The 49,474-nt window shown below is 73.9% G+C and carries 43 protein-coding genes and 1 other RNA gene; 13 read left to right on the forward strand and 31 right to left on the reverse strand.

Annotation, left to right across the window (positions count from 1 at the left end; genetic code table 11):
- The first annotated feature begins 827 nt into the window (after nucleotides 1-827).
- Together AB0I42_RS15335 and AB0I42_RS15340 are read left to right on the forward strand one after the other, a co-directional pair.
- Nucleotides 828-1,214: a helix-turn-helix transcriptional regulator gene (locus AB0I42_RS15335; protein WP_357537748.1), complete on the forward strand. Its 387-nt coding sequence runs from the start codon at nucleotides 828-830 to the stop codon at nucleotides 1,212-1,214.
- Entirely contained in the window at nucleotides 1,211-2,203 is a 993-nt protein-coding gene (locus tag AB0I42_RS15340; protein WP_357537750.1) for a hypothetical protein, read from the forward strand. Before AB0I42_RS15335 ends, AB0I42_RS15340 begins: the two co-directional genes overlap by 4 nt.
- 58 nt (nucleotides 2,204-2,261) lie before the next feature.
- On the opposite strand, the gene mptB is transcribed toward AB0I42_RS15340, so the two are convergent.
- The 5 genes from mptB to AB0I42_RS15365 all read right to left on the reverse strand — a co-directional run bounded on the left by mptB (nucleotide 2,262) and on the right by AB0I42_RS15365 (nucleotide 10,321).
- Nucleotides 2,262-3,833, reverse strand: a complete 1,572-nt coding sequence (mptB, locus tag AB0I42_RS15345) for a polyprenol phosphomannose-dependent alpha 1,6 mannosyltransferase MptB (RefSeq protein WP_357537752.1) — start codon at nucleotides 3,831-3,833, stop codon at nucleotides 2,262-2,264.
- 4 nt (nucleotides 3,834-3,837) lie between these two features.
- Nucleotides 3,838-5,499 (reverse strand): hypothetical protein, encoded by a 1,662-nt coding sequence (locus tag AB0I42_RS15350; protein WP_357537754.1) that lies wholly within the window; start codon nucleotides 5,497-5,499, stop codon nucleotides 3,838-3,840.
- Nucleotides 5,492-8,536 carry a bifunctional [glutamine synthetase] adenylyltransferase/[glutamine synthetase]-adenylyl-L-tyrosine phosphorylase gene (locus AB0I42_RS15355; protein WP_357537756.1) on the reverse strand — a complete coding sequence of 1,015 codons (3,045 nt, stop codon included), beginning with the start codon at nucleotides 8,534-8,536 and terminating at the stop codon, nucleotides 5,492-5,494. Before AB0I42_RS15355 ends, AB0I42_RS15350 begins: the two co-directional genes overlap by 8 nt.
- Before the next feature lie 8 nt (nucleotides 8,537-8,544).
- Nucleotides 8,545-9,312 carry a type 1 glutamine amidotransferase gene (locus AB0I42_RS15360; RefSeq protein WP_357537757.1) on the reverse strand — a complete coding sequence of 256 codons (768 nt, stop codon included), beginning with the start codon at nucleotides 9,310-9,312 and terminating at the stop codon, nucleotides 8,545-8,547.
- A 79-nt stretch (nucleotides 9,313-9,391) separates the two neighbouring features.
- Entirely contained in the window at nucleotides 9,392-10,321 is a 930-nt protein-coding gene (locus AB0I42_RS15365; RefSeq protein WP_357537759.1) for an SDR family NAD(P)-dependent oxidoreductase, read from the reverse strand.
- A gap of 129 nt (nucleotides 10,322-10,450) precedes the next feature.
- Between AB0I42_RS15365 and AB0I42_RS15370 the strand changes: the two genes are divergently transcribed.
- Nucleotides 10,451-11,086: a TetR/AcrR family transcriptional regulator gene (locus tag AB0I42_RS15370; protein WP_357537761.1), complete on the forward strand. Its 636-nt coding sequence runs from the start codon at nucleotides 10,451-10,453 to the stop codon at nucleotides 11,084-11,086.
- Nucleotides 11,087-11,137: 51 nt separating this feature from the next.
- On the opposite strand, the gene AB0I42_RS15375 is transcribed toward AB0I42_RS15370, so the two are convergent.
- Nucleotides 11,138-11,563 carry a DUF350 domain-containing protein gene (locus tag AB0I42_RS15375; protein ID WP_357537762.1) on the reverse strand — a complete coding sequence of 142 codons (426 nt, stop codon included), beginning with the start codon at nucleotides 11,561-11,563 and terminating at the stop codon, nucleotides 11,138-11,140.
- 215 nt (nucleotides 11,564-11,778) lie between these two features.
- On the opposite strand from AB0I42_RS15375, the gene AB0I42_RS15380 reads away from it, so the two are divergent.
- Nucleotides 11,779-12,657: an LD-carboxypeptidase gene (locus AB0I42_RS15380; protein ID WP_357537836.1), complete on the forward strand. Its 879-nt coding sequence runs from the start codon at nucleotides 11,779-11,781 to the stop codon at nucleotides 12,655-12,657.
- 55 nt (nucleotides 12,658-12,712) lie between these two features.
- Here the strand turns inward: AB0I42_RS15380 and AB0I42_RS15385 are convergent, their stop codons facing one another.
- The 4 genes from AB0I42_RS15385 to glnA all read right to left on the reverse strand — a co-directional run bounded on the left by AB0I42_RS15385 (nucleotide 12,713) and on the right by glnA (nucleotide 16,253).
- A complete protein-coding gene (locus AB0I42_RS15385) occupies nucleotides 12,713-13,363 on the reverse strand; it encodes a response regulator transcription factor (RefSeq protein WP_357537764.1) in 651 nt (216 codons plus the stop codon).
- Nucleotides 13,360-14,532 carry a histidine kinase gene (locus AB0I42_RS15390; protein WP_357537765.1) on the reverse strand — a complete coding sequence of 391 codons (1,173 nt, stop codon included), beginning with the start codon at nucleotides 14,530-14,532 and terminating at the stop codon, nucleotides 13,360-13,362. The genes AB0I42_RS15385 and AB0I42_RS15390 overlap by 4 nt, the downstream gene beginning before the upstream one ends.
- A 3-nt stretch (nucleotides 14,533-14,535) precedes the next feature.
- Nucleotides 14,536-14,820, reverse strand: a complete 285-nt coding sequence (locus AB0I42_RS15395; protein WP_357537767.1) for a hypothetical protein — start codon at nucleotides 14,818-14,820, stop codon at nucleotides 14,536-14,538.
- Between the two features lie 80 nt (nucleotides 14,821-14,900).
- A complete protein-coding gene (gene glnA, locus AB0I42_RS15400) occupies nucleotides 14,901-16,253 on the reverse strand; it encodes a type I glutamate--ammonia ligase (RefSeq protein WP_357521476.1) in 1,353 nt (450 codons plus the stop codon).
- A gap of 182 nt (nucleotides 16,254-16,435) precedes the next feature.
- Between glnA and AB0I42_RS15405 the strand changes: the two genes are divergently transcribed.
- From AB0I42_RS15405 to panB, 3 genes are all read left to right on the forward strand, one after another.
- The gene (locus AB0I42_RS15405; protein ID WP_357537769.1) at nucleotides 16,436-17,365 is read left to right on the forward strand and encodes a hypothetical protein; all 930 of its coding nucleotides are present in this window, start codon (nucleotides 16,436-16,438) and stop codon (nucleotides 17,363-17,365) included.
- Nucleotides 17,347-19,155: an NAD+ synthase gene (locus AB0I42_RS15410; RefSeq protein WP_357537770.1), complete on the forward strand. Its 1,809-nt coding sequence runs from the start codon at nucleotides 17,347-17,349 to the stop codon at nucleotides 19,153-19,155. Before AB0I42_RS15405 ends, AB0I42_RS15410 begins: the two co-directional genes overlap by 19 nt.
- 127 nt (nucleotides 19,156-19,282) lie before the next feature.
- Nucleotides 19,283-20,170 (forward strand): 3-methyl-2-oxobutanoate hydroxymethyltransferase, encoded by an 888-nt coding sequence (panB, locus tag AB0I42_RS15415; protein WP_357537772.1) that lies wholly within the window; start codon nucleotides 19,283-19,285, stop codon nucleotides 20,168-20,170.
- Nucleotides 20,171-20,281: 111 nt separating this feature from the next.
- On the opposite strand, the gene AB0I42_RS15420 is transcribed toward panB, so the two are convergent.
- The 5 genes from AB0I42_RS15420 to AB0I42_RS15440 all read right to left on the reverse strand — a co-directional run bounded on the left by AB0I42_RS15420 (nucleotide 20,282) and on the right by AB0I42_RS15440 (nucleotide 24,317).
- Nucleotides 20,282-21,034: a helical backbone metal receptor gene (locus AB0I42_RS15420; RefSeq protein WP_357537774.1), complete on the reverse strand. Its 753-nt coding sequence runs from the start codon at nucleotides 21,032-21,034 to the stop codon at nucleotides 20,282-20,284.
- Nucleotides 21,035-21,055: 21 nt separating this feature from the next.
- Nucleotides 21,056-21,754: an NADPH-dependent F420 reductase gene (npdG, locus tag AB0I42_RS15425; protein WP_357537776.1), complete on the reverse strand. Its 699-nt coding sequence runs from the start codon at nucleotides 21,752-21,754 to the stop codon at nucleotides 21,056-21,058.
- Between the two features lie 170 nt (nucleotides 21,755-21,924).
- Entirely contained in the window at nucleotides 21,925-23,403 is a 1,479-nt protein-coding gene (locus AB0I42_RS15430) for an RNB domain-containing ribonuclease (RefSeq protein WP_357537777.1), read from the reverse strand.
- A 160-nt stretch (nucleotides 23,404-23,563) separates the two neighbouring features.
- Nucleotides 23,564-23,767, reverse strand: coding sequence for a hypothetical protein (locus AB0I42_RS15435; RefSeq protein WP_357520771.1), 204 nt, complete (start codon nucleotides 23,765-23,767; stop codon nucleotides 23,564-23,566).
- Nucleotides 23,768-23,894: 127 nt separating this feature from the next.
- Entirely contained in the window at nucleotides 23,895-24,317 is a 423-nt protein-coding gene (locus tag AB0I42_RS15440; protein WP_357537779.1) for a hypothetical protein, read from the reverse strand.
- 158 nt (nucleotides 24,318-24,475) lie between these two features.
- On the opposite strand from AB0I42_RS15440, the gene AB0I42_RS15445 reads away from it, so the two are divergent.
- A complete protein-coding gene (locus AB0I42_RS15445) occupies nucleotides 24,476-24,937 on the forward strand; it encodes a DUF1707 domain-containing protein (RefSeq protein ID WP_357537781.1) in 462 nt (153 codons plus the stop codon).
- A 30-nt stretch (nucleotides 24,938-24,967) separates the two neighbouring features.
- Here AB0I42_RS15445 and rnpB read toward each other — a convergent pair.
- The 7 genes from rnpB to AB0I42_RS15480 form a co-directional block, all read right to left on the reverse strand.
- Nucleotides 24,968-25,382: RNase P RNA component class A (rnpB, locus tag AB0I42_RS15450), an RNA gene on the reverse strand.
- 169 nt (nucleotides 25,383-25,551) lie between these two features.
- Nucleotides 25,552-26,895 carry a glycoside hydrolase family 18 protein gene (locus AB0I42_RS15455; RefSeq protein WP_357537783.1) on the reverse strand — a complete coding sequence of 448 codons (1,344 nt, stop codon included), beginning with the start codon at nucleotides 26,893-26,895 and terminating at the stop codon, nucleotides 25,552-25,554.
- A gap of 237 nt (nucleotides 26,896-27,132) precedes the next feature.
- Entirely contained in the window at nucleotides 27,133-28,407 is a 1,275-nt protein-coding gene (locus tag AB0I42_RS15460; protein ID WP_357537785.1) for a bifunctional RNase H/acid phosphatase, read from the reverse strand.
- Nucleotides 28,404-29,144 carry a C4-type zinc ribbon domain-containing protein gene (locus tag AB0I42_RS15465; protein WP_357537786.1) on the reverse strand — a complete coding sequence of 247 codons (741 nt, stop codon included), beginning with the start codon at nucleotides 29,142-29,144 and terminating at the stop codon, nucleotides 28,404-28,406. The genes AB0I42_RS15460 and AB0I42_RS15465 overlap by 4 nt, the downstream gene beginning before the upstream one ends.
- Complete coding sequence (locus AB0I42_RS15470) at nucleotides 29,141-30,001, reverse strand: Nif3-like dinuclear metal center hexameric protein (protein ID WP_357537838.1); 861 nt, start codon at nucleotides 29,999-30,001, stop codon at nucleotides 29,141-29,143. Before AB0I42_RS15470 ends, AB0I42_RS15465 begins: the two co-directional genes overlap by 4 nt.
- 142 nt (nucleotides 30,002-30,143) lie before the next feature.
- Nucleotides 30,144-30,689, reverse strand: coding sequence for a flavoprotein (locus tag AB0I42_RS15475; RefSeq protein ID WP_357537788.1), 546 nt, complete (start codon nucleotides 30,687-30,689; stop codon nucleotides 30,144-30,146).
- Between the two features lie 37 nt (nucleotides 30,690-30,726).
- Nucleotides 30,727-31,953 (reverse strand): helix-turn-helix domain-containing protein, encoded by a 1,227-nt coding sequence (locus AB0I42_RS15480; protein ID WP_357537790.1) that lies wholly within the window; start codon nucleotides 31,951-31,953, stop codon nucleotides 30,727-30,729.
- A 293-nt stretch (nucleotides 31,954-32,246) separates the two neighbouring features.
- On the opposite strand from AB0I42_RS15480, the gene AB0I42_RS15485 reads away from it, so the two are divergent.
- Nucleotides 32,247-32,912 carry a bifunctional DNA primase/polymerase gene (locus AB0I42_RS15485; protein WP_357537792.1) on the forward strand — a complete coding sequence of 222 codons (666 nt, stop codon included), beginning with the start codon at nucleotides 32,247-32,249 and terminating at the stop codon, nucleotides 32,910-32,912.
- Between the two features lie 82 nt (nucleotides 32,913-32,994).
- Here AB0I42_RS15485 and AB0I42_RS15490 read toward each other — a convergent pair whose 3' ends face one another.
- The 5 genes from AB0I42_RS15490 to AB0I42_RS15510 are packed head-to-tail and all read right to left on the reverse strand — an operon-like array spanning nucleotide 32,995 to nucleotide 39,377.
- Nucleotides 32,995-33,792: an FAD:protein FMN transferase gene (locus AB0I42_RS15490; RefSeq protein WP_357537840.1), complete on the reverse strand. Its 798-nt coding sequence runs from the start codon at nucleotides 33,790-33,792 to the stop codon at nucleotides 32,995-32,997.
- A gap of 58 nt (nucleotides 33,793-33,850) precedes the next feature.
- Nucleotides 33,851-34,456, reverse strand: a complete 606-nt coding sequence (locus tag AB0I42_RS15495) for an FMN-binding protein (RefSeq protein WP_357537794.1) — start codon at nucleotides 34,454-34,456, stop codon at nucleotides 33,851-33,853.
- Nucleotides 34,457-34,465: 9 nt separating this feature from the next.
- Nucleotides 34,466-35,890 (reverse strand): ferric reductase-like transmembrane domain-containing protein, encoded by a 1,425-nt coding sequence (locus tag AB0I42_RS15500; protein ID WP_357537796.1) that lies wholly within the window; start codon nucleotides 35,888-35,890, stop codon nucleotides 34,466-34,468.
- Nucleotides 35,887-37,257, reverse strand: coding sequence for a DUF1501 domain-containing protein (locus AB0I42_RS15505; protein WP_357537798.1), 1,371 nt, complete (start codon nucleotides 37,255-37,257; stop codon nucleotides 35,887-35,889). Before AB0I42_RS15505 ends, AB0I42_RS15500 begins: the two co-directional genes overlap by 4 nt.
- Nucleotides 37,258-37,277: 20 nt before the next feature.
- Nucleotides 37,278-39,377 carry a DUF1800 domain-containing protein gene (locus AB0I42_RS15510; RefSeq protein WP_357537799.1) on the reverse strand — a complete coding sequence of 700 codons (2,100 nt, stop codon included), beginning with the start codon at nucleotides 39,375-39,377 and terminating at the stop codon, nucleotides 37,278-37,280.
- 435 nt (nucleotides 39,378-39,812) lie between these two features.
- On the opposite strand from AB0I42_RS15510, the gene AB0I42_RS15515 reads away from it, so the two are divergent.
- Complete coding sequence (locus AB0I42_RS15515) at nucleotides 39,813-40,061, forward strand: DUF3040 domain-containing protein (RefSeq protein ID WP_357537800.1); 249 nt, start codon at nucleotides 39,813-39,815, stop codon at nucleotides 40,059-40,061.
- A 59-nt stretch (nucleotides 40,062-40,120) separates the two neighbouring features.
- On the opposite strand, the gene AB0I42_RS15520 is transcribed toward AB0I42_RS15515, so the two are convergent.
- The gene (locus AB0I42_RS15520; RefSeq protein WP_357537802.1) at nucleotides 40,121-40,945 is read right to left on the reverse strand and encodes a septum formation family protein; all 825 of its coding nucleotides are present in this window, start codon (nucleotides 40,943-40,945) and stop codon (nucleotides 40,121-40,123) included.
- Between the two features lie 35 nt (nucleotides 40,946-40,980).
- Nucleotides 40,981-42,519 (reverse strand): MFS transporter, encoded by a 1,539-nt coding sequence (locus AB0I42_RS15525; RefSeq protein WP_357537804.1) that lies wholly within the window; start codon nucleotides 42,517-42,519, stop codon nucleotides 40,981-40,983.
- A gap of 190 nt (nucleotides 42,520-42,709) precedes the next feature.
- Between AB0I42_RS15525 and AB0I42_RS15530 the strand changes: the two genes are divergently transcribed.
- Nucleotides 42,710-43,366: a TetR/AcrR family transcriptional regulator gene (locus tag AB0I42_RS15530; protein ID WP_357537806.1), complete on the forward strand. Its 657-nt coding sequence runs from the start codon at nucleotides 42,710-42,712 to the stop codon at nucleotides 43,364-43,366.
- 45 nt (nucleotides 43,367-43,411) lie between these two features.
- Here the strand turns inward: AB0I42_RS15530 and AB0I42_RS15535 are convergent, their stop codons facing one another.
- Together AB0I42_RS15535 and AB0I42_RS15540 are read right to left on the reverse strand one after the other, a co-directional pair.
- A complete protein-coding gene (locus AB0I42_RS15535; RefSeq protein WP_357537808.1) occupies nucleotides 43,412-44,386 on the reverse strand; it encodes an SWIM zinc finger family protein in 975 nt (324 codons plus the stop codon).
- Nucleotides 44,383-47,475 carry a DEAD/DEAH box helicase gene (locus AB0I42_RS15540; RefSeq protein WP_357537809.1) on the reverse strand — a complete coding sequence of 1,031 codons (3,093 nt, stop codon included), beginning with the start codon at nucleotides 47,473-47,475 and terminating at the stop codon, nucleotides 44,383-44,385. The genes AB0I42_RS15535 and AB0I42_RS15540 overlap by 4 nt, the downstream gene beginning before the upstream one ends.
- 146 nt (nucleotides 47,476-47,621) lie before the next feature.
- Here AB0I42_RS15540 and AB0I42_RS15545 point away from each other — a divergent pair, with 146 nt between their 5' ends.
- Both AB0I42_RS15545 and AB0I42_RS15550 read left to right on the forward strand, forming a co-directional pair.
- Nucleotides 47,622-48,353: a hypothetical protein gene (locus AB0I42_RS15545; RefSeq protein WP_357537811.1), complete on the forward strand. Its 732-nt coding sequence runs from the start codon at nucleotides 47,622-47,624 to the stop codon at nucleotides 48,351-48,353.
- A 779-nt stretch (nucleotides 48,354-49,132) separates the two neighbouring features.
- Nucleotides 49,133-49,384 (forward strand): hypothetical protein, encoded by a 252-nt coding sequence (locus AB0I42_RS15550; protein ID WP_357537813.1) that lies wholly within the window; start codon nucleotides 49,133-49,135, stop codon nucleotides 49,382-49,384.
- Nucleotides 49,385-49,474: the final 90 nt, after the last annotated feature.

The raw sequence follows: 49,474 nt of genomic DNA on the forward strand, positions 1-49,474 counted from the left end.
TTTTGGTTTTTTAATAAACCGTCTCCCCCCCCCCACCTGGCGGGCGGGGCCGGTCCCGCGTACGCGGGACCGGCCCAGCCGTTTCCACACGGCTCGCCGGCGGGGCGGCACTCGCCGTGGCCGGGCCGCCGCTTCCGCGTACGCCGGGCCGCCGTTCCCGGGTACACAGGCCGCCGCTCCCGTTTACCCGGGCCGCCGTTCCCGCGTACGCGGGCCGCCGCTTCCGTTTACCCAGGGCCGCCGCTTCCGCGTACGCGGGCCGCCGCTTCCGCGCGTGGACCCGGCCCGCCGTTTGCGTGCATGGGCGGCCCGGCCCGCCGTCTCCGGGCACGCGGGCCGGCCCGCCCTCTCCGCAAGGGCGGCCCGACCACCTCCCCTGTCGGGGGCGCTTGCCGCCGGTTGATCGTCTGCTGTTCAGACACACCGATGCCGGCGTGTCGAACGTCTGAGCCGCAGACGATCAAGACAAGCGAATTCCAGCCTTCAGAAGGCGGAGCTACTGCTGTCACGCCTCACAGCGAATTCGGCGTATCCACAGCGAATTCGCTGTGAGCCCCAACAGCAACCGCCCCGGCCACCGAGAGGGCCGGGCATCTCCCCGCCTCCCCTCCCCTCCCCGAACCGTCCCGTTGATCAAGGAGAAGTCCCGCGACATAGCACTACAGAACGGGCACACCTTCTCCTTGATCAACGCGGCCAAGGCGGGGCACGGCGACCGAGGCGAGGCGGGCGGGGCGGAGGCGCGGGCGGGGCGGAGGCGCGGGCGGGGCGAGGGCCAGGCATGAGTTTGGTGGCGGTATATCTTTGTCACCGTTATATTGTGTGCCATGTCGACACCGTTGCGGGAACCCACGTTCCTGATCCTCACGGCGCTCGCGGGCGGCCCCATGCACGGTTACGGGATCATCGGCGAGGTCGCCGAACTGTCCGGCGGCCGGCTGGCGATGCGCCCCGGCACGCTGTACGGCGCGCTCGACCGCCTCACCGACGAGGGCCTCGTCGCGGCCGACCGCGAGGAGGTGGTCGACGGGCGGCTGCGCCGCTACTACCGGCTCACCGACGCCGGTGGCGAGACCCTGGCCGCCGAGACCGAGCGCCTGCGCCGCAACGTCGAGGCCGCCGCCGCCCGGCTGCGCGACCGGGCCGCCGGGCGCCGGTCCGCGCCGGGGCCGGCCGCCACCGCCAACCCGCTCGCCACCGGAGGTCTCGCGTGAGCGACCGGACGCGACTGGAACGCCGCTACCGCCGGCTGCTGTGGGCGTACCCGAAGGACTACCGGGCGCGGCGCGGTGACGAGATCGTCGGGACGTACCTGGAACTGGCCGGCGCCGACCGGCGGCGGCCGTCGCCCGCCGACGCCGTGGACCTGCTGCGCGGCGGGCTGCGCCAGCACCTGCGGGCGGCCGGCCCGGATGTCGTCGCCGGCGCCCACCTCGCCGCCGTCCTCGCGCTGGGCACCGCGGTGGCGTTGGCCGCCATCTGGCTCGTGTACTTCGAGCTCGGGCCACGCGAGCCGCTGCCGATCCCGTTGCAGTTCGGCCCGTTCTGGAGCCTCGGCGCGGTGCCGTGGATCGCCTGGCTCGCCGTCGGCCTGGTCGCCGTGGTGGCACCCCGGCGCTGGGTCCGGATCGGGATCGGTGCCGCGATCGTGCTCACCGGCGCGGTCGTTCCGGCGAGCGTGCTCACCGCGACGATCCGGCCGCCGCTGTTCGTGCTGCTGCCGCAGATCGCGCTCGGGCTGGTCGCGCTCGCCCTGCCGGCACGTCCGACCGCCGTCGCGCGGGTGGTCCCGCTCGCGGGTGCGGTCCTGTTCGGCGCGCTGCCCGCGGCCCTCGGGGTCTACCGCCCGTTCGCCCCGCTCACCTACTGGAACCACTTTGACGTTCCGGCGGGTGCCGCGCTCCTGCTCGGCGTGGTGGCGGTGCTCGCCGCCGTCACCGGTGGCGTGCTGGGTGGCGGCGGCGCGGCGCGCGGAGGTGGGGTCTGGACGATGCTGATGCTGGCTCCGCCGGTCGGGCTGCTCGCCACCCAGTCGCTGGCGACCACATACCTGACCCCGTCCGGCCAGTTCAACGCGTCGTCGACGGCGCTGCTCGCCGTCTCGGTCGCGGTCACGGTGCTGACCACCGGCGTACTCGGGCTCGCCCTCGTGCTGCGCACCCGCCGCCACGGCCACCGCCCGGCTCCGCCCGCGCCCCGCTGACTCAAGGCCGTGAGCTGGCCGACCGCCGTGACCGGCGGCCGGCCGGCGGAGCGACCCGCTACCGGTCGCCCGCTTCGGGGCCGTGCGCGGGTACGGGAGCCGGGGCGGTGGACCGGGGGGCGGTGCGCCACCAGCGCCAGACCCGGATCCCGACCAGCACCACCAGGATCGCCATCAGCGGGGCGCCGGGGAACTTGGTGTAGCGGGGCAGGCCGGTCCCGTCGGGCAGGACCAGGAAGCAGGCGACCGCGCACACGCCGACGAACCAGCGCAGCCGGGTCGTGGTCGCCGCGACCAGGGCCAGCGGCCAGGTGAGATACCACGGGTGGAAGACCGGCGACAGTGCCACCGTGGCGACCAGCGCGATCGCGGCGGCGGTCAGCGGATCCCGCCCGAGGTCGCCGCCGGCCGCCGGCACCGCCGTCCCGTCGGTCCCGGCGGCATCCGCCGCCCCGGTGCCGCCCGCGCCGGACGTACCCGCCTCGTCCCGGGACGGCCCGCCGGGCGCGACCGCCGGACGCGACCGCCACCACAGGGCGACCAGGAACACCAGCAGCACCAGCATGCCGACCAGCCGGGCGGCCGGTATCGCGTCGAAGTGCCCGCCGAAGAGGCGGGGCACGTAGCTGATGGTCTGCCCGACGGCCGTCGGCGGGGAACTCCACTGGATCGTGTCGCCGCTGCTGGACAGCCCGGCGATCCAGCCGAACCCGCGGCCGGCGACCAGGGTGACGGCGACCATCGCGCCGAGCGCGCCGGCGACCACGACGCCGCCGTACCGGACCAGGTCCCGCCACCGGAAGGCGGCCGGCAGGGCGAGTAGGGCGGCGAACGGCACGACGACGCCGGCGGTGGCCTTGACCGCGACGGCGAGTCCGAGCAGTGCCCCGGCGCCCACCATCGCCCAGGCCCGGCCGGGCCGGGTGACGAGCAGGGCGAGGCCGGCGAGGACGAGTCCGATCATCAGCGCGTCGTTGTGTGCCCCGGAGACCAGGTGGATCGCGACGAGCGGGCAGGCCAGCCCGATCCACAGGGCCCGACCGGCGGGTACGCCGCAGCGCCGGGCCAGGACCGGCAGGGTGGCCGCGGTGAGCCCCACCCCGAGTACGGCGATCACCCGGAACGTGGCGATGATCGTGGTGAGGTTGTCGGTGGCGGCGACGACCCCGCCGGCGATCAGGACGAAGAGCGGGCCGTACGGGGCGGGGGTGTCCCGCCAGATCCGGGAGATCGAGTCGAGCCAGGGGCAGGGCAGGGCGGAGACCCCCTGCTCGTACGGGTTGAACCCGGCCGCGTACGTGGCGCCCTGGCAGGCGTACGCGTAGACGTCGCGGCTGGCCAGCGGTGGCGCGAACAGCAGCGGCAGCAGCCACAGTCCGGTGGTGACCAGCGCCCAGCGGGTCGACCGCACCGCGTCGCGGGCGGCCCACCAGGCGCCGGTCATCAGCGCGGTGCCGACCAGCCAGCAGGCGATGATCAGCGGGCCGTTCTCCCCGCGCAGGATCTTCAGCGGGGTGACGCCGATCTCGAGTTCGACGAGCGCGCCGCCGAGGTAGGCGGCGACGGCCAGCAGCACCGCCCCGGCGAAGCCGGCGTACCGGACGATTGTCAGCCGTTGCACGCCGCTCATCGTGTCACGGCCGGGGCGGGCAGGTCGGGCCTGTCCGCCAGGCTCCGGTGATCCGGTAGCGGCCGGGTTCGGCGGCCCGCAGGAGGGTCCAGCCGTCGCCGGACGGGGTGAGGCAGCCGGCCGGGCCGTCGACGGTGAGCCAGCGCGACCAGCGGACCCGGACGAGCGCGTCCCCGGCGGCCGGCACGTCGATCTCGACGGCGCGGTCGTCGGCGTCCACCAGCACCGCGCCGTCCACGATGGACGGGGTGGCGGCGACGGCGTACAGGGTCCAGTCGCCGCCCCGCCACACCGGCGTCAGGTACGGCGGTCCGGCGCGGACGACCTCGGCCTCGCGCCGGCCGACCCACGAGGTGGGGGCGCCGGCCAGCGCCACGTACGCGACGCCGTTGTCGCGCAGCCAGCGCCCGTAGGAGTCGGTGTCGACCGAGCCGTCGAAGAACAGCGGGTGGTGCGCGATGTCGGCCTGGCGCAGCCAGCCCCGGGCCAGCGGCGCGTGCGGGGGCACGTACGCCGCCTCCCAGTAGTTGCCGGTCGGCACCACCTCGACCCGGCCGGGCGGCCGGCGGTCGAGTTCGTCGAGCAGCGGCCGGAAGTAGGCCGGCGACGCGGTCGGGTCCCCGGCGGCGCGCAGGTCGGCGGTCGACACCGGCGGCTGCACGAGGGCCACCGCGACCAGCAGCAGGCCCAGCGCCCCGGCGGCCAGCGGCCGGCGCAGCCGGGCGGCCCCCGGCACGACGGCATACCCGGCCAGCAGCGGGAGGGTGAACATCACGGCGAGCCGGGTGGCGTTCAGCCCGACCGGGGTGTGCACCAGGTAGGCGGTGACGACCCCGCCGGCCGACAGCAGGGCGCCGGCCCGCACGGCACGGTGTGGCACGAGCAGCGCCACGGCCAGGCTCGCCACGGCGGCCCGGGCGGTGTCGAGGAAGCTGATGTTCATCCAGCCGCCGGAGCCGAAGAGGGCCGCCAGCCCGAGCACCGGTACGGCCGCCCCGGCCGCCACCGCCGCCCCGGCGAGCCGGCGCCGTGGGTCGGTCAGGGCGAGCGCGACCCCGGCCAGCCCGACGAACAGCCCGGCGACCGGGCTCGCCGCCCCGGCCAGCAGCGCGGCGACCACCGCCGCCACGGGTCCGGCCCGGCGCCGCCGCGACGTGAGCGCGAGGATCGCGAGCAGGCCGAACGCGATGCCGACGGCGTACGTCACCCGGCCGGAGACCAGGTTGCCGAACAGGCACACCGCCCCCAGCACCCCGCCCAGCAGTGGCCGGCGGGCGGCGGTGCGGACCAGGATCAGGGCCAGGACGAGCGCGGAGCCGGCGGCGGCCAGCGCCCCGACCAGCCGGGGGCCGAGCGTGCCGCCGCCCAGCCAGGCCATCAGCGGCGGGCTGACCAGGCTGTAGCCGGGCGGGGCCACGCCGCCGTACCAGCCGAGGTCGAGGGGGGCGAAGCCGTGCCGCTCGAAGAAGCCGGCGCGGGCGACCTGTGCGGACAGGTCGCTGCCGAGCGGCGGCGCGGCCAGGAACGCCGCCGTCAGGACGGCGGCGGTGACCAGCGTCGCGCCGACCGCGCGACGGGCACCGGGTGCCGTCCCGGAGGGGCGGCGGCCGGCGCGCGGCGGGCCGGCCGGTCGGCCGGCGGCGCGCGGCGGGTGCCGGTCAGGCATCGAGTACGCGCTGGACGGCCGCCCGCGACCGGCGGGCGGCGCGCAGGTAGTCGTCGAGGAACTCGCCGGGGTCGTCGCCGCCGAGCAGTTGCACCACGCCGGCCAGCTCGGTGCCGTGCCGGGGCAGCTGGTCGCTGGGCCGGCCGCGGACCAGGGTCAGCGCGTTGCGAACCCGGGCGGCGGCGGTCCAGCCGGCGGCCATCGCCACCGCGTCGGCCGGGTCGACCAGTTCGGCGTCGCGGGCGGCGGCCAGCGCGTCGAGGGTACGGGTGCCGCGCAGCCGCTCGATCCGGCCGCCGTGGCGCAACTGGAGGAGCTGTACCGCCCACTCGACGTCGGCGAGCCCGCCCCGGCCGAGCTTGGTGTGGGTGGCCGGGTCGGCGCCGCGGGGCAGCCGTTCGCTCTCCACCCGGGCCTTGATCCGGCGGATCTCGGTGACCTGTTCGCGGGTCAGGCCGGCGGTCGGGTAGCGGATCGGGTCGACCAGTTCGGCGAAGCGGGCACCGAGGTCGGCGTCGCCGGCGACGAACCGGGCCCGTAGCAGCGCCTGCGCCTCCCACACCTTCGACCAGCGGGCGTAGTACTGGGCGTACGCGGCGAGGCTGCGCACCAGCGGCCCCTGCCGGCCCTCGGGACGCAGGTCGGCGTCGACGCCGAGCGGCGGGTCGGGGGCGGGCATGGCCAGCAGCCGGCGCAGTTCCTCGGCGACGGCGCGGGCGGCGGTGCTGGCGGCGTCGTCGGGCACGCCGGGCGGCGGTTCGTAGACGAACAGCACGTCGGCGTCGGACGGGTAGCTCATCTCGTAGCCGCCGAGCCGGCCCATGCCGATCACGGCGAACCGCAGTCCGGGCATCGGCGGCTGGGCGGCGAGCGCGGCCCGCAGGGCGGCGGCGAGGGTGGCCTCGGCGACGCCGGTGAGCGCGACGCCGATGCCGGTGACGTCGACCGGCCGCTCGGGGGCGAGCGCGCCGGTCCGGCTGAGTACGTCGGCACAGGCGAGCCGGACGAGTTCCCGCCGGCGCAGGGCCCGTACGGCGGTGATGGCCTGGACCGGATCGGGTTTCTCGGTGCCGGTGACGTGCCGGGACGCGGCGGCGGTGAAGCCCTCGCGCAGGGTGTCGGCGGATCGGGGGGTGAGTTCGGCGTCGTCGGCGAGCAGCCGCAGCGCCTCCGGGTCGCGGGCGAGCAGGTCGGCGGCGTAGCGGGACAGGCCGAGCACCCGGGCCAGCCGGCCGGCGACGGGACCGCCGTCGCGCAGCAGGCGCAGGTACCAGGGGGTGCCGCCGAGCTTGTCGGAGACCTGCCGGTAGCTGAGCAGGCCGCGGTCGGGTTCGGGGGCGTCGGCGAACTCCGGCAGCAGCACCGGCAGCAGGGTGCGCTGGATGGCGGCCGTCCGGGTCACCCCGCCGGTCAGCGCCTCGATGTGCTTCAGTGCCCGGGCCGGGTCGCCGAAGCCGAGCACCTCCAGCCGCTGGCGGGCGGACTCGGGCGTCATCCGCAGTTCGTCGGCCGGCACCCGGGCGACGGCCTCCAGCAGCGGACGGTAGAGCAGTTTGGCGTGCAGCCGGCGGACCTCGGTGGCGTGGCTGATCCAGTCGGCGCGGAACGCCTCGACGGCGCTGGTGCCCGGGTTGGCGACGTAGCCGAGGGCGTGGGCGAGCCAGCGCAGCGCGGCCGGGTCGTCGGGCACGGTGTGGGTGCGGCGCAGTCCCTGGAGTTGCAGCCGGTGCTCGACGGAGCGCAGGAACCGGTAGCCGCGCAGCAGCGCCTCGCCGTCGGCGCGGCCGACGTAGCCACCGGCGACCAGGGCGCGCAGGGCCGGCAGCGTGCCGGTGACCCGTAACGTCTCGTCGACCCGGCCGTGCACGAGTTGCAGGAGCTGTACGGCGAACTCGATGTCGCGCAGCCCGCCCGGCCCGCGTTTGATCTCGCGTTCCAGCTCGCGGGGCGGGATGTTGTCGATGATCTTCCGGCGCATGGCGCGTACGTCGGTGACCGCCTCGGGGCGTTCGGCGGCGTGCCAGACGAGCGGGGCGAGCTGGTCGATCCACGCCTTGGCGAGTTCGGTGTCGCCGGCGGCCGGCCGGGCCTTGAGCAGGGCCTGGAACTCCCAGGTGCGGGCCCAGCGGTGGTAGTAGGCCAGATGGCTGGCCAGGGTGCGGACCAGCGGCCCGCGGCTGCCCTCGGGCCGCAGGGCGGCGTCGACCGGCCAGGCGACCAGCCCGCAGATGTGGATCAGCCGGGTTGCGACGGCGGTGGCGGCGGGCAGGTCGTCGTCCTCGGCCGCCACGAAGATCACGTCGACGTCGGAGACGTAGTTGAGTTCGCAGCCGCCGGACTTGCCCATCGACACCACGGCGAGCCGGGGCTGCGGGGTGCCGGCCGGCAGTTCGGCGACCGCGATCCGGTAGGCCGCGGCCAGGGTCGCGTCGGCCAGCTCGGACAGCGCGGCCATGGTCTGTTCCAGGCCGCGCCCGCCGGTCAGGTCGGCCGCCGCGATCCGCAGCAGGGCCCGCCGGTAGGCCCGCCGCAGCCCCGGCACGGCCGCCTTGCCGACGGCGGGTCCGCTCGCCGGGGCGTCGCCGGCCGGAGGCGGCTCGGGTTCGAGCCGGCCGTCGGCGGGCGGGGCCGCGCCGTCGGCCCCGGTGACCAGGACGTGCCACTGGTCGGGGTTGGCCACCAGGTGGTCGCCGAGCGCCGACGAGGCACCGAGTACGGCGATCAGCCGGCGGCGCAGCCCCTGGTCGGCGTGCAGCGCGTCGACGACCCCCGGCCCGTCCGGGGCGGTGCGGCGCTCGGACTCGACGAGCCGGTGCAGCTGGCGCAGGGCCAGGTCGGGATCGGCGGCCCGGGACAGCGCGGCGAGCAGTTCGGCGGCCGCCCCGTCGGTGGGCTCGTGGGTGGCCGGGTTCCACAGGCCGAGCCCGTCCGGGCCGAGCAGGTCGGCGGCGGCCGTACCGGGGCGGGTGGCGGGTCCCCCGGCGCCGCCGAAGCCGTAGCGGGCGAGCCGGGCCTGTGCACTGGTGGGTCTGGTCATCGGCGGCGCTAGTGCCCCAGCAGCGGCAGGTTGCGGCCGGGGCGCGGTACGTCGAGTTCGCCGCGGGCCAGGGCGGCGAACCGGGCGGCGAACGGCTGCCACACCTCCTCGACGTCGACCATGATCGCGTCGCAGGCGGCGACGACGACCTCCGGGTCGTACCCGAGTTCGGCGAGGGTCTCCGAGTCGGTGGCCCACTGCGCGATCATGGCGGTGTCGCACTCGATGTGGAACTGGATGCCCCAGGCCCGGTCGCCCATCCGGAACGCCTGGTGCGGGTAGCGGGTCGACGCGGCGAGCAGCACCGCGTTACGGGGCAGCTCGGTGACCTCGTCGCGGTGCCACTGGAACACGTCGGGGATCAGCGGCACGTAGCGGAAGAGCGGGTCGGTCTCGGCGGCGTCCCGCTTGCCGACGACCGCCGGGCCGACCTCGGGCCCGGCGGCGCTGCGCTCGGCGGTGCCGGCGTGGGCGGTGGCGAGCAGCTGGGCGCCCAGGCAGATGCCGAGGGTCGGCACCGAGTGGCGGACCGCCTTGCGCAGCAGCCCCTCCAGGGCCGGGAACCAGGGGGCGCCGGGTGTGCCGTCGGGCGCGGGGTAGGGCGCCTGCGCGCCGCCGAGGACCACGAACGCGTCGTATCCGTCGAGGTCGGCCGGCAGTTCCTCACCGGCGTGCGCGCGTACGACCCGCAGGTCCAGCCCGGCTTCGGTGAGCCACTCGCCGAGTCGGCGGAGGTCGTCGGTCGGATCGTTCTCGATTACGAGCGCGGTTGCCACGCACCCGAGGCTATCGGGTGGCCGGCGGGGGCCACCGCCCCGCCTCGCGGTGCGCGGGCCGACGGGTGGGCCTGCCCGCTCAGCGGGACGAGTGGGTCGGCAGCAGCGGGGTGACGCCGGTCAGCTCCTCGGAGACCTGCCACAGGCGGGTGGCCAGCCCGGCGTCGGTGCCGGGGCGGCGGACCGCCTCGACGGTGGGGGCGACCTTGCGCAAGGTCGGACCGGTGCCGATGACCGCTCCGGTCGGGGCGTCCGGTGCGGTGGCGGCGTACAGGATCGGCACCGCGCCATCGGCGACGGGCCGGCCGATCACCCGGGCGACGGACTTGGCCAGGCCGACGAGGGCGGGCGGCCCCTGTTCGATGAACGCCGTACGGGCCATCCCGGGGTGGGCGAGCAGGCTGCGGACCGGTGACCCGGCGGCGCGCAGCCGGCGGTCGAGTTCGAGGCCGAACAGGACGTTGGCCAGCTTGGTGTTGATGTAGGCGCGGCCCGGGGAGAATCGCCGCTCGCCGGTCAGGTCGTCGAACGGGATCGTGCCGAGCGGGTAGAGGCCCGAGGTGACGGTGACCACCCGCGGGTCGGGTCCGGTCAGCGCGTCGAGCAGCAGCCCGGTCAGCGCGAAGTGGCCGAGGTGGTTGGTGGCGAACTGCCGCTCGTGCCCCTGCGGGCTCAACCGTCGGGGCAGGTTGCCGATCCCGGCGTTGTTGACCAGGACGTGCCCGCCGCCGTCGGCGACGATCCCGGCCGCGAAGTCGCGTACCGAGTCGAGGTCGACCAGGTCGAGGTGGCGTACCTCGATCCGGTCGGCGGCCGGCAGCGCGGCCCGGGCCCGCTCCCCCTTGGCGACGTCGCGCACGGCCATGACGACGCGGGCGCCGCGCCGGGCCAGCTCACCGGTCATGTGCAGGCCGAGGCCGCTGCTCGCGCCGGTGATCAGGACGGTACGCCCGGACTGGTCGGGGATGTCGGCGGCGGTCCAGCGCCGGCGGGGTGATGACTCGGGCATGTCGGAAGGCTCCCGTTCTGGCCCCGGGTGGGGCCGACCGTCGAACGAAGCGGATTGGCTATCCGGTTCACCGTAGCATAAACGGATAGCCAATCCGCTAATGTCGGCCGGTTCCGGTAGCCTGACCCCGTGCCCGGGTCAGACTCCCCGCCGCGCGCCGACGCGGCCCGCAACCGCGAGCGGCTGCTGCACGCCGCCGGGCAGGCGCTGGCCGAAGGCGACCGGTCGCTGCAACTCAACGACATCGCCCGGCGGGCGGGCGTCGGCGTCGGGACCGCCTACCGCCACTTCCCCACGCCGCGGGCGCTGCTGGAGACGCTCGTGCAGGCCCAACTGGACGACGTGCTCGACCAGGCCCGGCGGGAACTGGCCGCCGCCGACCCGTGGACCGGCCTGACCCGGCTGCTCACCACCGGGATCGCCCTGATGGTCACCGACCCCGGGTTCGCCGACGTGGTGGCCGCCGGCACCGACACGCTCCCGCGCACCGGCCAGCTCAAACACGAGTTGTACGGCACCGTCGACCAGCTTCTCCGGCGGGTCCGCGACGCCGGTGCCCTGCGGCCCGGGGTGGACGGCGACGACATCCTGCGGCTGATGTGCGGCGTCTCCTACGCGGCCCGCCTCGCCGGCGACACCGGCGGTCCGGCGGGGCTGCTCGGGCCCGCGCAACCGGCCGGGCCGGCGGCCGCCGACCTGACGGCGGTCGGCGAGTTGGCCGGCCGCTACGCGGGCTGGCTGCTCGACGGCCTCCGCGCGCCGTAGCCGGCGGGCCCACCGGGCGGCGCCACCGCCGGCCGGACGCCGCGGGCGTGCTCAGGCGATGCAGGCGCAGACGATGAGCGCGGCGCCGAAGTGCGAGGCGGCGCTGACCCGGGCCGCCGGGTGCGGTTCGGTGGCGGCGATGATCTCCCCCAGCTTGCCGGGGGTGAGCCAGTCGAGCACGAAGAAGCCCAACGCCATGATCACGATGCCGACGGCACCGAAGATCAGCGTCGAGACCAGGCCCTTGGTGAACGAGTCGTAGCTGGTCAGGATCGCGGTGAAGACGATGCCGGCGATGCCGAGCTGGTTGGCGGCCAGCAGCAGCGCGGCGTTGCCGCTGCGCCGTACCCAGATGAGGTCGCGCAGCCGGCCGGGGGTGAGCAGGTCGACCAGCAGGAACCCGACCGCCATCAGGCCGATTCCGACCGCGCCGTAGACCAGGCTCTGCCACGCTCCGGTGAGCAGGTCCGCGTACACCGATCCACCTCCAGCCCCGGCGTCACGTTCGGTACGGACGCGGCGTGATCCGCACGATAGCCGACGGACGACATTCTCGCGATCTTGCGGTTCTCTCCCCCTTTCGTCCGCTATGGGAGGCGACAAGTGCAAGATCGCGGGGTGGGTCGCTAGGCTGCGCTGCCGTGAGTCGAGAAGCCGTACGCCCGGCCGCCCTGCGCCCCGGTGACACCGTCATGCTGGTGTCGCCGTCCGGGCCGACCCGCCCCGAACGGGTCGCCCGCGGCATCGAACTGCTGACCGGCTGGGGCCTGCGCCCCGTGCTGGCCCCCAACGCGTACGCCCGACAGGGCTACCTGGCCGGCGGCGACGAACTGCGCGCCGCCGACCTCAACGCCGCGTTCGCCGACCCGCTGGTCCGCGGTGTGCTCTGCACCCGGGGCGGGTACGGCGCGCAGCGCGTCGTCGACCTGGTCGACATGGCCGCCGTACGGGCCGACCCGAAGGTGGTCGCCGGCTTCTCCGACATCACCGCCCTGCAGTTCGCGCTCTGGCGCGGCGCCCGGCTGGCCACCGTGCACGGCCCGGGCGCGGCCTGGCTCGACGAGCGCACCCCGGCGGCGTCGGCGGAATCCCTGCGCCGGGCCCTGATGACCACGGACGAGATCGTGGTCGCCCGGATCGACACCGAGGAGACCGCGGCCGTACGGGCCGGTGCCGCACCCGCGACCGGGCCGCTGATCGGCGGCAACCTGTGCCTGGTCGTCTCCTCGGTCGGCACCCCGGACATGCCCGACCTGACCGGCGCGATCCTGCTGATCGAGGACGTGGAGGAGCCGCCGTACAAGGTGGACCGGATGCTGACCCACCTGCGCCGCGCCGGGGTCCTGGACCGGGTCGCCGGGGTGGCGGTGGGACAGTTCACCAACTGCCGCGACGGCTGGCAGGTCGACGTGGCCGACGTGCTGGCCGAGCGGCTCGGCGACCTCGGCGTGCCGGTGCTCGGCGGCCTGCCGGTCGGGCACGGCGTCGGCCAGGTCACCGTGCCGCTCGGCGTGCCGGCGACCCTGGACCCGGCCGCCGGCACGCTGACCGTGCGCCCGGCGGTCCGCTGACCACGGCCACGGCCACGGCCACGGCCACGGCCACGGGACCGGGACCGGGACCGGGTCAGCCGAGCCCGTGCCGGGTCGCGTAGCCGGCCGCCTCGGTCCGGTTCCGGGCGCCGATCTTCGCGAACGCGTTGTTGATGTGGGTCTTCACCGTCGTCTCGGCGACGAACAGGGCCGCCGCGATCTCGGCGTTGGTCCGCCCCAGGGCGATCTGGCCGAGCACCTCGGCCTCGCGCTGGGTCAGGCCGTCCGGCAACCGGTCGCGCGGCTGCGGCGCCGGCCGGTTCATCGCGTCGGCGAGCCGGGCGGAGACCACCGGGTCGAACATGGAGTGGCCGGCGACCGCCGCCCGCAGCGCCATGCCGATCTCGGCCCGTCCGGCGTCCTTGGTCAGATAGCCCCGGGCCCCGGCGGCGAGCGCGCCGGCGATCGACTCCTCGTCGGCGTACGTGGTCAGCACCACGACCGCGACGTCCGGGAACCGGTCCCGGACCTGGCCGGTGGCGGCGATCCCGTCGAGTACGGGCATCCGCAGGTCCATCAGGACCACGTCCGGTCGCCGCTCGGCGATCAGGTCGAGGGCCCGGGCGCCGTCGCCTGCGGCGCCGACGACGGTGACCCCGTCGGTGAGTTCGAGCAGGGCGGTCAGTCCCTCCCGGACGAGTTGCTGGTCGTCGACGACCAGCACCCGCAGCGGCTCGTCGCTCATCCCGGCACCTCCACGCTGACCCGCCACGCCCCGTCCACGACGCCCGCCTCCAGGGTGCCACCGACCAGCGCCACCCGCTCCCGCGCCCCGGTCAGCCCGTACCGGCCGCCGCCGCCGCCGTCGTCGTCGTCGGCCGGGCCGGGGCGGTCCGGGGCCGGGTTGCGCACCGTGAGCCGGACAGCCGAATCGGAGTAGTCGAGGGTGACCGCGACCGGCGCCCCCGGGGCGTGCTTGGCCGCGTTCGTCAGCGCCTCGCGGGTGGTGCGCAGCAGGGCCACCTCGGCGCCGGGCGGCAGGTCGTGCGGGCTGCCCCCGGTGCGCAGGGTGATCGTGGCCGTGTGGTCCGCCCGGTGGTCGGCGACGAGGTCGCCGAGGGCCCGGGCCAGCGGCGGCACGTCGGTGCGCAGGGCCGCGACCGCCGAGCGGGCCTCGGCCAGGCCGTCGACGGCGAGCCGCCGGGCCCGCCGGATCCGGGCCGCCGCGGCCGCCGCGTCGCCCTTCTCGGTGAGTTCGGCCTCGGCGACCTCCAACTGCACCCCGAGCGCACCGAGCGAGTGGGCGAGCACGTCGTGCAGTTCGCGGGCGATCCGGGTCCGCTCGGAAAGGGCCGCCGCCCGGGCCTGTGCCTCCTGCGTACGCCCGGTCTGCTTGAGCAGCAGCGCGGTCTGCTCGGCCCGCAGCCGGTATTCCCTCCGGTGCAGGCTGAACAGCACCAGGACGGCGATCAGCGCGGGCTGGGTCAGCATCGCGGTCGGCCCCCGGCCGGCGAGCCACATACCCGTCAACAGGACCACGATGGTCGCCCCGGTCAGCGCCAGGATCGCCCACATCGGGGTCCGGGGCAGCAGCACGAAGGTGAACAGCATGGCGTAGAGGAACAGCGGCGCCGACGCGCTCTCGGGCACGCCCGCGACGGTCGCCGGCAGCACCGTCCCGAGGGCCAAACCGGCCCGGGCGACCCGCGGCCACCGGGTGTCGGTGACCAGGAAGACGACCCAGCAGGCGAGGGCGACGACGAGGACCAGCCGCACGGCGGGACTCGGCGGGGTCAGGAAGAGCAGTGACCAGATCAGCAGCGCGCTGACCACGATCCGCACGAGCCAGCCCGTCTCCGGGTCGTCGGCCCTGATCAGCCGTACGCCCCGACTGGTCAGCCGCCGCAGCCCCACCGGTCAGCCGCGTTCCCGTACCACGGTCAGGATGAGGTCGAGCACCAGCAGGCGGTAGGCGACGAACGCCAGCCCCACCACGCCGAGCACCACCAGGATCGCGACAACGACGCGGCCGGTCATCTTCCCACCCTCCCGTTCGAGCACCCGGTCGATGACGGCGCCGGCCAGCCGAGTGCTCCGGTTGCCGTTGCGGTTGCCGGTCAGCAGATAGTTCGCGGCACGCATGGCGTCGACGCGACGGCCGGCCGGCGCCTCGGGCTTCGTGATACGGTTCCGCTCCTTCATGACACGGAACGTTACGAGCGGGACTGGGTGGGCCGGGACCATCGGAGGGTGGAGATCAGGGTGGAGTCGGGCGGTGGAGGTCAGAGCGTGCCGAGGTAGCGGCGGCGCTCGTACGGGGTGACCTCGCGCCGGTACTCCTCCCACTCGGCGCGCTTGTTGCGCAGGAAGTAGTCGAAGACGTGCTCGCCGAGCACCTCGGCGATCAGCTCGGAGCCGGCCATCACGTCGATCGCCTCGGCGAGGTTCTCCGGCAGCGCCTTGTAGCCCATCGCCTTGCGTTCGGCGTTGGACAGCGACCACACGTCGTCCTCGGCGCCCGGCGGCAGCTCGTAGCCCTCCTCGATGCCCTTGAGGCCGGCGCTGAGCAGGACCGCGAACGCCAGGTAGGGGTTGGTCGCGGAGTCCAGCGAGCGGATCTCGACCCGGGCCGAGTTCGGCTTGCCGTACGCCGGCACCCGCACCAGCGCCGAGCGGTTGAGGTGACCCCAGCAGACGTACGCCGGGGACTCGGTGATCCGGTCGGGCAGGGCCTGCGGGAACAGCCGCTTGTAGGAGTTGACCCACTGGTTGGTGACCGCGGTGTATTCGCGGGCGTGCACGAGCAGCCCGGCGATGAACGCCTTGGCGACCTTGGAGAGTTTCATCGGGTCGCCGGCGTCGTGGAACGCGTTGCGCTCGCCCTCGAAGAGCGACAGGTGGGTGTGCATGCCGCTGCCAGGCTGGTCGGTGAAGGGCTTGGGCATGAAGGTGGCCCGTACCCCGGCCGACAGCGCGACCTCCTTGATGACGTGCCGGAACGTCATGATGTTGTCGGCGGTGGTGAGCGCGTCGGCGTAGCGCAGGTCGATCTCCTGCTGGCCGGGGGCGACCTCGTGGTGGCTGAACTCGACCGAGATGCCGATCCGCTCCAGCGACAGCACGGCCTGCCGACGGAAGTCGCGGGCGACGGCGTGCGTGGTGTGTTCGAAGTAGCCGCCCGAGTCGACCGGCGTCGGCACCGAGCCGTCGTTGGGGCCGTCCTCGAGCAGGAAGAACTCGATCTCGGGGTGGGTGTAGAAGGTGAAGCCCTTCTCGGCGGCCCGGGACAGCGCCCGGCGCAGCACGTGGCGCGGGTCGGCCCAGGACGGGCTGCCATCGGGCAGCAGGATGTCGCAGAACATCCGGGCGCTCTCGCCGCTGGCGCCACCCTCGAAGGGGAAGACCTGGAAGGTCGTCGGGTCGGGCATGGCGACCATGTCGGACTCGACGACCCGGGCGAACCCCTCGATCGCCGAACCGTCGAAGCCGATGCCCTCCTCGAAGGCGGACTCCAGTTCGGCGGGTGCGACGGAGACGCTCTTGAGCGTGCCCAGCACGTCGGTGAACCACAACCGGACGAAACGGATGTCGCGCTCTTCCAGGGTACGGAGCACGAACTCCTGTTGACGGTCCACTTCAACCCCTCGTGACGCTTCGCCGCGCAGACCGGCCCCACTGGCTGGACGCCTGGCCGGTCAGTCTCCAACTCGCTCGTTACGCCGACGTTACGCCGGGCGGCCGACCACCCGGATGGCGGGTCGCACACAACCTGTCCGATTCCTCGACGTTGATCCCAAACGTACGGCAGAGGAGGCCCATGGGACACCGAACACGTGGAGCCGGCCGCCGGATTCCGGGCCGCGTCCGGCGTACGACGGTCCTGGCCGGGGTGGCCCTCGGCCCGGTCCTGGCCGCCGTCCTGGTGCTGACCGGCGTGGTCGGCGTACCCCGGAGCGGGCCGCCGGCCGCCGCACCGGCCGCCGCCCCGTCCACCCCGGACGGGCCGGCCATCGCCCGCCAGCCGGAGCTGGGAACCACGCTGCTCGACCGGACCGACCTGCCGGCCGGGTTCAGCCCGCGCCCTCGCCCCGCGTCGACCGCCCCGGGTCGCGCCGGCCCGGCCCCGCCCGGCCCGGCCGCGTCCGGCCCGGCCGCGTCCGGCCCGGACCGCACCGAGCGGTGCCGGACGCTTTTCGAACGCCCCTGGGACCTCGCCACCGAACCGGAGGACGCCACCGAGTCGGTGACGGCCGACCACGCGCACCCGACCGGCGCGCTGCTGCGGCAGGCGTCGGTCCGGTTCGCCGGTGACGGGGCGGAACGCGCCGTCGGGCACCTGCGCACCGCGTCCGGCGGGTGCCGGGAGTTCGACGCCCGGCTCGACGACGGCACGGCGGTCACCGTACGGGTCGGAACGCTGACGCTGGAGCGGGTCGCCGACGAGACGTACGGCCTGGTCCTGACCGCCCGCGGCGCGCACGGCGAGGTCGGTGGCTATCTCGCGGTGGGCCGGGTCGGGCCGGTGCTGTCGGTGCTGCGCCACCTCGGGCCGGCGGGCACCGTCGACCCGGCGCGGGCGTCGCCGACGCTGGGCCGGGCCGTCGACAAGCTGCTCGGGCTGCTGCGCCGTCTCGGCCGGCCGCCGGTGACCGAGGCGGTGACCGAGCCCACCGGCCCGCGGACCGCGTCACGACGGTCGGCCCGGCACCGGCGGGGCAAGATGGGCACATGCCGACCCTGCGTCTAGCCCTCGCCCAGGTCAACCCGACCGTCGGTGATCTCGCCGACAACGCGGCGATCGTCGTCGATCGCACCCGTGCCGCCGTCGCCGCCGGGGCCCACCTGATCGCCTTTCCGGAGATGATGCTGACCGGCTATCCGGTCGAGGATCTGGTGTTCCGGGAGTCGTTCGTGACCGCGTCCCGGGCCGCCCTGCGCGGCCTCGCCGCCGACCTCGACGCGGCCGGCCTCGGATCGGTGCCGGTGGTCGTCGGCTACCTCGACGCCGACGGGCCGGCGACGATCAGCGCGGCGGCGACGCCCGGCCGGGGGCCGCGCAACGCGGCGGCGGTCCTGCACGGCGGGCGGATCGTGGCCAGCTACTTCAAGCACCACCTGCCCAACTACGGCGTCTTCGACGAGGACCGCTACTTCGTACCCGGCGACACGCTGACCGTGGTCCGCATCGCCGGCGTCGATGTGGCCCTGACCATCTGCGAGGACCTGTGGCAGGCCGGCGGCCCGTTCGCCGCCGCCCGCCGCGCCGGGGTCGGGCTGGTCGTCAACATCAACGGCTCGCCGTACGAGGTCAACAAGGACGACGTACGGCTGCCGCTGGTCCAGCGGCGGGCCGCCGAGGCCGGCGCCACGATCGCGTACGTCAACATGGTCGGCGGCCAGGACGAGCTGGTCTTCGACGGCGACTCGATGATCGTGACCGCCGACGGGACGCTGCTCACCCGGGCCCCGCAGTTCGACGGGCACCTGCTGCTGCACGACGTGGAGCTGCCGGCGGCCACCGACCCGGCGCCCGGCACGGCCACGACCGGCACGGCGTCGGCGGCCGACGGGTCGCCGGAGACGGCCGCCGACGGCCTGACCGTGGTCCGGGTCCACCTGAGCGACGCCGTTCCGGCGGCCGGGCCGGCCGGTGACCGGGTCGACGGCGGGATCGCCGAGCGGGTGACCGACGAGGCGGAGATCTGGCAGGCGCTGGTGCTCGGCCTGCGCGACTACGTGAACAAGAACGGCTTCCGGTCGGTGGTGCTCGGGCTCTCCGGCGGGATCGACTCCTCGGTGGTGGCCGCGATCGCGGTCGACGCGCTCGGCCCGGACCGGGTCGTCGGCGTCTCGATGCCGAGCCAGCACTCCTCGGAGCACTCCCGCGACGACGCCGCCGACCTGGCCAAGCGCACCGGACTCGACTACCGCACCGAGCCGATCCAGCCGATGGTCGACGCGTTCCTGGCCAACCTGTCGCTGTCCGGGATGAGCGTGGAGAACCTGCAGGCCCGGGTCCGTGGCGTGCTGCTGATGGCGGTCTCCAACCAGGAGGGCCACCTGGTGCTGACCACCGGCAACAAGAGCGAGCTGGCGGTCGGCTACTCCACCCTGTACGGCGACTCGGTCGGCGGCTTCAACCCGCTGAAGGACGTGTGGAAGTCGCTGGTCTGGAAGCTGGCGCAGTGGCGCAACGCCGACGCCGCCCGGCGCGGCGCGCAGCCGCCGATCCCGGAGAGCTCGATCAGCAAGCCGCCCAGCGCCGAACTGCGGCCCGGGCAGCTCGACACCGACTCGCTGCCGGACTACGCGGTGCTCGACGCCATCCTCACCGGCTACGTCGACGGCGACCTCGGCCGCGACGACCTGGTGGCGGCCGGCCACGACCCGGCCGTCGTCGACAGGGTGCTCCGGATGGTCGACATCGCCGAGTACAAGCGCCGGCAGTCCGCACCCGGCAGCAAGATATCGATCAAGGCGTTCGGCCGGGATCGGCGGCTGCCGATCACCAACCGGTGGCGCGAACAGTCCGAGTAACGACGGGGAAAGCGGGCATCAGAAGTGTGAAAAGCTGCACTGCGCCCTCACCTGCGGCCCGGCGACGGTGCGACGATCGCCGCAGACCCGGGGACCGCGAACGCGGCCTCGAGGAGAGGAGAGCAGCATGACCGAGAAGAACGCGCCGGACCGCCCCGGGACAGCCGGGGCCGGTCCGGCCCGGACCGACGAGGTGCCCACCCTCTACGGCGGGCCGGCCACCCGGCGGGTCCGCACCCGCGACCTGCTCGCCGCCAAGGAACGCGGCGAGCGCTGGCCGATGCTGACGTCGTATGACCAGTACACCGCGGCGATCTTCGACCAGGCCGGGGTGCCGGTGCTGCTGGTCGGCGACTCGGCGGCCAACAACGTGTTCGGCTACGAGACGACCGTCCCGGTCACCGTCGACGAACTGATCCCGCTGGTCAGAGCCGTCGTACGGGCCACGAAGCGGTCGCTGGTCGTCGGCGACCTGCCGTTCGGGTCGTACGAGGAGGGGCCGACCCAGGCGCTGCGCACCGCCGTACGGTTCATGAAGGAGGGCGGCTGCCAGGCCGTCAAGCTGGAGGGCGGCCGGCGGACCGCGGCACAGATCGCCGCCATCACCGGGGCCGGCATCCCGGTGATGGCGCACATCGGGTTCACCCCGCAGAGCGAGCACGCGATCGGCGGCTACCGGGTGCAGGGACGCGGCGGCGCGGCCGAGGACGTCGTCGCCGACGCGCACGCGGTGGCCGAGGCGGGCGCGTTCGCGGTGGTGCTGGAGATGGTGCCGGGCGACGTGGCCAAGCGGGTCACCCACGACCTGGCGATCCCGACGGTGGGCATCGGCGCCGGCCCGCACACCGACGCCCAGGTGCTGGTCTGGCAGGACATGGCCGGCCTGCGCACCGGCAGGGCCCCCCGCTTCGTCAAGCGCTACGCCGACCTGGCGACGGTCCTGACCGACGCCACGCGGGACTTCGCCGACGAGGTCCGCGCCGGCACCTTCCCGGCGGCCGAACACACCTTCTGACCGTCCGTTCCCTCATGATCCGCGTGATCAGGGATCAGGTCCGGCGTGGCGCCGGCGCGCCGGCCGGCAAACTCCCTGATCACGCGGATCTTGCCCCCCGGCGGGGCGTGATCAGGTCGGGGTCAGCTGGGTGGCCAGCAGGGTGCGGGCCTCGGCCAGGGACGGGCCGTACCAGGTCAGGTGGCGGCCGGACACCAGCACGTACGGCACCCCGGGAAACGCCTCCGGCCCGTCCGTCGCGGTGAACGCGTACGGCTCGTCGGGCAGCACCACCAGTTCCGGCCGCCGGCCGAGCAGTTCCGGCAGCGGCGGGCGTGGATAGCGGTCGGCCGCGTCGTCGTAGACGTTGTGCACGCCGAGCCGGCGCAGCAGGTCACCGGCGAACGTGCCACCCCCGAGAACGACCCACGGCCGCCGCCACACCGGCACCACCGCCCGGCGTACCGGCCCGTCCCACGGCCGCGCCCACGCGTCGGCGGCCGCCGCCAGCCATGGCGGCGGCGCCACGTCGAGCCGGGCCAGCATCCGCTCCAGCGACCGCAGCGCCTCGGGCAGCGTCCGCGGATACGTCACCCACACCGGCACCCCGGCGGCCCGCAGCACCTCGACGTCCGCGCGCCGGTTCTCCTCCGCGTTCGCCAACACCAGGTCGGGTACGGCGGACAGCACGCCGTCGAGCGCCGGGAACTTCGTGCCACCGACCCGGGGCACGTCGAGGTCGCCGGGATGGGTGCAGTAGTCGGTGGCCGCCACGAGCAGTCCCGGCGCGCTCACCGCCACCGCCTCGGTCAGCGACGGCACCAGCGACACCACCCGGCGCGGTGGCGCCGGCAGCCGTACCTCCGTACCCAGGTCGTCACGCACGACGGCGCCGGACGGCCGGGATCAGACGTCGGTGACGCGGACGCCGGCGTGCGCCTTGTAGCGCTTGTTGATGGCGATCAGGTTGGCGGTGAACGCCTCGATCTGGTGGGCGTTGCGCAGCCGCCCGGCGTAGATGCCCCGCATCCCGGGAATGGTGGCGGTCAGCGCGGCCACCACCCCCGCCACCTCGCGGTCCTCGGTGGCGATGAGTACGTCCAGCTCGATCCGGTCGATCTCCGGGTCGGCGAGCAGCGGGGCGCTGACATGGTTGAACGCCGCCGCCACCCGGGACTCGGGCAGCAGGGCGGCGGCCTGCTGGACGGCGCTGCCCTCCTCGACCTTGAGCGCGTACGGCCCCTGCTTGTCGAAGCCGAGCGGGTTCACGCAGTCGATGACGATCTTGCCGGCGAGGGGTTCGCGGAGCGCGCCGACGGTCGCGGCGTGCCCGTCCCACGGCACCGCGATGATCACGATGTCGGAGCGGGTGGAGACGTCGACGTTGTCACCGCCGTCGACGCCCGTGCCGGCCGGTACGCCGGGCAGCGCGGCGATCTCCTGCGCCGACTGGACGGCGCGCTCGGCGGAACGGGAGCCGACGAGCACGGACAGGCCGGCCCGCGCGAACCGGTAGGCCAGTCCGCGTCCCTGGTCGCCGGTGCCGCCGATGATGCCTACGGTGAGCCCGGACACGTCGGGCAGCGTGCTCGCGTCATATCCCATGCGGATCATCCTCGCAAACGACGGTCGCCTTCCGGCAGCGGTGCGCCGCTGTTTGTGACGTGAACCGCCTCATGATCGTCTGCTGCCCAGACGGTCGACACGCCGCACGACGAACGCCTGAACAGCAGACGATCACGGTGCTCACCATCAGTCACGACGGCACCCCACCGTCAGGCGCGTTCGAAGAGGACCTTGCGGGTGACCGGGTCGGCGGTGACCAGACGCACCCGTACCCGCTCTCCCAGCGGCAGTTCGCCCTCGCACCGGGCGCGTACCGGCGGCTCGTCGATCGCGATCCGGCCACCCGGCCGGCGAACTTTGCGCCCCGCGTTACCGGAGCCGGCCGCCGCGTTGCCGCCGTCCCCGGTGTTGGCCGGCGGCTTCGGCGGGGCGTCCACGTCGACCACCGCCGCGTCGAACTCCTCACCCACCCGGTCCTGCAGAAGGACCGCCTCCACCAGGTCGATCGCGCCCCGGTCGGCGGCCGACGCGACCCGGTCGGTCGACGTCATCAACTCCGGCATCTTCGGCAGCGCCGCCCGCAGCCAGTCCGGCACCGGTTCCCCGGCGTGCAGGGCCAGGCACACCTCGGTCGCGTACCGGTCGGCGAGCCGGCGCAGCGGCGCGGTGACGTGCGCGTACGGCGCCGCCACTCCCCCGTGCCCGGGATCGTCGGGGACGTCACCGTCGAAGGCGGTGTAGCCGGCGCCGCGCATCAACTCGGCCGCCTGGTCGAGAAACGCGGCACCACGCGGGTCGGCCGGGTCGACGGCCGCCAGCATCCGCCCGACCGCGAGATCCGCCGGCCAGTCGACGCCGAGCCCGGCCGCGGCGACCCGAAGGCGCTCGACCGCGTCCGGTCGCGGCGCCGGCATCGTACGCAGCAGCCCGATCCGGCCGGCGAGCATGATGCCGGCGGCGGCCATCCCGGTCAGCAGCGAGATCTGCGCGTTGTAGTCCTCGATCAGCCGGGGCGGGCGCAGCACCAGCCGCCAACCGTCGCCGTGCGGCTCGATCTCCTGCTCCGGCAGCGGCAGGTTGACCGCACCCCGGTCCAGGCCCCGCTCGACCAGCAGCGCCCCGATCTCCGGCAGCAGGGCGACCGGCTCCGGCACCGTACCCGCGTCGACGTCGGCCTGCACACCGGCATAGTCGAGCTTGGCGCGGCTGCGTACCCGGGCCCGCCGTACGTCGACCTCGGTGATCGCCCCGTCGGCGTCCAGGTCGATTGTCCACAGCACGGCGGGTCGTACGACGTCCGGCAGCAGGCTCGCCGCACCCTTGCTCAGCACGGTCGGGTGCAGCGGCACCTTCCCGTCCGGCAGGTAGATGGTCTGGCCGCGCCGCCACGTCTCCGCCTCCAGCGCGCCACCGGGCCGGACGAACGGCACCACGTCGGCGATCGCGTAGTGCACCCGGTAGCCGCCGCCCGCCCGGCGGGCCAGGCACACCGCCTGGTCCAGGTCACGCGACGTCGGCGGGTCGATCGTCACCAGCGGCAGGTCGGTGCGGTCGAGTTCGGGCGGCGCCACCCCGGCCGCCTCCTCGGCCTCGACCAGCGCCGGGGGCGGGAACTCCGTCGGCAGGTCCAGTTCACGGCGCAGGCCGCCGAAGTCGATGCGGGGCGCGAGTACGCGACGGATCACCACCGGTCATTCCTACCAGTGCCGGTGGCCCGACGCGATCACCGCGACGGCTCGATCCCGTTCCCTCGATCGTGTTCCCGCTCGCGCCCCTTGATCATCAGGTGTCCAGCGGTACGACACGCCGTACCTGCCGCCGCTGCGCACCTGACGATCATGAACGGCGCTACCGCTCGTCGCCGGCCCAGCGTTCGTCCTCCGCCTTCCAGGCGGCGTTGCGCTCGTCGACCCGCTGCATCGCCTGCTCGGCGGCGGCCCGGGTCGGGTACGGCCCGAGCACGTACCGGTCGGCGCACTTGTCGCTCGGGGTCTCGACCCGGTGGTGACGCGTGCACCAGTAGTACTGCACATCACTTCCGATGCCACTCATGGCACAACTCTGCACCGCGCACGGCCGCCCCGCCACCGCTGCGCCGTACCCGGTGCGTTCCGGCCGCCGGCCGGGCGTCGGCGAGGCACACGTGACGCGACTCCGAACACTGTGGACGCGGCACCGGTCAGTCGACGGCGGGCTCCGGCGGTACGTGGGACTCCGTCACCACGCGGACGAAGGTCTCCCGGACGCGCGCATAGTCGGCGGGCTCGACGGACCAGACCCACCAGTGACCGCTGTCGACCATGAGGATCCGCAACCGTGGCAGGCCGGCGTCGTCGAACCCGACGAAGTCACCGTCGATGACCTGAACGTCCGTGTCGGCCAGCGCCACCATCTCCGCCCAGGAGAGTCGCACACCCGCCGGCTCCCGTGACTGGTCCTCGACGGCGAGGGTGCCCTGCGGCCACACGGCGCGGACGTCGCCGTTGAACTCCGCCCAGAACAGCCGCCAGTGCAGCGGCCCGCGATCACCGAGGCACCGCATGACCTCGCCGAGGCCGATCAGGGTTCCGTCCACCCAGCAGGGCATCCGCACCGCGTGCACGGCCCCATGATGCCTGACCGGCCGATGGGGCAGACCGCTCGACGTCAGCCTGGACAGAGCGGGCTTGGACGCGGCCGCCCGACTCGTCACGCCGGCCTGGCACAGCGAGAATCGGCGAGAGCCCATCAGCATGACCGGGTCGTCAGTAGGCTCCGCTTGTGAACGACCTGCGGGTGTCCGATCGTGACCGGGAAGCTGTCGTGAGCCGGCTCGGTGCCGCCGCCGGCGAGGGGCGGCTGTCCATCGCCGAACTCGGCGACCGGTCCGGGCAGGCGTATGCCGCGAAGACCTACGGTGAGCTGGAGGCCCTGGTCGCCGACCTGCCGCCGGCGGAGCGCGAGCACCCGAGCCCGGTCGTCGATTACACCGGCCCGACCCTGTCGCTCTTGGCGCTGGCCGGAGGCGTGGTCTGGATGCCGCTGTTTCCGCACTTCGACTTCGGCGCCCTGCCGGCAGTCGTCGGCGTCGTGTTCGGCGTTTTCGGGATCCGGGCAAGCGCTCACGCCATCTGCCGTGCGGTGTCGGTCCTGGGGCTCGTCGGAGGCTCGATAGGCGTCGTACTGCAAGTCGCCTGGATCGCTCTGCACGTACTGAGTTACGCGCACGACTCGATCTTCTGATGCGTAACAGACCAACGACCTGGTGGGCGACGGACGAGTCGATCTGTACGCCGGATTTTGTGACCGGCGCCACCGGAGACCGGTGACGTCGGCGGCGGCCATCCATCTAGGCCTGCCGTTGCCGGCAGGCTCGAGCGGCCTACCCGCAGGCTCGGGCGGGCCGCCCTCGAACGCCTGCGCAGACCATCGCCTTGCGGCGAGGGCCCTTCTTGGCCTTGCTCCGGGTGGGGTTTACCGAGCCATCCCGGTCACCCGGGATGCTGGTGGGCTCTTACCCCACCGTTTCACCCTTACCGGCCCGGTTGTCCGGTCCGGCGGTTTGTTTTCTGTGGCACTTTCCCGCGGGTCGCCCCGGGTTGCCGTTAGCAACCACCCTGCCCTGTGGAGTCCGGACGTTCCTCGTCGGCGGGTTCGCACCCGCCGACGCGACCGCCCGATCGACTCGTCCGTCGCGCCGACAATCCTACGGGCTGGCCTGGCGAGGCTCCCAACCCCGCCCATGATCCCCGTGATCAGGGGCCGTGAACCCCGGCACACCGACGACGCGCGCGACAAAGTCCCTGATCACGGGGGATCATGGGCCCGGCGCCGGAGGGGCGCCGGGCCACAGCGCGTTACGGGGTCCAGAGGCCCAGGTGGATGGTGCGGGTTAGGGTCGCGTTCTCGTCGTCGCCGTCCAGCGACCACATCATCGCGCCGCCGAGGCCCTTGGTCCGGATGTAGAGCGCCTTCTGCAGCACGACGGCCGGGTCGTCGTACGTCCAGAAGGTGGTGCCGTCGAAGAGCCAGGCGTGGCCGGCGCGCAGGTCGCGGTGCACCCGGTAGCCGTTCTTGCCGACCAGGTTCTTGAGCAGCTTGTAGTCCTCGTAGCCGGCCTCGTACGTCGCCGGCGCCGGCCCGGTCGAGTTGCCGAACAGGCCGGTCCGGCTGCCGGTGATCCCGGTCCAGCCACGCCCGTAGTAGGGGATGCCGAGCACGAGCTTGTCGCGCGGCGCGCCCCGGGAGGTCCAGGCGTCGATGGTGCGGTCGACGGAGTACGCCGGTTCGGTGGCGCCGGCCGGCACCCGCAGCGCCGACTGGTGGTTGGCGACCGACTCCCAACTGCCGTGGAAGTCGTAGCCCTGCACGGTGACGAAGTCGAAGCTCTTCAGCACCTTGCGGACCTCGAAGCCGGCGTCGATCGCGGTCGGGTTGGCCGGTACGAACGCGGTCAGCTCGTAGTGCTTGCGGTCGGTGCGGCCGACGGCGTCGAGCTGGCGGCGGAACTCGGCGGCGAGGGCGGTGAAGTTCTGCTTGTCCTCGGGGCGGATGACGTTGCCGGGTTCGCCGGCCGAGCCGGGCCATTCCCAGTCGAGGTCGATGCCGTCGAAGAGGCCGGCCGCGGCGCCGGGGCCGCCGGCGCTGCCGTCCGGGTTGGGCAGGTTGCCCTTGATGTAGAGGTCGATGCAGGAGGCGACGAACCGTTCCCGGGCCTCCTTGGTGACGGCCGCGTTGGAGAAGTACGTCGACCAGCTCCAGCCACCGAGCGAGATCATCACCTTGAGGTCGGGGTGCAGGGTCTTGAGCTTCTGGAGTTGGCCGAAGTTGCCGTTGAGGGGTTCGCCCCAGGTGTCGGCGACACCGTCGACGCTCTCCTCCGCGGGCACCGGCCGCTGGTAGTCGGCCCACGGGTCGCCTTCGCCGGGGCCGCCGTCGATGTAGCAGCGGCCGTCCTCGGAGACGTTGCCGAAGGCGTAGTTGACGTGGGTGAGGCGGGCGGCGGCACCGGAGTCGTGGAGTTTCTTGACGGTGAAGGCCCGGCCGTAGATGCCCCACTGGGTGAAGTAGCCGACCTTGTGGAAGCCGTCGCGGTGCCGGTTGCCCCCGAAGGCGTTGGCGGCGCTGGCGGGGGCCACGGTGACCAGCACGGCGACGGTGGCGACGACGGCCGCGACGCGGCGGCCGAGATGTCTGCGCATTCGTACTCCCTGGCGGGTTGGAGCCGAAATCAGTTAGGAAACTTTGCTGATTGACGAAGGTATGCCGAACCGCGACCCGGGTCAATCCCCACCCGCCCCAGGGCTCCCACGCCGGCGGACCAAAGCCCGCCGATCGAGGAGAAATCATGGCGATCCCCGCCTGATTCGCCCACAACATCCCCTTGATCAACGCAGAAGCCGCCCCCGGCGCGTGGCGTCGGGGGCGGCTTTCGGCTCTCAGTGCAGGTGGGACGTGTCGTTGACCGTGCGTACGGCGACGTTGCCGTCCGGCCAGGTGTCCACCACGGACAGTCCAGCCGGGTCGAGGTAGAGGCGGTGCAGGAACGCGTCGCCCGCCGCGAGCGCGTCGCGCAGCAGGATCTTCACCGGCGAGACGTGCGAGACCACCACCACGGTCCCACCCGGGTACGTCGTCAGCAGCCCCGCCGCGACCCGACGGACCCGTTTGGTGACCGCCGCGAACGACTCGCCGCCGGGCGGCGCCACCGCCACCGACTTCAGCCACCGGTCGAGTTCGGCCGGCCAGCGGTCGCGTACCTCGGCGAAGGTGTGCCCCTCCCAGACGCCGAAGTCGACCTCGATCAGGTCCGGCTCGACCACCACCGGCGGTCCGCCGAGCGTCGCGGCGACCGTTTCGGCGGTGGCCGTACAGCGCGACAGCGGTGAGGTGACCACGGCCGCGACCGGCGTGTCGCCGACGAGCCGGGCGATCCGGTCGGCGGCGGCGGCGACCTGGTCCCGGCCCCGTTCGGACAGCGGAATGTCGCCGCGCCCGGAGTAGCGGCGCTGGGCGGTGTAGTCGGTCTCGCCGTGCCGGAGCAGCACCAGCCGGGTCGCCGCCGACACCGGCCGGGGTTCCCACGTCGGCCGGGCCGCGCCGCCCTTCGCCGCCGCCCGCGCGGCGACCTCCCGGGCCTGGGCCCGGGCCGCCGAGTCGGGGCCGGCGACCTGGCGGGCCTCCTCGTCCACCCCACCGGCCGCCGGCCCGGGGACCGCCGCGGCGGCCCGCGCCGGCCCGACCGCGCCCGGCTCGGCGGCGGTGACGACGGCACCGGCCGGCCCCCGGGCCGGCTTGCCGGCGGCGCGGTCCATCGCGGCGTTGGCCAGCCCGTCGGCGTGCTTGTTGCGCTCGCGCGGGATCCAGCCGAAGGTGACCGCGTCGAAGCGGCGTACGAGGGTGGCGGCCTGGGCGGCCAGCGGCCGCAGGCCGGCGTTCTTGATCTGCCAGCGGCCGGACATCTGCTCGACGACCAGCTTGGAGTCCATCCGGACGTCGACCTCGCTGGCGCCGAGTTCGGCGGCGGCCTCCAGGCCGGCGAGCAGCCCACGGTATTCCGCCACGTTGTTGGTGGCGACGCCGATCGCCTCGGCCCGCTCGGCGAGCACCTCGCCGCTGCCGGCGTCACGGACGACGGCGCCGAAGCCGGCCGGTCCGGGGTTGCCGCGGGCTCCGCCGTCGGCCTCGACGACGACCTTCGGGCCGCCGGTCACAGACCGGATTCCGCGGTACGGACCATGATGCGCCGGCACTCCTCGCAGCGCACCACCTCGTCGGCGGGGGCCGCCTTGATCCGGGCCCGGTCCGCGCCGTACAGCTCCAGCCGGCAGCCACCGCACCGGCCGTGGGTCACCAGCGCGGCGCCGAGGCCGCCCGACGACTCGCGGATCTTGTCGTAGAGGGTGACCAGATCGGCGGGCAGGTCGGCGGCGAGCGGCTGGCGGGCGGTGGTCTTGAACTCCTCTTCCTTGGTGATGTCGGCCAGCGCCTGGTCGCGTCGCACCTCGGTCGCCGCGCGCTTGTCCCGGGTCTGCGCGAGCCGGCTCTCGACGTCGTCGACGGCGGCCTGGGCGGTCTCCCGCTGCTCCATCAGTTCCAGTTCGGCGTCCTCGAGTTCGGTCTGCCGGCGGTTGAGCGAGTTCAGCTCGTGCTGGAGGGCCTCGAGTTCGCGGGCCGGGCCGCGCCCGGCGGTCAGCCGGTCCTGGTCCTTGTCCTTGCGGACCCGGACCTGTTCGATGTCGCGCTCCAGCCGGGCGATGTCCCGGTCGAGGTCGTCGACGGTGACCTGGGCGCGGACCCGCTCGTCCTCCAGCGCCGACAGCTCCCGGGCCAGCTCGTCCAGCCCGGCGTGCTCGGGCAGGGTACGCCGCTTGTGGGCGAGCTGGGCGAGCGCGGTGTCGATCGCCTGAAGGTCGAGCAGGCGACGCTGGTCTTGCGGGTCGGCCTTCACGGAGTGGGCTCCTTAGGGGTGGGTACGGAGTTGGCGTGCAACGTCCACGGATCGGTGTCCACATCGGACACGATGACGGGCAGGCCGGGATCGGCGCGCAGGTGGTCGGCGACGTCGTCGAGCCAGGGCCGCTCGGTCGCCCAGTGCGCGGCGTCGAGCAGTGCCGGGCCGCCCTCGGCCAGGTGCTCGCTGGCCGGGTGGTGGCGCAGGTCGGCGGTCAGGTAGGCGTCGACGCCGGCCGCGACGGCGGCACCGAGGTAGGAGTCGCCGGCCCCGCCGCAGACCGCCACCGTCTCGATCCGGCGGTCGGCGGCGCCGCCGGCGCGTACGCCCCAGGTGGTCCTCGGCAGGGCGGCGGCGGCCAGCGCGGTCAGCTCGGCGAGGGTCATCGGGCGGGACAGCCGGCCGATCCGCCCGATCCCGCGCCCGCCGCCGGCGGCCGGGCCGTCCGGGGCCGCCGGGCGCAGCGGACGCAGGTCGGTCAGGCCCAGCCGGGCGGCCAGCGCGTCGGAGACGCCGGGACTGGCGACGTCGGCGTTGGTGTGCGCCACGTAGAGGGCGATGTCGTGCTTGATGAGCCGGTGGACGACGCGGCCCTTGTAGGTCGTCACGGCGACCGTGGACACCCCGCGCAGCAGGAGCGGATGGTGGGCCACGATCAGGTCGGCGCCGACCTCGACCGCCTCGGCGACCGTCTCCGGCACGCAGTCGACGACGCACAGCACCCGCCGTACGGCGGCCCGGGGGTCACCGACGACCAGCCCGACCCGGTCCCACTGCTCGGCCCAGGCCGGCGGGTAGCGGCGTTCGAGCGCCGCGACGACGTCACCGACCGTGTGGCCGCCGTCGCCCGCCACCCCGTCGGCGGGCCCCGGTCGCGATCCAGTTGTGCTCACGGCGGCCCAGCTTACCGGCTACCGCCCGGCCCGGAGCCCTCCTCGGCGGTGGGCGGCCGCCGCCCACCGGCCACGTCGTCGGGGCCGGCGGGCGGGTGGGTCCTCAGGGGCGGTGGCCGTCGACGCCGACGGCGGCGTGCAGCGCGCCGATGGCGAGCTGCCACGGGAAGCTGTCGAGGCTCTTCTCCCCGGTGCCCGGGGCGTGCAGGGGCATCACGTCGTCGCCGAAGAGGACGGTCACCCCCCAGCCACGCAGCCGGGTCAGGTTGTCGCGGAACACCGGGTGGGCCGCCATCGCCGAGTTGGTGTACGGCATCACGACGATCGGCAGCCCCCGGCCCTGCCCCTCGACCAGCAGGCCGAGGGCGAGGGTGTCGGCGATCCCGGCGGCCCACTTGTTGACCGTGTTCACCGTCGCCGGCGCCACGATGATGGCGTCGGGCGGCGGTAACACGTCGGGGTCGCCGGGGTTCTTGTAGTTGCTGCGTACCGGATGGGTGGTCTGGGCGGCCAGGGCCGGCACGTCGACGAACTTGCGGCCGTCGGGTGTGGTGACGACGCAGACGTCCCAGCCCTGATCCTGGGCCAGCGCCACCAGGCGGCCCACGTTGCGGGCGAGCGGTGAGCCACAGGCGATGATGTACAGCACCCGCGTCGAGTACCCCCTCACGCGGTCGGTCCCCGCGTCATACGCCGACACCCATGTGCTCCGCCAACTCTGCCACCGGGGCGGAGGGCACACCACGGGTTCGGCGCAGTACGTCGGCCATGACCTCGTGCGCGACCGGCCGGCACCGGATCTCGGAGGGGGCCAGCCGGTCGCCCTCGAGGAGCATTTCGCTGGCCTTCTCCACGTCGCCGACCTGGGTGTAGCCGCGAGCGATGTCTATGTAGTGGTGGGCCCGGCGCTCGGGCAGCAGCGCGTTGAAGCCATCGCCGATGGTCTCATGTGTCTCGACCGCGTGGCGCCCCTCGCCCAACTCGACGGCGGCGGCCGCCCGGTGCAGCCGGACGTTGGTCGGCCCGAAACTGGTCCAGTAGTGGTTCTGGTCCTCGCCGACGACCTCGGCGGCCTCGCCCGCGCTGTGCAGCAGGTCGCGTACCGTCGCGCTGTCGCCGATCCGGGCGGCGGCCATCGCCCCCTGGAGCAGCAGCATCCCGTACACCGAGAGGCGTTCGGGGGTGGTCTCCCTCGCGCCGCCGGGGGCGAGGCGGTTGGCGACGTTGACGTTGACCTCCAGGGCTGGGCGGGCCCGGCCGAGGGCGAGCAGGGCGTTGCCGACCCGGTAGGTGGCGACGCCGGCCAGCAGCGGGTCGCCGGCCCGTTGCGCCACCGCGATGGCCCGGTCGCCGGCGAGCCAGGACAGTTCGTGCTCGCCGACCTTGCGCAGGGCCGACGACGCGATCTGGTAGACCTGGCCGAGAAGGTGGGCGGCGTCGCGCCCCTCGACGCTGCCGGCGTACGCGCTGTCGGCGCACTGCGCGTCGCGGACCAGTTTCGGTAACGCCCGGGCCAGTACGCCGTACTTGGCGTGCTGGTAGGTCAGCCAGGCGTGGCTGACCGCCTTGCGCAACTCCCCCAGCGGCTGCGGCTGCGGCGGGGCGTCGAAGAAGGCGCTGATGGAGTCGTACCGCTCCAGGGCGGCCCGGATCTGGTCGACCTCGATCTGGTCGATGCAGTTGACGCTGTCGGGCCGGCGTTCCGGCTCCTTGCCGACCAGCAACTGGACGTCGACCTGGAGGACGTCGGCGATCTCGTAGACCACCGAGAACTTGTCGAGCCGGCGGACCCCCCGTTCGACCTTGTCCACCCAGCTCTTCGACTTGTCGAGCCGGTCGGCGAACACCTGTTGCGACATCTTCCGGCGGGACCGCCAGTATGCGACGCGGCGCCCGATGGGCAGTTCGTCCACGTCCGTTCCTCCCCCTCGCTTGCGCGGCGTTTCCGGGCCGCCAGCTCCAGAGTCCCCCCGACGGGACTACGCCCGGCGCGGTCGTGCTTTGTTCCCCCAGTCAGGGCGCGGCGGCGCCGGTGCCACCCGTTGGTGCTGGTCGCACAGCGGGTACGTCACGTGGCTGACTGATGCTCGTAGTTTTCGATGCAAGTTGCAAACGGCTCTTGGAGTACGCAACGACGGCGTGTCGTGTTTAGTGACGATGCCGGGCGCCTGATATGACGCCCGCCCACGTGGGGAGTTCCCTGACCATGCGGTGGACACTGCGACCATTCCCGACCCTCGACCGGCTGCGCCTGCGGCGAGCCGCGGACCGGTTCGCCGAGCACGGCTGGCCGGTGACCCCGGGCGCCTATCTCGCCGGCCGCCGGTTCGCCTGCGACCGGGCCGGCTGCCCGACGACCGGTTGCCACCCGGCCGACGAGCACTGGGAGCGCACCGCCAGCGCCGACCGGGGCCGGATCAGCCGGTGGTGGCGCCGCCGCCCGCACGCCGTGCTGCTGGCGACCGGGCACACCTTCGACGCGCTGGAGGTGCCCGCATCTCTCGGGCTGCGGGTGCTCGGGGCGACCCGCCTGCACGCCGGGCTCGGCTCGAGCCAGCTCCGGATCCGCGGCCCGGTCGCGGTGACGCCGACGGCCCGCTGGATGTTCCTGGTACGCCCCGGCGACCCGCTGCGTCCCGAACTCGAGGAGAGCCTCGACGTGGTCCGGCACGGGCCGGGCTCGTGGGTGCCCGCGCCACCGACCCGGCTGCCCGAGGGGCCGGTGCGCTGGATGGTGGCGCCGCACGAGTGCCGGTGGCGGCTGCCCGACTCGTACGCCGTACAGGCGATGCTGGTCGACGCGCTCGGCGCGCCACGGCCGGCGCTCCGGGCGCTGGCCCGGCAACGATCCACACTGCACAACGCCGCCTGAGCCCCGGCGCCGGCCCGCGCCGGAGTGCCCGATCGGGGACCGGGGTCGCGGGCTCGGCGCGGGCGGGGTCAGCCATGTCAGGTCACAACGTAGTGCGATAACGATCATGGGTCGATCCCCTGAACGGCGTATCCGCCTCCCGACCTGCGGGTCCGCCGTCGCCGACGACCGGCAGCCCGGCGGAACGCAGACACGTCGCGTCGTCGGCGACCACCGCGCACTCGTGGCCGGCCCGCCCGGCCAGCCAGTCCGGACCGGAGCGGCCCATCGCCACCGCCGCCGTCGCGTAGGCGTCGGCGACCCCGAGGTCGGCGCCGACGACGGTGACCGAGCGCAGGCCACGGGCCGGTCGACCGGTGCGCGGGTCGACGACGTGGTGGCCGCGCTCGTAGACCCCGGACGTGGCCACCGCGAGATCGGTGCCGGCCAGCACCCAGGCGACCTTCGTGGCGTTCCACGGATGCCGTACGCCGATCCGCCACGGCCGTCCCGACGAGGCGTGGCCGCGCACCCGTACGTCGCCACCGGCGTTGAGGCAGTGGTTGGCCGCGCCGGCGGCGAGCAGCCGGTCCGAGGCGACCTGCACCGCCCAGCCCTTGACGTAGCCGGACGGGTCCAGGCGGCCGGTGGCGTACGCGTCGAAGTAGCCGTCGGTCTCGCCCCACAGCTCGGCGCAGCGCTCCAGTACGGCCCGCAGGTCGGCCGAGGCCTCCGGCGGCGACAGCGTCCCCCGGTCGAGGCGGCTCACCTCGCTGTCGTCGCGGTAGGTGCTGAACCGCGCGTCGACCAGGCGCAGCCAGGCGAACACCCCGTCGGCCAGCTCGTCCAGTGTGGACGGCCGTAGCGGGTCGGCGAGGTCGAGGCTGACCGCCGTACCCATGACGTGCTCGACCCGGCGCAGGCCGGGCCGCAGCCGCCGGCCGGACCGGACCCCCATGTCAGCCCCGCTCTCCCCGGGCGGCGGCGTCGATCGCGCCCTGCAGCGACTCCCGGTAGCTCTGGCTGGTGTAGGTGGCGCCGGAGACGGTGTCGAGGTCGGCGCCCTGCTCGCGCAGGGCCTCGGCCCGCAGCAGCGGTTCGGCGCGGGCGCTGAGCTGGCTGGAGCGCGACGAGCTCTCCGGCATCTCCAGCGTGCGGATCTCGGTGATCCGGTCGCCGGTCACGGTGATCTGCACCTGGACCGCGCCGTAGTCGTTGGCCGCGACCGGCCCGGTCACCTTGTGCGGACCGGCCGCCGTCGGCGGCGCGGCCGGCGTGGTGCGGGCCGGGCCGGGCGCCGCGCCGGTACGGGTCGGCTGCCCGGCCGGCGCGGACCGGGACGGCCGGGCCGACGGGGCGGGTTCGTCCGCCGGGGTCGCCGACGGCGCCGGCGACGGGGTGGCCGGGTCGGCGGACGGTGGGACCGGGCCGGACGGCGCGGTGCCGGTCGGCCCGGCCAGCACCGGCGGCGGGGCGGCCGGACCGGAGGCGGCGGCGCCCTTGACCACCACGAGCAGGGTGGTGCCGGCGGCCAGGCCGGCGAGGCCGAGGACGGCGCGACGCATCGGATCTCCCTACAGCTCGAACGTGGCGACGTGGATCTGCCGGCGCGGCACACCGGCCCGGCGCAGTGCCCGTACCGACGCCTCGACCAGGCCGGGCGGGCCGCAGAGGTAGACGTCGCGGCGGGCCACGTCGGGTACGAGGTGACGCAGCCCGGCGGCGCTGAGCACCTGCCGGGGGCCGGGGTCGTCGCGGGAGCCGATGACGTACCAGACGTCGGCGTGCCGGGCCCGGGCCAGCCAGTCCAGTTCGCGCCGCAGCAGCACGTCGGCGGTGGTACGGGCCCGATAGATCAGCGCCGCGCCCGGCGGCAGCTCCTCCAGCAGGGCCCGGACCGGGGCGATGCCGCTGCCGCCGGCGATGAGCAGGGCGTTGTCGCGGGTGCGGTGGGCGGCGGTGAAGGTGCCCGCCGGACCGTCGGCCCAGACCCGCGTACCCGGGTCGAGGTCGCGCAGGTCGGCGGTGTGCCGGCCGACGACCTTGACGGTGATCCGCAGCCAGCGGCCGTTGCGGGCGGCCGAGACCGAGAACGGGTGCGCCTGCCACCAGCAGCCGCGGGCGAGGAACCGCCAGCGGAAGAACTGGCCGCCGAGCGTCTCGAGCTGGTCGAGCCGGTGGCCGGTCAGGTAGACCGAGACGGTGTCCGGGCTCTCGGCGACCACGTCGGCGACCCGCAGCCGGTGCCGGAAGTTGAACACCAGGGGCTCGACGATCCGGCCCCACAGCAGGGCGACGAGCACCCCCGCGTACATCGCGATCCACAGGGTGCGGACCGGGCCGGGCCGGAAGAGTTGCTGGCCGTGCGCGAACTGGTGCCCGAACCCGAGCAGGAGTACGGCGTAGCCGGACAGGTGCAGGACGTGCCACAGCTCGTACGGCAGGACCCGGCGGACCGCCCGGATGCCGGTGAGGCCGAGCAGGACCATGACGCCGGCGGCGGCGAACGCGGCGACCATGTGCTGGTATTCGGTGAGCAGCAGCCGCACCTCGCCGGGCACCGATATTCGGTCCAGGCTGGCGTAGCCGAGGACGATCAGGGCCATGTGGGCGAGCACGGCGACGACCAGGGTGGCGCCGATGTCGCGGTGCCAGCGGGTCAGGTGCTCGGCGCCGATCCACCGTTCGAGCGGCCGCAGCCGGCTCATCAGGAGGACCTGGACCAGCAGCACGTAGCCGGCGAAGAGCCCGGTGATCCGGCCGGCGGCGGTCAGCAGTTCGCCGGTGCTGTCGAGCGACCCGGCCGGGGTGTCCAGCCACCACGGCACGACGCTGGCCGCCAGGCCGGTCCAGAGCAGCACCGCGACGCCGCGCCGGCCGGCCGCCCCGCGCCGCGGCGGAACCGCGACCGGTACGGCCGGCGATGCGGACGGCCCGGCGCCGGTCCGGGTCGGGGTCTCCCGCCGACGCGCGGCGGACCGGGTGTGGTGGCTGGTCACGCGAACAGCTTCACCGGTGTGTACTTCTGCCGCGGGAAGATCTTCTCCACCTCGGCGTCGGTGAGGCCGAAGCGGCCCTGCGCCACCGATCCGTAAACGTGGAACATGTTGTTGAACTCGGGCACGTCGCCGCTGTCGAGCTTGTCCAGACCCTGCCAGTCGCCGAGCAGCGAGCCGGCCAGCTTCCGGCCGGACAGCACGGTGACCACGCCACCGTGGCCGTGGTCGGTGCCGCTGCCGTTCTGGGCGACCCGGCGGCCGAACTCGCTGGAGACCATGACGGTGACGTCGGCGGCCTTGTCACCGAGGTCGTCGAAGAACGCGGCCAGCGCCGACGCCAGCTCGCCGAGCCGGCGGTACAGGTAGCCGCCGTCACGGGTGCCCTGGTTCTCGTGCGTGTCGTAGCCGCCCATGCCGATCGTGGCGACCCGGACGTTGGCGCCGCCCTTGATCAGGTGGGCGAGCTGGCGGAAGGCGTTGCCGACGCCCTCGTACGTCACGCCCTCGGCGGGTTCGTAGCCCTGCGCGGCGAGCTTGCGCGCGGTGGCGAGCGCCGCGAGGCCGGCGTGCACCGACTCCTCGACCGGGTGGTTGATGCCGGTGAAAAGGCCCTTGATCGCCTCGGCGGTGGCGTCGCGGAACCGGCCGTCGCCGTTGAGGTTCAGCGACCCGACGCTGTTCAGCGAGATCGCGCCGTTGGTGCCGACCAGTGACCGGGGCAGCGTGCTGCCGATGCCGACGCTGCGGAAGGCGGTGCCCGGACCGAGTACGTCGACCAGGCTGTCGAGGAAGCCGCGGCCGCCGGTCTCGTTGGGCAGCCCGCCGAGGTTGCAGGCGTCGGCGGCCTGGAAGTGGCTGCGGGACAGCCGGGGGTCGGACACCGCCGGCACGAAGCCGAGTTGCCCGGCCTTCAGGTGCTTTTCCAGCGGCCGGAAGGCGCCGGTCAGCTTGAAGTTGCGGTCCAGCGCGATCGAGTCGCTGTCGGGCAGGACCAGGTCGGGGCGTACCTTGGCGAGCAGGTCGTCCTCGTCCGCCGGGGCGATGAGGCTGAGCCCGTCGAGCCCGCCGTAGAGGAAGACGTGCACCAGCGTGCCGCCCGGCGTCGCCGCGAACGACGCCCGCGCCGACACGAACTGGGTGGTGGCCAGGGCCGTCACGGTGGCGGCGGCGCCGGCGACGAACGTACGCCGGGTCACCCCGCGCCCGTCCTGCTGGGCCTCCTCCTCGTCGTTCAGCGTCCGGAAGCGGTCACGTTCGGCGGCATCCTCGGCCGCGACGGCGGCGGCCTCGGCCCGCAGGAGCGCGTCGGCCCGGGTGGGTCCGAGCCGGCGCAGGTCTGGACAGGTCGGATGCAGCGGGTATCGCACGTTGGTCTCCATCGGGTGCCTCACCGGAGGTGGTGCATGGGGGAAGCGAGGATCGCCCGCGCGACGGCGACGATGGCGCCGTTGAACGTCGCGTCGACCTTCGTGTCGGCCTGGACCCCGGCGATGCCGAGGATGAGTTTCCGCTGTCCGTCGGTCAGCTTCTGGAACACCAGCCGCTGCGCCAGGGCGTCGAGGTAGGCGCCGGCGGTGGCCGGCGGCGCCGGGACCAGTTCCTGCGGCTTGCGGTAGGTGAACATCTTGCGGTTGCCGGTGAGGATGTTGCCGGCCTCGTTCCAGCCGTTGACCATCGTGCCGGCCGAGGTCCACGCGACGTAGACGTCCGGGTAGCCGTTCGGGGTGGGCTGGCCGGCCGGGAACTGGCCCAGTTCCTCCAGCTTTCCCTTGATCTGCCGCAGGCCCTCGGCGAACGCCGTCCGGTTGGTGTTGGAGTGCTGGTAGCCGGCCGGGGTCTCGGCCGACACGCCGAGCACCCGGTACGTCGCCACCAGGTACTCCATCGGCCGGCGCACCTTCTGGCCGACGGACGCCCAGAATTCCGAGGCGCTGAAGAGGCTCATCAGGACCGGCTTGATCGCGCCCCTGCCGGCCGTGTACGCCTTGGCCAGCCGGTCGACCAGCGACCTGGGCGGGGTGTCGGAGACGAAGCGGGTGGCCAGGTTCGTCGCGATGTAGCGGGCCGTCGAGTCGTGCAGGGCCAGGTAGCGGAAGTAGGCGTCGGCGGCCGCCTCGCCGCCCTCGGCGCTGTTGTTGGCGTGCTGGAAGCCCATGATCCGTACTTCGCCGACGTAGTGCCGCTCGGGCCGGTAGACGTACTGGTCCTCGCGGACCCCCCGGCCGGTCTGCAGTAGTGCGGCCTGCCGTACGTCGGCCTCGGTGTAGCCGCCGTCGACGCCGACCGAGTAGAGCTCGAGGTTCTCCCGGGCCAGGTTCTCGTTGACCTTGTCCTTGCTCGACTGGCTCTGGTTGAGGTAGGTCAGCAGGGCCGGGTGCCGGTTGGCGGCGACCAGCATGTCGGCGTAGTTGCCGAGCGCGTGCTTGCGGATCACCTCGGTCTCGAACGAGGCCCGCTGCGTCCGCGAGCCCTCGAAGTACGCCGCCACGTGCAGGAAATCGGTCCAGAAGTCGACCATCACCTCGAAGAGCTGGCGATCGGACCAGATCTGCCGGGCGATCGTCGCCCACACCGTCTCGTCGTCGGCGTGCACACCGTTGGCGTCGAGGGCTTCGCGCTGCTCGCGCAACTGCGGGATCGACATGCGCAGGGTCTTCAGGTCGGCGAGCCTCAGCTCGGCCGGCGTCGGCGCGATCTTGTCCGGGTCGAGTTGCTCGCGCAGCCAGGCGTCGATGCCCATCCGCTTGATGTCGGCCAGCACCTTCGGCGTCGCGCCGAACGTGGCCCGCTGCGCGAGGTGCCGGATCGGATCCTTGGCCAGGACCGTCTTGACGGTCACCTTGGTCTCCGCGGCGGCCGACGCGGGCCCGGGGTGGCTCTTGCCGGTGACCGGCGAGTTCTTCTTCAGCACCTCACCGGCCCGCGAGCCCATGTAGCTCTCGTTCTGCTCGGTGTAGGTACGTACCGTGCTCGGCTGCTGGCCGCTGGGCCGGGCGGCGCTGCCGTCGGTGACCGCCGGGGCGGTGGCGTCCGGGCCGCCGCCGCGGCCGAGCAGCGAGTCGATCAGCCCGGCCCCCTGCGGCGACATGGCCAGGGCGGCACCGCCGGCGACGACGGCGGCCGTTCCGGTCAGCGCGACCAGTGCCCGGCGCCGGCCGCGCCGCCGCCGGTCGTCGTCCTCGTCGTCGTCGAGATCGGGCAGTACGTCGGTGGTGGACCGTCCGGGTTGGATGACGCCGTCGCCCTGTGGACCGACCCAGCGCGGACCCGGGCGGGGGTCGGCGTAACCGTCGCCGGCGTAACCGTCGCCGGCACGGCCGGGTCCGGCGTGGGCACGTTCGCCGTACCCGCGCGTGGCGTGGCCGTCGCGGGGGTACGGGCCGTACCCGTCGTCGGGACGGTCGTGGGGGTCGGCGGCGGATGGCGGGCGGCCGACCCGTCGACCGTCGTCACGCGACCGGTGTGATGGCACATTCTGGTCAGGCATGTACCGTTCCGTCTTCTCTGGCTGGCACCGGCACGACCGCCGCGACGACGGGCGGATGCGGTCGGCGTCCGCTTCGGGGGTTTCCGGTGCCCAGGGGGTGTGTCGCCCTGCGCCCGGTTGCACGGACGGTAGTCAGCCACCCGGACCGCATCAAGGTCACCCGGATCGGCCCTGACCGGGCACTTAAGACAGCGTTCAGACGGGTACGGACGCGCCGGATCGGCGGGTCTGCGACCGGATGACCGTGAGCAGCGCCGATGTCCGCAAGCGCGCCGCTTGGGCCGGATCGGCGGATCGGCGGGCGGTCCGGACGGCACAGCCAAACTTAAGGAAGCACTAAGCGGGACCCGAAGAAGGAACAGGAGAAGCAGTTAGGGGCCCGCCGAACGGGTATCCCGGCAGCGGCCCGTTGACGTGAGGGAAAGGCCAGTACCCATGCTCAGCAGAGAGGACCAGCGCCGGTTCGAACAGATCACCCGCCGGCTGCGCAGCACCGACCCGGAGTTCGTGGCCCGAGTCGGCGACCGGGCGTCGACCCGGCGCCGCCGACTGGTCGCCGCGGTCGTGGTGGCCCTGTGGGCCGCCGTACCGCCACTCGTCGTCGTCGGTGGCTGGCTGGCCGCCACGATCTGTGCCGTGCTGCTCGGCGTGGCCGGCGCGCTGACGTTCTGGCTGCGCCGCTGAGTTGTCGCGCGGCGGCCCGACGGCGGACCGGTGCGGACGGCACCGGCCCGACGATCGGTTCAGTCCCGGATGGACCCGGTACGCGGGGTCTCGTGGTACGCGACGCAGATGATCCAGCGGTCGCCCTCGGCCCACGACTCGGCGCTCGGATAGGACATGAAGTAGTCGTCGCCCAGGTCCGCGGACGGGGCATAGCCGGACAACTTCTCGTCGCATCCCCTGCCGGCATGCTCCGCGACCGCGTCCTCGCCCGGATACGTCGGCGCGGACATGTCGAAGACCCCGAAAACCTCACCCTGGTGCGGTTCGGTGCACTTGGCCGGCGGCCATTCGAGCCCGACGCCCTCGTCGACCGTCTCGATGCAATGGCCCGGTACCCAGCCCGACGAGTAGAACGGCTGTGCCCGCTCCTCCTGCGCCGATTGTTCGGCGACGGTGGTGAGGGCGCCGAGGACCCCGGCGACGACGAGGGACAGGATCACGGCTCCGCTGATCGCGAGCCCGGCGATCGCCAGGCCGATGCCGCGCTGGCCGCGCTGGCGGATCTGCACCAGGGCGATGATGCCGGTGACGATGCTGAACGGGATGAGGGTCAACAGCGCCAACACGAGCGAGGCGATGGCGGCGCCGTTGAACGGACGCGGTGGCTGCGGGACACCCGACGGCTCGTGGCCCACCGGGCCGACCGGTGCCGGGTAGGACGCCCCGGGATAGACGGGGTTGGCCGGCGCCGGGTAGGACGCCGCCGGGGGCGCGGGATACGACGCCGGCCAACCGCCGGTGGTCACCGGCTGCGGCGACGCGTATGGATCGAAGGTCCCGGCTGCGGGGGTGTTGCCGGGCTCGGCCACCGTGCCGGCCGGTGGGAACGGGGGTTGGGTCACGCCGGGAACCTAGCAGCGGTCACCGACACCCTGCCTCACCTTTCCGGTCGTCCACGTACCGTCGAAGCGGCCGTGCCCCGGCGGAGCAGGACCGGCGCGACCACGGCGAGCAGCGCGAGGATGGCCGCGCCGGTCAGGGCCGCGGCACCGAGCCCGTCGACGAACGCCTGCCGGGCCAGGGCCAGCAGCGGTTCGGCCACACCGGGCGGGAGCCGGTCGGCGACCTCGACGGCCGTGCCGAGATTGGCGGTCATGGCGTCGGCGGCCCCGGCGGGTACGTCGGCCGGCATTCCGTCCATGATGGATGAACGGTAGACGACGGCGCCGATCGAGCCGAGGATCGCGATTCCGGTGGCGGCGCCGAGCTCGTTGGCGGTCTCGGACAGGGCGGACGCCGACCCGGACCGTTCGGGGTCGACGGCGGCGACCACGACGTCGGTGGCGAGCGTCATGAGCGGGCTGATGCCCGCCCCGACCAGCACCGACCCCAGGATCATCCGGAACAGTCCGTCGTGGACCGGCGTACCGCCGACCACCAGCATCCCGACCGCGGCCAGACCGGCACCGGCGCCGAAGACCGCGGCCGGTCCGAACCGTGCCGCGACCAGCGGGGCGGTGGCGGCCGTGACGGCGACGACGGCCAGCACCGGCAGCAGCCAGAGCGCCGCGACCAGGGGCGACCGACCGAGTACGAGCTGAAGGTACTGGCTGTTGTAGAGCATCAGCCCGACGAGCGAGAACATCGCCAGCGCCCCGGCGAGGACGGCGCCGGTGAAGCGCCGGTCGGCGAAGAGCCGTACGTCGACCAGGGGCGTACGCAGCCGGCGCTGCCGGACGACGAAGGCTGTAGCGGCGGCGGCACCGGCGGCGGCCGCGAGGGCCGCCGGCACGGTGACGGCGCGTTCCTCGGCGGCGGTCTTGACCGCCCAGACCACCGGAAGGATGGCGGCGAAGGACAGCACGACGGAGCCGAGGTCGAGCCGTTCCGGTTGGGCGTGCCGGTATTCGGGCAGCAGTGGCCGGGCCACCGCGAGCAGCAGCACGACGACCGGGACGTTGATCAGGAACACCGATCCCCAGGCGAACGATTCGAGCAGGACGCCGCCGACGACCGGCCCGAGGGCGGAGCCGCCGGCGAAGCAGGCGGTCCAGAGGCCGATCGCCCGGGTCCGTTCGGCGGGGTCGTCGAAGATGTTCCTGATCAGCGACAGCGTCGACGGCATCAGGGTCGCCCCGCCGACCCCCATCAGCGCCCGCGCGGCGATCAGCGCCGGTGGCGTCGGGGCGTACGCGGCGAGCAGGGACGCCACCCCGAAGACCACGGCGCCGGCCAGGAGGAGCCGGCGGCGGCCGATCCGGTCACCGAGGTTGCCCATCAGGATCAGCAGACCGGCGAGCAGGAAGCCGTACGCGTCGAGGATCCACAGCAGTTCGCTGGCGCTCGGTGCCAGATCGGCGGCGATCGCCGGGGTGGCCAGGTAGAGGATCGAGATGTCCATCGAGGTCAGCAGGACCGGCAGGAGCAGCACGGTCAGCGCCAGCCACCGGCGGGCCGTCTTCGGTGGGGATGTCATGGCTTCCTCCAGACTTGGCCGCGTACACCGTACGCACGATCATGCGTACACCGTACGCAGCCGATAGGATGGGGCGCAACGACAGGGGTGGTACCGACCGGAACGGGCGCCCCGGCGGACAGAGGGCGCTTCGGTGGACAGAGGGCGCTTCGGTGGACAGAGGGCGCTTCGGTGGGCAGAGGGTGGTTCGGTGGGTGACGGGCAGGCGCTGAGCCGGAAACGGATCGTCGCCGCGGCGATCGAACTCGCCGACCGCGACGGGCTCGACGCGGTCTCCATGCGCAGGGTCGCCGACCACCTCGGCTCCGGCACCATGTCGCTCTACCGGCACGTGCCCAACAAGGACACGCTGGTCGTGGCGATGGTCGACGCCGTCACCGGCCGATACGCCTATCCCGACGCCGAGGGCCTCGACTGGCGGGAGCGGATGCGCCTGCTCGCCCGGCACGACTGGGAGATGTACCTCGCCCACCCCTGGGTGCTGGTCGCCTTCTCCACCGTGGCTCCCCCGTTCGGTCCGGAGTCGCTCAAGGCCATGGAGTGGGCGCTGACCGCCCTCGAACCGCTCGACCTGCCGCCCGAGGAGGCCGGGCAGGCGATCATGACGATCAACAACTACCTGCAGGGCAGCGCCCGCGTCGCCGTCACCACCGAAGCCGGCGCGGCCACCGACGGGCCGGGCGCGATGTGGCAGGCCCGGCTGGCCGGCGAGCGGTTGGACACCTACCCCCGGCTACGGCGGCTCGTCGGCTCCCGGTTCCCGCCGCGCGGGCAGACCTGGTTCGAGTCCGGCCTCGATCTGATCCTCGACGGCATCGCGACCCGCCACGGATCCCGCCACCCGTGACCGGTCGGTGGCCGACGAGACGACCGAGGTGGCCCTGACACCGGGCTAGGAGCCGCCGGCGCCGGCCTCCCACGGGGCGTCGTCGGCCTCCGGCCCGGCGGAACCGAAGCGCTCGTACGCCGGCCGCAGGCGCTCCGCCAGGCCCGGGCCGCCGATCGACGCTCCCGGTGGTCCCAGCTGGCGCAGCAACAGATCCGGTACGGCCGGCAGTGTCGCCGGCCGGACGGGCAACGGCACCGGCGCCTGCCAGAAGCCGTCCAGCGCCTCGTCGACCGGCGGATCGGGGATGCCGGCCAGCGCCGCCGCCGCGCCGACGACCGGACCGCCGCCGGCACGTGCTCCGGCCGACGTCCCACCGGATGTCCCACCGGGCGTCCCGGCGGGCAGGAGGGTCTGCTGCCCGGCAGCCTCCGCGCCGGGGCCGGCCGGGTCGCCGCGCCGGGTCCGCAGGTGGGCCAGCAGTTCGGCGCGGCCCCGGCCGCGCCAGTGCAGGATCTGGAACGGGTCGGCGTCGAACGCCTCGGCGAGCAGATAGAACGTGGCGGCGAGGTGCTTGCACGGGACCGCGAAGTCGGGGCAGTTACAGCGCAGGTCGAGTTCGCCGATCGAGGCCGGAAAGAGCGGTGCGCCGGCCGCGGCGAAGACGTCCTCCAGTTCCGGGGGCAGGTCGCCGGCGAGCAGCCGGGCGCTGAAGAACGCCTGCCCGGCCAGGGTCTCCGCCAGCCGGTCCCAGACCTCGTCGGGAAACGGCCGCAGCCCGATCGACACCCGGTACGGCGCCGGCCGGGATCCCTGGACGGTGGCGTCGACCGTGCCGGGGGCGACGTCGAGGCTGACCAGCTGGCCCTTGCGGGCGTACGACCGGCCCCGGGTGAGCCGGGTGCCGAGCGCGAACGATTCCAGCACGGCGAGGAACCGCCGCGCCCACCAGGACTCGCCGATCGCGCCCCGGGTGCTGCGGGCCCGCAGCCCACCCTCGACCGGGCGCGGCGGGCGGTAGTCGGCGAAGTCGGCGCTCACTCGACCACCGCCCCGGCGTCGAGGGCGAAGAGTGCCCGCAGGTCCGCAGTGGACAGTTCGGTGACCCACTGCTCGCCGCTGCCGACGATCTTCGCGGCCAGTCCGCGCTTGTCGCCGATCATCGCCGCGATCTTCTCCTCCACCGTGCCGGCGCAGACGAACTTGCGTACCTGGACCGACCGGCGCTGGCCGATCCGGAACGCCCGGTCGGTCGCCTGGTCCTCCACGGCCGGGTTCCACCAGCGGTCGACGTGCACGACGTGGTTGGCGGCGGTCAGGGTCAGCCCGGTGCCGCCGGCCTTGAGCGACAGTACGAACAGCGCCGGCCCGCCGGGCCGTTGGAAGCGGGTCACCATCGCGTCCCGGTCGGCCTTGGCCACCCCGCCGTGCAGGAAGAGCACCTCCCGCCCGGTGCGCGCCGACAGGTGCGCCCGCAGCATCCCGCCGAACTCGGCGTACTGGGTGAACAGCAGCGCCTTCTCCCCCGCCGCCGCCACCTCGTCCAGGATCTCCTCCAGCCGGGCCAGCTTGCCGGAGCGTCCGGGCAGCGCCGAGCCGTCGCGCAACAGCAGCGCCGGATGGTCGCAGACCTGCTTCAGCCGGGTCATCGTGGCCAGCACCAGCCCGCGCCGCGCGATGCCCTCGCTGTTCTCGATCCGGGCCAGCATGTCGTCGACGATCGCCCGGTAGAGCGACGCCTGCTCCCCGGTCAGGTTGCACAGCACGTCCATCTCCAGCTTTTCCGGCAGGTCGGTGATGATCGACCGGTCGGTCTTGAGCCGGCGCAGCACGAACGGGCCGGTGACCCGGCGCAGCCGCTGCGCGGCCGGCTCGTCGCCGTGCCGCTCGATCGGCACCGCGTAGCGCCGCCGGAAGGTCGCGGCCGGCCCGAGCAGCCCCGGATTCGCGAACTCCATGATCGACCAGAGGTCGGCGAGCCGGTTCTCCACCGGAGTGCCCGTGATCGCGATCCGGTGCCGGGCCGGCAGCGCGCGGACCGCGGCGGCCTGCCGGGTCGCCGCGTTCTTGATCGCCTGCGCCTCGTCGACGACGACCCGGTGCCAGCCGGTCTCGGCCAGCGCGACCGCGTCCCGGGCGGCGACCGAGTAGGTGGTGACGACCAGGTCGGCGCCGGCCACCGCGTCGGCGAACCGCGGCCCGCGCGCCCGGTCGGCGCCGTGATGCACGTGCACCCGCAGGTCCGGGGCGAACTTCGCGGCCTCCCGCTCCCAGTTGCCGACCAGCGACATCGGGCACACCAGCAGCGTCGGCCCGGCATCCGGGCCGTCGCCGGCCAGCAGTGCGAGCAACTGCACGGTCTTGCCCAGCCCCATGTCGTCGGCGAGGACGCCGCCGAGCCCGAGCGACTGCAGGAACGCGAGCCAGGCCAGCCCCCGCTTCTGGTACGGCCGCAGCGTCCCCCGGAAGGCCGGTGGCTCGTCGACCGGGGTCAGGTGCCGTTCGGCCTGCCCGGCGAGCAGGTCGCCGAGCGGTCCGTCGGCGCTCACCCCCAGCACCGGCAACGACTCCGGGTCGTCCGGTGTGGACAGTCCGAGCCGGAGCAGGTCGGCGACGGTCATCTCGCCGCCGGCCCGGAGCAGCCTCAGGCCGGCGGCCAGCCGCTTGGCGTCCAGCTCGACCCACTGGCCGCGCAGCCGTACCAGGGGGGTCTTCAGCCGGGCCAGCTCGCCCAACTCGTCGGCGGTCAGGGGCTCGTCGCCGAGCGACAGCTCCCACTGGTAGTCCACGATGGACTCCAGACCGACCGCGCTCGCGGTGGCCACCGTGCCCGGCGCGGTACGGCTCCGCGCCTGCAACCGGGCGCCGAGCCGGGCGCTGGGCCGGCGCCACCACGACGGCAGCAGCACACCGAACCCGGCCGCGTGCAGCACCGGGGCACCGTCGCGCAGGAACCGGTGCGCCCCCGCCACGTCCAGCGGCAGGGCGTCCGGGCGGGCCGTACGCAGCGCGTCGTCGAGTCGCGGCCACAGCCGGCTGGCCCGGCCCAGCTCGGCGAGCAGGGTCTCCTGCGGCGAGTCCAGGTCACCGGCCAGCGCCGGCAGCCCGTCCGGGGACGCCCACACCTGGCCGGCGTCGACCACGAGGCTGGGTTCGTCGGCGGCCTGCAACGCGAACTCGACCCGCCAGCCGGTGGCCGGCTCGCCGGTCGGCGCCTGATCGGCTGCTCCGGCGGGCCACGGCGCGTCGTCCTCGACGGGTGGCTCGACCAGCCGGAAGCAGGCCCGGACCGGGCTGCCGCCGGCATCGCGCTGCCAGCCCGCCAGCTCGGCGGCCAGCTGCTCGCGGGCCGCCGCCCCCGCCCGGAAGGTCCGCTGCCGCCCGGTCAGGGCACCGAGCCAGGCCCGGGTCGCGCCCGCCACCCCGGTCGCCCGCCGTACGCCGGTCGCCAGCGACACCCCGTCGAGCGCCGTACGGGCCGCGGCGTCGGTGAGCGCGTCGAGCGCGTCGGCGACGAGTCCGGCCGTACCCGGGGCCGGGCTCGCGGCGGTCGGACCCGGCACGGGCGGATCGGCGACGGTGGCACGGACGGCGGGCGGCAGCGCCATCGCCAGGGCCCGCGCCCACCCGGCGTCGGCGCCGGTCAGCAGGGGACGCCACACCGCCCGGTCACCGTCGACGCCGGGCAGGACCCGGCCCCGGGCGACCAGGTCGACGGCGAGTTCGCCGAGCATGGCCAGGTGCCGCAGCCCGGCCCCGACGACCTGGCCGGTGCGGTCCGGCCCGCGCAACAACTCCAGCGCGTGGTCGGCGTCGAAGACCAGGACCGGTACCCGCCAACCGGCGAGGGTGACCTGTCCACGGGCCGGCCGGCCGGCGTCGACCCGGACCAGTTCCGGCGAGTCGAGCGGGCCGCCGCCGCGGGTCGGGAGCATCAGCAGCGCGGTGTCCGTGGCCGCCTTGCCGGCGTCGAGCGCCTCCACCAGAGCCGGATGGGAGGCCGCGAACGGATGCGGGCGCTCCCGGGGTGCGCGCCCCGCGCGCCGCGGCGGCCGGTCCGGCAGCGTCGAGTCCTCACCCCACAGGGCGAGCCGGCCGCCGTCCAGCCACAGCCCGTGGACGACCAGCACCCGCGTTCCCCCTCCACGACGACCGCCCCAGGATAGGCCGCGCCCGGGCCCGGATCCGCGCGGCTCGGCGGAACCGCCGCCGCCGAAACGGACTCGCCGGACGTGCCGGCGGTTGCTACCGTCCCCGGTGCCAGATGGGAGAAGACGTGGCAAAGCTCAACCAGATCATCGCCGTCGAAAAGGGCGTCAAGAGCAAGTCGTTCGCCGAGCTGACCGAGGCGCACCAGGCGGTCCAGAAGCCGGCGCTGCTGTCCGGCCTTTCCCGCACCTACCAGCCGAAGGACGAGGAGGGCGAGCAGCTGCCGCCGGAATCGACCCGGGTGCAGGTGCAGGCCGAAGAGGTGCTGCGGGGCATCGGCACGACCCTGACCCGGCTCTTCGACGTCACCGCCACGAAGGACTGGGCCAACTGCGTCGCCAAGTCGAGCGTGGTCGTCGACGGGCGGACGATCGTCGAGGACGCGCCCGTCACCTACCTGCTCTTCCTGGAAAAGCAGCTCACCGACCTGCACACCTTCATCAAGAAGCTGCCGGTCCTCGACGCGGCCGAGTCGTGGACGCAGGACCAGTCGACGGACTCGTGGCGCACCGAGCCGGTGCGCACCATCCGGACCAAGAAGGTGCCCCGCAACCACGTGAAGGCCGAGGCGACCGAGAAGCACCCGGCGCAGGTCGAGGTCTACTACGAGGATGTGGCGGTCGGCTACTGGACGACGGTCAAGTTCTCCGGCGCACTGCCGGCCCGGCGGGTCAACGAACTCCTCGACCGGGTGACCAAACTCCAGAACGCGGTCAAGTTCGCCCGCGAGGAGGCCAACGGCACGGAGGTGGCCGACCGGCGGGTCGGCGAGGCGGTGTTCGGCTACCTGTTCGGGTAGCCTCCATGGACTCCCCGTGGGAGCGCGGGGATGCGCGCGAGCGCAAAGGCTGAAACTGAAGTTGAAGCTGATCGAGGTGGTGACAGTGGGGGTTCGAGTCCCCCTCCGGCACATCGGGCCGGAGTAGCCCAACTGGCAGAGGCAGCCCCTCTTGAGACTCAGACTATCGCTCCAGGATCAGCATTCGTCGCCGAACGTCAGGTCGATCGGGTGCGGACGATGACGCTGGATGCGGGTTCAACTCCCGCCCGCTGCTCTAAACATGCGGCGGTAGTTTAATGGTAAAACCCGCGTTCTCATGAATGATCCGCATCCTTAAACGTGTTGACGTGAGCAATTGGGCGGCAAACCGAGGGCCCGGGGATTGGACACATCCCCGGGCCTCACCATTTCCCCACCCCGCTACGGCGGTGACAGCCGCACGAGCGGGGCCGGCGGGCGGGCCCGGCCGCGGTGTCGCCGCGGATCCCGCCGGGCGGGCTCGCACGGGGCCGGCCGGGCGGGCGTACCGCTGTCGTAGCCCACAGCGATTTCGCTGTGGATACGCCGAATTCGCTGTGGACGGCACCAGCGACCCTCCCACCCAGCGGGCCCGGGTGGCGGTGCCGGCGTGGACGGCGGAGCCACCGTCGCCGGCGTGACGTCCGTCGGTGGTACGCCGCGCGGGAAGCCTCGGCCCGTCGCGCCGAACGGCCCGGGCCGGCGGTGGTCGTACGCGTCGCTGACCGCGCGGATCCCGATCCGCTGCGGCAGGCGCGAGATCCGCACAGGATGGGGGCATGGCATCCACCACGCAGATCCCCTTGGTCGACGGCCCGGCGGCGGGTACGACGGTCACCGCCGAGTTGGACCGCAACGGCCGGCCGGCGCTGACCCACCATCACCAGGTCAGCGGAGAACTCCACGACGCCGAGGTCTACGAACTCCAGGCGGCCGACGGCGTCGGCGGCTGGATCTACCGCTGGCGCGGCCCGGCCGGCGCGCTGCCGACCCTGCCCACCCCACCCAACCCCACCGCACCCCCCGCCTAATACTCCAACGTCACTTCGCCTGTCTGCGCTGGTAGTGGGATCGTCGGGCGCGGGCTTGGGATGTTCGCCGCCAGATCGACCAGAGCAGGA

The sequence above is a fragment of the Polymorphospora sp. NPDC050346 genome (genome assembly GCF_040655695.1).
Lineage (GTDB): Bacteria > Actinomycetota > Actinomycetes > Mycobacteriales > Micromonosporaceae > Polymorphospora > Polymorphospora lycopeni.

Coding starts and splice junctions, on each gene's coding strand:
- AB0I42_RS15385 (WP_357537764.1), bottom strand. CDS start 13,363: ATGAGCGACGAGCCGCTGCGGGTGCTGGTCGTCGACGACCAGCAACTC.
- AB0I42_RS15335 (WP_357537748.1), top strand. CDS start 828: ATGTCGACACCGTTGCGGGAACCCACGTTCCTGATCCTCACGGCGCTC.
- AB0I42_RS15405 (WP_357537769.1), top strand. CDS start 16,436: ATGGGACACCGAACACGTGGAGCCGGCCGCCGGATTCCGGGCCGCGTC.
- AB0I42_RS15510 (WP_357537799.1), bottom strand. CDS start 39,377: ATGCCTGACCAGAATGTGCCATCACACCGGTCGCGTGACGACGGTCGA.
- AB0I42_RS15435 (WP_357520771.1), bottom strand. CDS start 23,767: ATGAGTGGCATCGGAAGTGATGTGCAGTACTACTGGTGCACGCGTCAC.
- AB0I42_RS15365 (WP_357537759.1), bottom strand. CDS start 10,321: ATGCCCGAGTCATCACCCCGCCGGCGCTGGACCGCCGCCGACATCCCC.
- npdG (WP_357537776.1), bottom strand. CDS start 21,754: ATGGGATATGACGCGAGCACGCTGCCCGACGTGTCCGGGCTCACCGTA.
- AB0I42_RS15380 (WP_357537836.1), top strand. CDS start 11,779: ATGCTGGTGTCGCCGTCCGGGCCGACCCGCCCCGAACGGGTCGCCCGC.
- AB0I42_RS15490 (WP_357537840.1), bottom strand. CDS start 33,792: ATGGGTACGGCGGTCAGCCTCGACCTCGCCGACCCGCTACGGCCGTCC.
- AB0I42_RS15355 (WP_357537756.1), bottom strand. CDS start 8,536: ATGACCAGACCCACCAGTGCACAGGCCCGGCTCGCCCGCTACGGCTTC.
- AB0I42_RS15525 (WP_357537804.1), bottom strand. CDS start 42,519: ATGACATCCCCACCGAAGACGGCCCGCCGGTGGCTGGCGCTGACCGTG.
- panB (WP_357537772.1), top strand. CDS start 19,283: ATGACCGAGAAGAACGCGCCGGACCGCCCCGGGACAGCCGGGGCCGGT.
- AB0I42_RS15395 (WP_357537767.1), bottom strand. CDS start 14,820: ATGAAGGAGCGGAACCGTATCACGAAGCCCGAGGCGCCGGCCGGCCGT.
- AB0I42_RS15350 (WP_357537754.1), bottom strand. CDS start 5,499: ATGCCTGACCGGCACCCGCCGCGCGCCGCCGGCCGACCGGCCGGCCCG.
- AB0I42_RS15495 (WP_357537794.1), bottom strand. CDS start 34,456: ATGCGTCGCGCCGTCCTCGGCCTCGCCGGCCTGGCCGCCGGCACCACC.
- AB0I42_RS15515 (WP_357537800.1), top strand. CDS start 39,813: ATGCTCAGCAGAGAGGACCAGCGCCGGTTCGAACAGATCACCCGCCGG.
- AB0I42_RS15455 (WP_357537783.1), bottom strand. CDS start 26,895: ATGCGCAGACATCTCGGCCGCCGCGTCGCGGCCGTCGTCGCCACCGTC.
- AB0I42_RS15550 (WP_357537813.1), top strand. CDS start 49,133: ATGGCATCCACCACGCAGATCCCCTTGGTCGACGGCCCGGCGGCGGGT.
- mptB (WP_357537752.1), bottom strand. CDS start 3,833: ATGAGCGGCGTGCAACGGCTGACAATCGTCCGGTACGCCGGCTTCGCC.
- AB0I42_RS15410 (WP_357537770.1), top strand. CDS start 17,347: ATGCCGACCCTGCGTCTAGCCCTCGCCCAGGTCAACCCGACCGTCGGT.
- AB0I42_RS15485 (WP_357537792.1), top strand. CDS start 32,247: ATGCGGTGGACACTGCGACCATTCCCGACCCTCGACCGGCTGCGCCTG.